Origin of the sequence: Streptomyces sp. YIM 130001, from assembly GCF_003574445.1 — a bacterium.
Lineage (GTDB): Bacteria > Actinomycetota > Actinomycetes > Streptomycetales > Streptomycetaceae > Streptomyces.
In genome coordinates, this window is record NZ_KZ984563.1 from 1 (window position 1) to 56,945 (window position 56,945).

A 56,945-nucleotide genomic window follows, 5' to 3' on the forward strand; every position below is an offset into this window, starting at 1 on the left:
GAAAGTGAATATCCGCGATCACCGGAATCTGCGACTTCTTCGCGATCACCGACAGCGCGTCGGCGTCATCCTGCGTCGGACACGCCACACGCACGATCTGACAGCCCGACGCCGTCAACTCCGCGATCTGCTGCAGCGTCGGGCCGATGTCCGACGTACGCGTCGTCGTCATCGACTGCACCGACACCGGGGCGTCGCCACCCACCGCGACCGAACCCACCTGGATCTGCCGCGAGCGACGCCGCTCGGCAACGGGTTCGGCGGGGACGCCGGGCAGACCCAGGGGGACAGGTTGGCCACTCATGGCCTCAGCCTCGGTTCCCGGAGACGGTTTCGCGGGCCGCCCGCAGCGACTCCTTGAGCGACCCCATGGTCGCGAGCACGGCGGTCGGTTCGTAACCGCAGTGCGCCATGCAGTTGTCGCAGCGCGGGTCCTTGCCCCGGCCGTACTTGTCCCAGTCGGTTTCTTCGATGAGCTCGCGGTACGTCGGCACGTAGCCGTCGCTCATCAGATAGCAGGGCCGCTGCCAGCCGAACAGCGAGTAGTTGGGGATCGCCCAGGCGGTGCACGGGAAGTCGGCCTTCCCCTCGAGGAAGTCGAGGAACAGCGGCGAGTGGTTCAACCGCCAACGGCGCCGATTGCCGCCCGCGAAGGCCTTCTTGAACAGTTCCCTGGTCTGGTCGACACCCAGGAAGTGGTCCTGGTCGGGCGCCTTTTCGTAGGCGTAGGCGGGCGAGATCATCATCTCGTCCACCTCCAGGTCGTCATTGAGGTAGTTGAGGACCTCGATGATCGTCTGAGGGGTGTCGGTGTTGAAGAACGTCGAGTTGGTGGTGACGCGGAAGCCGCGCCGCTTGGCCTCCTTGATCGCCTCGACCGCCTCGTCGAACACCCCTTCCTTGGCGACGGACTCGTCGTGCCGCTCACGCAGACCGTCGATGTGGACGGCGAACGCGAAGTACGGGGACGGCTTGAACTTGTCCATCTTCTTGCGCATCAGCATCGCGTTGGTGCACAGGAAGACGTACTTCCTCTTCGCCACCAACTGCCGCACGATCTCGTCGATCTGAGGGTGCATCAGCGGTTCGCCGCCGGCGATGGACACCATCGGTGCGCCGGATTCGAGCACCGCCCCGACGGCCTGGGCGACCGGCATGCGCTGCTTCAGGACACCTGCCGGGTGCTGGATCTTCCCGCAGCCCTCGCACGCGAGGTTGCAGGCGAAGAGCGGTTCCAGCTCGACGATGAGCGGGAACTTCTCCCGCTTGCGGAGCTTCTGTTCAAAGAGATACGTGGCGACCTTGACGGTCTGGCGGATCGGCATAGCCATATCTCGCTCACCTCCTGGGGAGCAGCAAAGAACGGTGCCATTCATAGAAAGCGGGAAGTACCGAACGAAGAACGCGGAATGCTGATATTCCACCGCGCACCGTGCCGATACGGACCAGTTCATGTTCTGGAGCGTCCACGACCACCCGTACGGCCGCAACCGGGCGTGGCCCCGACCGCACAGCCGTCCGAAGCGTCGCCGCCGACTCCATGTCGACCGCGATGGCGCCGTCCGCGAGCAGCGCTGCCCGCTCGTGACCGCGCACCACATGGTCGGACCCGGTCATCGGACCGGTGTGCACGGTGCGCTCGGGCAAGGCTGCGACCAGCTGTTTCACCAGCACGTCGGTGGCCTCGCAGCGGACGGCGCCGTGCGGATCGCGCGTTTCCTCGGCGACGACCAGGTCGCCCGGGTGCATGCCGGGGGCGAGCCCCGCGCAGAACCCGGTGGCGATGACCGCCGCGTCCCGCAGGGCGGAGCCACCGAGCGCCCGGGTGACGGCACGCTCGGCTGCCTTCGGGCCCATCCCGGTGCGCAGCACGGTGACGGGCACCCCCTCGCCGCTACGCTCGCGGGCGCGCAGGGCCAGCCGCTCGATACCCAGTGCACAGGCGACGAGCAGCGGAGTCGGCCCCTGGGTCGCGCCCATCAAGCCCCCTCGTGGCCGGTCCCGCGGACGTATCGGCCCAGTGCGGTGAGCGGGAAGACCTGGCGGTAGAGGTGGTAGTTGATGGAGAAGTCCCACGGGAAGCCGGTGCCGGTGAAGTACGGCTCCTCCCAGGTGCCGTCCGGATTCTGGGTCTCGGCCAGCCAGGCCACGCCCCGCTCCACCGCTTTCGACTCCTGCTCCCCCGCGGCGAGCATGGCAAGGAGTGCCCAGCCGGTCTGCGACGCGGTGGACTCGCCGCGGGCCACCCAGGCGGCGTCGACGTAGCTGCGCAGGTCCTCACCCCAGCCGCCGTCGTCGTTCTGCGTCGACTCCAGCCAGTTGACGGCGCGGCGGATCGCCGGGTGCGAGGCCGGCAGACCCGCTGCGGTCAGGGCCGGCACCACGGACCCGGTGCCGTAGAGGTAGTTGACCCCCCAACGCCCGAACCAGGCCCCGTTCGGCTCCTGTTCGGCGAGCAGCCACTCGATGCCGCGCCGGGCGGCGGGCTCGTGCGCCCGGCCCTCGTAGGCGAGCATCTCGACGACGTGGCCGGTGACGTCCGCCGATGGCGGGTCGATGACCTCGCCGAAGTCGCAGAACGGCAGCCGGTTCGGGAAGCCGCTGGTGTTGTCGACGTCGAAGGCTCCCCAGGCTCCGTTCTTGGACTGCATGCCGACGTTCCAGCGCACGCCCCGCTCGATCGCCGCATCGAGGCGCTTCTGGTCGGGGTGCGCCACCCGGCGCAGCGCCAGGACCACCTCCGCGGTGTCGTCCATGTCGGGGTAGTTGTCGTTGTGGAACTCGAACGCCCAGCCTCCGGGCGGTAGTTGGGGTCTGCGCACCGACCAGTCCCCCGGACGTACGATCTGCTCCGCGAGCATCCAGTCGGCCGCCCTGATCAGCTGCGGATGGTCGGCCGGCACGCCGGCGTCGGCGAGCGCGATCGTCGCCAGGCAGGTGTCCCAGACCGGGGACTGACAGGCCTCGATCATCCGGGCGCCGTCCTCGCGCCAGATCGCGAACCGGTCGAGCGACTCGAGTCCGGCCCGCAGTACCGGGTGGTCCAGGTCGTAGCCGAGCAGGTGCAGCGCGATCACCGAGTACACGGCCGGAGGCTGGATTCCGCCCCAACAGCCGTCGTTCTCCTGGCGTTCCACGATCCACCGGGCCGCGGACCGCATCGCGGCCTTGCGCAGTCCGGGCACCGCGACCTTGTGGTACGTGTGCAGGGCCCTGTCGAGGCGTTGGAAGACGCCGTCCCAACTGGCCACCGGCGCGAGCGGCTGCGGCGGGTTGGGTACGGCGGGATCGGTGTGCAGTTCGTCCAGCGGGAACGGCGCGGGACGCACCGGACGCTTGGCCGAGACGACGGTGAGCGGCACGATCGTCTGCCGCGCCCAGCAGCCGAAGTCGTAGATGTTGAGCGGGAACCACTTGGGGAAGTAGATGAGTTCCGGCGGCAGTTCAGGCAGGTCGTCCCACTTCCACCAGCCGAACAGAGCGAGCCAGATCCGGGTGAAGACCCGGCTCCTGGCGATCCCGCCCTTGGCCCTGATCCACTCCGCCGCCTTCGCCATGTGCGGGTCGTCCGGCGCGTCACCGGCGAGCCGCAGGGCCACGTACCCCTCGATGGTGGTGGAGAGCTCACCCGGGCCGCGGTGGAAGGTCGCCCAGGTTCCGTCGTCGCGCTGCTCGCCGCGGATGAACAGGGCGGCGGCCTGCGTGGTGCGCTCGTCCCTGATGCCGAGGAACTGACGCAGGAGCAGGTCCTCCGCGTCCATGGTGACGTTGGTGTCGAGGTCGCCCTTCCACCAGCCCTGAGCGTCCTGGCGGGAGAGCAGAAAGTCGGTGGCGAGAGCCGTCGCCCGCTGCGCCGCGTCGAGCGCGGGGCGTGCCTCGCCGGATTCCTTGGCCGAGGGTGCGTGGGGCGGTACCGCTCCAGTGCTTCCGTCGGTCGTCGCTGTCATGGCTTCCCCTTCGTGCAGTTCGACTTCTGCTGTGCTGGGGTATGCCGTCGGCCGGTGCGTGGAGCGCCCTGATGCGCGTACCGCGCACCGGCCGGCGACTGCGAGTCATATGGAGTTGGTGGCCATCATCTCTTCCGTACGACGACGAAGTCGGCGAGCGCGACGAAACGCGCCCGCACCTGTTCGGGCATGTCGATCTCGTCGAGAGCCTCGACCGCGGTGGTGTGCTGGCGCCGCGCCTCGGCAGCGGTCCAGTCGCGGCCGCCCGCCTCTTCGATCAGCGCGGCGCGAGCGGCGAACTCCTCCTCCGAGAAGTTCTCGAAGTCGCTGCTCTTGGCGTCCTGGGCGAGCAGCTCACCGAGCTGCTCGGATGCGGGCCCGTCCGCCGCGAGCGCGGCGACGACCGGCAGGGATTTCTTGCGTTGGCGCAGATCGCTCCAGGTCTGCTTGCCCGTCGCCTCCGGGTCACCCCAGATGCCGAGCAGGTCGTCGATGGCCTGAAAGGCGAGTCCGAGGTGGTAGCCGTAACGCTCGAGGACGTCGGCGGTACGGTCGTCGGCGCCGCCGAGCACCGCGCCGATGGAGGCCGCGCAGGCGAGCAGCGCGCCCGTCTTGTTGCCCTCCATCTCCAGGCATTCCTCGACGGTGACGCGCTCGCGGTGCTCGTAGCTGATGTCCTGAGCCTGGCCGTCGATGAGTCCGCGGGTGGCGGCGGTCAGCCGGCGGGCGGCGCGGCCCGCCTCGACGGTGCCGAGTTCGAGGAGTACTTCGTTGGCGAGGGCGAACAGCGCGTCCCCGACGAGGATCGCCTGCGCGGGCCCGTGCACCTTCCATACGGTGTCGCGGTGCCGGCGCTGCTCGTCACCGTCCATCAGGTCGTCGTGCAGCAGCGAGAAGTTGTGCACCAACTCCACCGCCACCGCACCGGGGACACCGGTCTGCGGCGGGGCTCCGGCCACCTCGGCGGAGAGCAGGGCGAGGGCCGGGCGTACGGCCTTGCCGCCGTCGCCGTCGGAGGGCCGTCCCTCCGCGTCGATCCACCCGAAGTGGTAGGCGGCGACCGTGTCCATGGGCGGCGCGAGCCGGTCCACGGCCGCGCGCAGCACCGGCGTGGCCAAGGTCCGCCCGCGCTCCAGCAGCGCGGGCACGTCGGTGCTCCCTGCGGGGGTGGCAGCCGATTCGGCCGAGGGCACAGTCGGCACAGTCTCTCCTCTGGTTCCAGTTCTGGTGCTGCTCATGCGGCCTCCCGGAACAGTCGGTTCCTGGGGCGCCCGAGCGTGGTGAGCGCGGCCTCTGCGGCCTGGGTGCCGCTACGGACGGCGCTCTCCATGGTCGCGGGCCAGCCCGTGGCGGTCCACGCTCCGGCCAGGTAGAGGCCGGGTGTACGGGTCCGGGCACCGGGCCTGAGCCGGCCGACCCCCGGGGTCGGCGCGAAGGTCGCCGTACGCTCCCGTGTCACGAAGAAGTCCCGTACGCCCGCGCCGCGTGCGGCCGGAAGAAGCCGCTCCAGCTCGGGCAGATAGCGCTCTCTGAGTGCCGCCACGGGTGCGTCGATCTCGTCCTGCGCGACCGACTGGGAGACGGCGAGGTACTGTCCGCGGCCGGTCAGACCGGAGGCCGCCGTACGGTCGAAGACCCACTGCACGGGGCTGCCGAGCGCCGCGAAGAAGGGGCGCTTGAGCACCTTGCGGTCGTAGACGACATGCAGGTTGAGGATCGGGGCGGTGCCGATGCCGAGGAGCGCGTCCGGGTGGTCGAGGGACCCCTCGGGCAGCAGGGCGTGCGCTTCCTGTTGCGGTACGGCGAGTACGACGGATCCGGCGTCCAGGCGCTCGCGGTCCGTCTCGACGCTCCAGCCACCGCCGTCGGTTCGGCTCAGAGCGCTGACCCTGGTGCGGGTCTCGACGCGGACTCCGGCCTTGTCGAGTGCCTTGCGCGCGAGGGTGTCGTGGAGGTCGCCGAGCGGGACGCGAGCCCAGCCGATGTCGGCGGCGCCTGGCTCGCTGAGCAGTCCGGTCTTGAAGACCATGGCGGCAAGGGCGAGGGAGGCGTCGTCCGCGGTGGCGTTCAGGGTGGCGACGCCGACCAGGTCCCAGAGTGCCTCGACCGCTCGCGGCGACTGCCCGTGCCGGGCCAGCCAACGGCCGAAGTTCTGCTCGTCGAGGGCGGGGTCGGCGAGGTCGAGCCCCTTCAGGGCGAGTGCGGCCCGGCCCACGGCGGCCCGCTCGAGCAGCGACAGGTGCGGGTACCGGACCAGGCTCGACGCGAGATGCAGCGGCACGGGGAGCTCGCTGCGGCGCAGCCGCCCGAGCCGGTTCCGGTCGGCGTCGAGGACGGGTACGTCGAGGCGCTCCTGCAGCGGTGCGAGGTCAGCGCCGTCGATCCGGTCGAGGAACCAGCGATACGCCGTGCAGCAACGCAGGTAGACGTGCTGGCCGTTGTCCACGGTCAGATCGCCGCGGCGGAACGAGAACGCGAGCCCGCCGAGGCGCGGCCGCCCCTCGAGCAGGGTCACCCGCAGCCCCGCGTCGGCCAGCGCGAGCGCGGCGGTGATTCCGGCGAGTCCGCCACCGACGACCACCGCGGCCGCCCCGTCGGGGCGGCCGTCCGATTCCGTGCCCTGCCGGTCGGGCGGCATGTCGTACATGGTCATGCGCCCTCCCCTTCCGACCTGCCGCCGGTGCACGCGCGGAAGGTCACCGCAGTCAGTGACGCAAGGCCGCGCGCCGGGGTTGCCCGGCGCCGGATGGTTTCTCCTCGCCCCGTGGACGGGTGGGCGGGAGTGCGCATCACGTACGCCTCCTGGCGCTCTGCCGGGAGACGTGTCGTGCGTCAAGACCGGAGAGTCCTCGTACGGCGACGTAGGCCTTCTCCCGGCCGGGCAGCGAGACGCGGCCGCGCAGCACGGCCTCCGGGTCGCGCTCGATGCGGTCGAGGAGGCGGCGGTAGATCCCGGCCATCGCTGCGACGCAGGCGCCGCTGCGCCGGTCGAGCATCGGTAGCAGCCGGTAGCCCTCGGCGAACAGCGCTCGGGCCCGCCGCACCTCGAAGTGCACGAGCCCGGCGAAGTCGGCGCCCGCCGGGGGCTCGGAGGAGGCGAAACCGGCCGAGCAGCCGAACTTCGCGAGGTCGTCGGCAGGCAGGTACGTGCGGCCTTCTTCGGCGTCCTCGCGCACATCGCGCAGGATGTTGGTGAGTTGCAGCGCGAGACCGAGAGTGTCGGCGTACTCCGGGGCGCGCTCGGCCTGCCGTGCGCCGGGTTCGGTGCCGAACACCCCCAGCGAGAGCCTGCCGATGGCCCCGGCCACACAGCGGCAGTAGACCTTGAGGTCGTCCCAGGTCTCGTAGGTCTCTCCGGTCACGTCCATCAGGACGCCGTCGATGAGCTCGTCCAGCCCGCCGAGCGGCACCGGGAACGTCTGTGCAGCGTGCGCGAGCGCCACCGCGACCGGGTCGGTGTCGTCCTCGTCGACCGCTCCGTCCCGGATCCGGCCGAGCAGGCTCCTGGTGTCCTGGAGCCGGGCGTGCTTCACCTCGGGCTCGAGCGGCCCGTCGCCGATGTCGTCGACCCTGCGCGAGAACGCGTAGAGCGCCGACATCGCCTGCCGCTTCGGAGCCGGCAGCAGCCTGATGCCGTACGCGAAGTTGCGCGCCTGCTGTCCCGTGACGGCCTCGCAGTAGCTGTACGCCGCGCGCACCGGCGCCGGCATCTCCTGGTGTTCCTCGGTGTCTCCCACGGTGCGGCTCACCCCTCTCCTCTCAGGGTCGCGCCCACCTCGCGCAGCAACCGCGGCTTGGTGGGCTTGGGCGGTCCCTGAAGTACGTCGAATTCCGCGGCCTCGACCGCCCGCAGCGCCGCACGCCCCCCGGCGACGAACCCGGCGAGCAGCAGCCGGAGCCTGCCCTGCACGCTACCCACGAGCGAGGTGCCCTCATTCAGGAGTCCGCGGGCGCGTTCCGCCTCGAAGGCGACCAGTGCGCGCACCGATGCGCCGGCGCTCGGCGCAGCCAGATCGTCCTCGCTCACCCCGAAGCGCAACATGTCCTCGGCCGGCAGGTAGATACGGTCCTGCGCCAGGTCCTCCGCGACGTCCTGCAGGTGCTCGACGATCTGGAGTCCGCTGCAGACGGCGTCCGAGCGGCGGACCCGTTCGGGGCTGGTGGTGCCGGTGATGGCGAGGACGAGGCGGCCGACCGGGTTCGCCGACAGTTCGCAGTACGCGAGGAGGTCGTCGTAGGTCGCGTAGCGGCGCACCGACTGGTCCTGACGATTGGCCTCGATCAGGCCGGTGAAGGGGTCCGGTGTCAGGCGGTGGCGGCGGACGGTGGGCTGCAGCCTGCGCAGCAGCGGATGGCGGGGGTCGCCGGAACCGAAGACGCGCCCCAGGTCGGTCTCGAAGGCGTCGAGCATCACGAGCCGGTCGCATGCCTCGTCGGGGTCCACGCCGAGCGCACGGGCGTCGGCGCCGCCGGGGGCGAGGTCGCCGTCACCGATGTCGTCGACCAGACGGCAGTAGCCGTAGACCGCCATCAGATCGGCACGCCAGGCTCGGGGCAGGAAGAAGGGGGCGACGGGGAAGTTCTCGTCGGCAGCCTTGTCCAGGGTCGCCCGCGCGGGGGCGCCGGGGCTGGTCACCCGGCCGCCCGTCACCGGGCGCTGCCTCGTACGGGAACGGCTGAGGCCCCTCGGACCTGGGAGTCTTCCGTAGCCATCGCCGTCACATCTCCCGTTCTACACTGCGGACCCAATGCATCCCATTTCGGACACGCCGCCGCCCGGTCCAGCTTACGTTGTACAGGCACGGGCGGTTTGCCGGGGTGTACCGCGCTTCTCCACAACGCACTGATTCGCGTCAACATTCCTTCCCTATACACGAGTTGACCCCCGAACCGACAGAAGCGCGTTGCATGCTTCGGCCCCGCCGGGCTCTGCCGACGGGGCCGATAGCAAGGTTCACCGCTACTTCGAGGTGAACTTCTCGTACTCCTTGAGGACCTCTTCGGTCGGGCCGTCCATGCGCAGTTCGCCGCGCTCCAGCCACAGGACGCGGTCGCAGGTGTCCCGGATCGACTTGTTGTTGTGGCTGACCAGGAAGACCGTGCCGGCCTCCTTGCGCAGCTCCCGGATCCGGGCCTCGGAACGCTTCTGGAACTTGCGGTCTCCGGTGGCGAGGGCCTCGTCGATCATGAGGACGTCGTGGTCCTTGGCCGCCGCGATGGAGAAGCGCAGGCGGGCGGCCATGCCGGACGAATAGGTGCGCATCGGCAGGGTGATGAAGTCGCCCTTCTCGTTGATCCCCGAGAAGTCGACGATGTCCTGGTAGCGCGCCTTGATCTGCTCGCGGGACATGCCCATCGCGAGCCCGCCGAGTATGACGTTCCGCTCGCCGGTGAGGTCGTTCATCAGGGCCGCGTTCACGCCGAGCAGCGAGGGCTGGCCATCGGTGTAGACCTTGCCCTTCTCGGCGGGGAGCAGGCCGGCGATGGCGCGCAGGAGCGTGGACTTGCCGGAGCCGTTGGAACCGATGAGGCCGATGGCCTCGCCGCGGTAGGAGGTGAAGGAGACCCCCTTGACCGCGTGCACCTTGCGTACGCCGCGCTCCTCGCCGCGCTTGACGATGCGGCTGAGGGCCGATGTGGCGCTGCCCTTGCCCGTCTTGGTGCCGTTCACGCGGTAGACGATGTGCAGTTCGTCCGCGATCACGGTGGGTACGTGCGCCCTGTCGGTGATCTTGTCGTCAGCCACGGCCGTACTTCTCCTCTGCCTTCCAGAAGTAGATGAAGCCGATGACGCCCGCGACGACGGCCCAGCCGACGGCGAACGCCCACACATGCGACGGCAAGTACCTGTCGTAGGTGTAGTCGTCGATCAGCGCGAAGCGGATCAGGTCCATGTAGACCGCGGCGGGATTCCACTGCAGAACGTCGCTGACCCAGCCAGGCACGTCCTTGTCGGCCAGCATCGCCGGGATGCTGAACATGACGCCCGAGGCGTACATCCACGTGCGCATCACGAACGGCATGAGCTGCGCGAGGTCCGGAGTCTTGCTGCCGAGGCGGGCGAAGATCAGGGCGAGGCCGGTATTGAAGACGAACTGCAGGATGAGGGCCGGCACCACCAGGAGCCAGGACCAGGCGGGGAAGATCCCGAAGCCCAGCATGATCACCACGAGCACGACCATCGAGAACAGCAGCTGCTGCAACTGCTGCAGTGCGAACGAGATCGGCAGCGAGGCCCGTGGGAAGTGCAGCGCTCTGACCAGGCCCAGGTTGCCCGAGATCGCGCGTACACCCGCCATGACCGAGCTCTGGGTGAAGGTGAAGACGAAGACGCCGGTGACCAGGAACGGCACGTAGATGTCGGTCGGAATGCCTCTCCTCGCGTCGAGGAGCAGTCCGAAGATGAAGAAGTAGACCGCCGCGTTCAACAGCGGCGTCACCACCTGCCAGAGCTGGCCGAGCTTCGCCTGGCTGTACTGCGCGGTCAGCTTGGCCTGCGAGAAGGCCAGGATGAAGTGCCGCCGTCCCCACAGCTGCCGGACGTACTCGAAAAGACCGGGCCGGGCGCCGCTCTGGGACAGGCCGTACTTGGCGGCGAGCTCGGCCCTGGTCAGCCCGTCGTCGGGCGACGGTGGGGCACTCACCGCGACACCCCCGTCATGCGTTGTCTCACTCACAAGTGGAAACTTTCGTCCTCATAAAAGCGCAAACCGGATCACGCACGCAGCCTCGGACAAGAGCCCGGGGTCACGGCCCGAATGCTTGTCGACACGAGCTTGTCAGATGACGGGGGGCCGGCCCAGTCGGGTCAGCCGCCATACCGTACGCCACTTCATGGGTCGCCTGGGGCCGCAGGGCGTCGTCCAGCCTTCCTTGAAGCCGCCGAACCAGGCCTTGAGTGCGGGGCGCGAGGGGCGCCTGGCCAGGGTGAGCAGCATCCAGACCCCGAGGTAGACGGGGACCAGGGGGGCGGGGAGATTGCGGCGGGCGAGCCAGACCCGGTTGCGGGCGACCATGCGGTGGTAGACCGCGTGCCGGGACGGTGCGGTGGTCGGGTGGTACAGGACCATGTCCGCCCGGTAGTCGATCTGCCAGCCGGCGTCGAGGGCCCGCCAGGCGAGGTCGGTCTCCTCGTGTGCGTAGAAGAAGTCGTCCGGGAGGCCGCCGACCTGGGCGATCACCGTGGAACGCACCGCGTTCGCGCCGCCGAGGAAAGTGGTGACCCGGGAACTGCGCATCGGGTCGGCCGCACGCAGGCGCGGGACGTGCCGGCGCTGGGTGACGCCGGTGTCCGGGTCGGCGATGCGGAAGCTGACGATGCCGAGCTCGGGGTCCCCGGCGAAGGCCTCGCGGCAGAGCCGGGCGGTGTCGGTGTTCGGCAGCAGGCCGTCGTCGTCCAGGAAGAGCAGGATGTCGACGGTGTAGCCGGTACCGGCCTCGTCGCGGAACGCCTCGATGCCGACGTTGCGGCCGCCGGGGATGCCGAGGTTCTCGGGGAGCTCGACGGTCCGTACGCCCTCGGGAACGTCAGGGACCGGGGAGCCGTTGCCGACGACGACCACCTCGACCGGGTCGCCCTCCTGCTTGGCGACCGAGTCGATGAGGGCGCGCAGTTCGTCGCGGCGGTTGCCCATCGTGATGATGACCGCGCCGGCCTTGAGGGATTCCGTGGACGTAGTCACTTGAGCCTGCTCGAGACGAGGACGGACACGAGGTGGAGCACCGTCTGCAGCAGCGCGACACCCGCGACCACGGCGACGCCGAGCCGGGTGAAGAACAGGTCGTCCCGGATCTGGTCCACGATCGCGAGGACCACGATGAGGAACGAGGCCTCGACGCCCTGGATCAGCCGGTGGAACTTGAGCGCGGCCGCCGCCTTGCGGGCGAGCGCCATCCCGGAGGAGCGCGGCTCGGCGGCCGACTCCTTGACCGGCGGAAGCCCGCCCTGGTGCCGGGCCACGCCGACGAGGTCGGTCTCGGCCTTGATCAGTACGGCGCCGAGTGCGGCGAGGGTGCCGAGGAAGGCCCAGAGCCAGTCGATCCGGCCCTCACCCCACAGATCCGCGGCCCGCAGGCCGAAGCCGAGGAGGACGGCCGCGTCGCACAGGTACGCGGCGACCCGGTCGAGGTAGACGCCGGACAGCGAGAACTGCTTCTTCCAGCGGGCGACCTCGCCGTCCACACAGTCGAGGAGCAGGTACAGCTGCACCATGACGACGCCGAGGACGGCGCCCCAGATGCCCGGCACCAGGAGTGCCGGGGCGGCCAGGGCACCGGCGACGGTCATCAGGTAGGTCAGCTGGTTCGCGGTGATCCGCGTGTTCACCAGGTGGCGGTCGATGCGGAGGGAGACCTCGCGCATGTAGAGCCGGCCGGCCCAGTGCTCGCCGCTCCGCCGGTCCTTCACCCCCGGAGGGTGAACGACCGGCCGGAGTTCAGCTACCGATGGCTTTTGCATAGTCGGCGTATGCGTCCCTGATCTGGTCGGCGGACAGGTCGAGGTGCTCGAGGATCGTGTAGCGGCCGGGCCGGGTCTGCGGGGCGAACGCCACGGCCTCGTGCAGGTCCGCGTCGCTGAAGCCCATCTCCCCCGGGAGCACCGGCAGTTGGTGCCTGCGCAGCGTCTCGGCCATGTGCTGTGCGGTGGCGATGTCACCGCGCAGGAACGTGGCGAACGCGCCGCCGAAGCCGCACTGGTCGCCGTGCGGCGCATTGCGCTTCGGGAACAGCAGGTCGAAGGCGTGGCTGATCTCGTGGCAGGCGCCCGACGCCGGACGGCTGTCACCGGCCACGGACATCGACATCCCGCAGAGCACCAGGGCCTCGGCGAGGGTGGTGAGGAAGGCGTCGTCCCGGATGGAGCCCGGGTGGCGAAGGACAGCCTCGGCGGCCTGTCGGGCCATCGCGGCGGCCAGGCCGTCGACCTTCTCGCCGGTCTCGCGCTGGGACAGTTCCCAGTCGGCGACAGCGGAGATCTTGCAGATCACGTCGCCGATGCCGGCCCGGATGAACTCCGGCGGCGCCTCGCGGATGACGTCGAGGTCGATGACGATCCCGATCGGGTTCGGCACTCCGTAGGAGCCCCGGCCCGCGTCGTTGTCGAGGGTGGCGACCGGCGAGCACAGGCCGTCGTTGGCGAGGTTCGTGGCCACGGCGACCAGCGGCAGACCGACCCGCGCTGCGGCGTACTTCGCGCAGTCGACGATCTTGCCGCCGCCGAGGGCCACCACCGCGTCGTAGCGGCCGCCCTTCTTTATCGAGTCGGCCAGCTTGACGGCACCGTCGATGGTGCCGTCGGCGCCGGTGAACCAGTCGGCGTCCGGCAGCGCGGGAGCGAAGCGCTCCCGCAGGGCCAGCCCCGAGCCGCCGCTGATCGCGAAGGCCAGGCGACCGGTCGGCGCGATGCGCTGGTCGGACAGGATCGTGCCCAAGTCCTCCAGCGCACCGGACCGGATGTCGACGACGACCGGCGAGGGAATGAGCCTCGTCAGTACTGGCACGCGATCTCCCGCCCCTTGGCCAGGTCGTCGTGGTTGTCGATCTCGACCCACTTGATGTCGCCGATCGGCGCGAAGTCGATCTTGAAGCCGCGGTTCACGAGCTCCTGGTAGCCGTCCTCGTAGTAGAGGTCGGGGTCGCGCTCGAAGGTGGTCTTCAGGGCGTCGGCGAGCTCGTCGGCGGCGGAGCCCTCGATCAGGGTGACGCCGATGTACTCGCCGGTGGCCTCGGAGGGGTCCATCAGCTTGGTGATCTTCTGGACGCCCTTGTCGGCGTCCGCGACGACCTTCATCTCCTCGTCGGCGAGCTGCTTCACCGTGTCGAGCGCGAGGATGATCTTCTGGCCGTTGCCGCGGGCGGCGAGCAGGGTCTTCTCGACGGAGACGGGGTGCACGGTGTCGCCGTTCGCGAGGATCACGTCGTGCTTGATGGCGTCACGGCCGCACCACAGGGAGTAGGCGTTGTTCCACTCCTCGGCCTTGTCGTTGTCGATGAGCGTCAGCTTGAGGCCGTACTTCGCCTCGAGGGCCGCCTTGCGCTCGTACACGGCCTCCTTGCGGTAGCCGACGATGATCGCGACCTCGGTCAGGCCGATCTCGGCGAAGTTGCCGAGGGTCAGGTCGAGGATGGTGGTGTCACCGTCGACGGGCACCAGAGCCTTGGGCAGGGTGTCCGTGTAGGGACGCAGACGCCGTCCGGCGCCTGCCGCAAGGACGAGGCCGATCATGCGGGTTCTCCTTCATCGTGTACGGCGGGGGCGCCACGTTTGCCGGCGCTGACCCAGAAGCGGATGCTCTCGAAGAGCACCACGAGTGCCACGGCCACGGCGAGAGCCGTGAGCGTGACGGTGAAACCTTGTGCGGACAGCACGGCTGCGGCGATCGCGACCACCAGCGTCCTGCCTTCGTGTCCGCCGATGACCCGCACGAGCCAGTGCGGAGGCGCGCCGGTGCCGCCGCGAATGCGGTACACCGTGTCGTAGTGATGGTAGGCGACCGCGGCCACCAGCCCGAAAGCCGCGGGCAAGGCACCGTTCACCTCGGCCCTGGCGGCCAGCACGAGGATCGTGCCGTACTCGGCGGCGCGGAAGAACGGCGGCACCAGCCAGTCCAGCGGGCCCTTCAGCGGGCGGGCCACCGCGAGCGAGGCGAGCAGGACGTACAGGACCGCGCCGATCACGAGCGTGAGCGCGTCGTCAGCGAAGGCACAGCCGACCACGATCGCGCCGCCGGCCAGGGCGAGGACGGGCGGCAGCAACTTGACCGCGGGGACCCCGCGGCCGAAGCGCGCGATCACGGTGGCGAGCGGTCCGCTGTCGGCCAGATCGGCGAGTGCCTGCGCGGCTCGGTCGGTGCGCCCGGCACGGCGGGTCAGGGAGCGCAGGACGCGGCCCGCGGTGGTGTAGCAGGCGGCGAAGGCGCAGCCGATCAAGAGGACGTAGAAGGTGATGCGCGGCGTTGTGAGCGCGGTCAGTACGGCGATCAGGGCCCAGCGTTCACCGATCGGCAGGATGATCATCCGGCGCAGCCAGACGGTCCATCCGACGCTGTCGAGGCGGCCCGAGAGCGCCGCGGTGGGGCTGGTGTTGGCGTTCGCGACGATGCTGTCGGCGTGCGCCTCGTTGAACGAGAAGTCGACGACGTGCCGGCAGATCTGCAGCACCATCGCGCCGAGAGCCAGGGCCCAGACGTCGTCCCCGCCGCGAGCTGCGCCGAGGGCGAGGCCCGCGTAGTAGGCGTACTCCTTGGCCCGGTCGAACGTGGCGTCCAGCCAGGCGCCGAGCGTCGAGTACTGCAGCGAGTAGCGGGCGAGCTGCCCGTCCGTGCAGTCCAGGACGAAGGAGAAGAGGAGCAGTACACCGGCGGCGACGAAGCCGCCGCGGGTGCCGGTGGCCGCGCAGCCGGCCGCGATCAGGGCGGTGATCAGCGAGGCGGTGGTGACCTGGTTCGGGGTGAGCCCGCGGCGCGCGCACGAGCGGGCGATGTAGCGGGAGTACGGGCTGATGCAGTACGTGGTGAAGAAGCCGTCGCGGGACTTGACCGCGGTGCGCAGTCGCACGGCCTCGTCGTCGACGGCGGCGACGGCGCTCGCCGCCTCGTCGCGTTGCTCGGGCCCGGCGGGCACGGTGGCGACCAGGGAGCCGAGCTCGGGGCGGTACAGCTGCGAACCCTCGGCCGTGAGTTCGACGTCGATGCGGTCGGCGACGGAATCCACGGCGAGCGCGTCACCGCTCGCCTCACCCACGGCGCGCAGCAGGGTCCGGCGGGCGGCGGGCTGCACGGAGAGCGCGCCCGGCACCGCCCCCGCCGGGAAGCGCGGGTCGGTCAGGGCGAGCCGCAGCGCGTGCACGTGACCGACGAAGCCGGGGTCGACGAGGGCGACCCGTTCACCGGCGGGCACCGCCGCGAGCAGTTCACCCGCCTCGGCGGCCGAGGCAGCGGTCCGCACCTGGAAGCCGAGGTCGCCCAGGTCGCCCTCGAGCGACGATCCGGGGACCGGAGAGCCGGTGAGGATGGCGGTCGACAGACGAACTCACTCCTTGAGGGGCCGGGCGCCTGGTCGGCGCACCGGACGGCATGCGAGGGCCTCAGGGACGAGTTCGGCCCTGGCCCTGGCGGCATGTCGGCAGAGGTTATCGGATGTTGGGAAGGGTCGGTTCACCGCCCGTTCATGGCCCCATAAGGGCAGTCTGCGTGGCGGCCGAACCGCGGCCATCATCGTGGATCACCACTCCGCGCGACAAACCGCGCCCTCGCACCGCCCCCCTCCCGGCGATCTTGCCGACGCCCTGACCAGGCATCATTTCCGCAGGTCAGGGCACATGACAACGGTGTTCAGTACCGTGTTGCCCGATACCCCCTACCCGTAGTTCACTGAGGTCGTCGGAGGTCGGCGGCAGCGACTGGTGTCCGGCCGGACAGGGGCGGAATGTCCGTAGACGTACGCCCCGGAGGAATCGACCCGAGGGGGAAGTGATGGGGGCAGGACACGACCACGGTCACGCACAGGGTGCGGCGGCCGGCGGGACCGTGTCGGCCGCGTACCAAGGGCGGCTGCGGGCGGCGCTCGCGATCACGCTCGGCGTGATGGTCGTCCAGATCGTCGGCGGCCTGATGGCCGACTCGCTGGCCCTGGTCGCCGACGCCGCGCACATGGCGACCGACGCGGTCGGGCTCGGTATGGCGCTGCTCGCCATCCACTTCGCCAACCGTCCGACGACGGACAACCGGACCTTCGGCTACGCCCGCGCCGAGATCCTCGCGGCACTGGCCAACTGTCTGCTGCTCCTCGGCGTCGGCGGCTACGTGCTCTACGAGGCGATCGAGCGGTTCATCACCCCGGCGCAGACCGACGGCCCGCTCGCGATGCTCTTCGGCGCGATCGGCCTGGTGGCGAACATCGCATCCCTGAGCCTGCTGATGCGCGGCCAGAAGGAGAGCCTGAACCTGCGCGGCGCCTTCCTGGAAGTCCTGGCGGACGCCCTCGGCTCCGCCACGGTGATCATCGCGGCCGCAGTGATCATGATCACCGGCTGGCAGGCCGCGGACCCCGTCGCCTCGCTCGTCATCGGTCTGATGATCGTCCCCCGTACGGTGCGGCTGCTGCGCGAGACGCTGAACGTGCTCCTCGAGGCGGCGCCGAAGGGCGTGGACATGAACGAGGTGCGCCAGCACATACTCGAGCTGCCCGGCGTGGAGGACGTGCACGATCTGCACGCCTGGACGATCACCTCGGGGATGCCGGTGCTGTCCGCGCACGTGGTGGTCAGCCACGAGGTACTGGACAGCGTCGGGCACGAGAGGATGCTGCACGAACTGCAGGGCTGCCTCGGGGAGCACTTCGACGTCGAGCACTGCACCTTCCAGCTGGAGCCGAGCGGGCACGCGGAGCACGAGGCGGGTCTCTGCCACTGAGGTCCCGGTCCGCCGTCACCGACGCCTTGGCCGGCGGGCAGCACACGGGAGTCGGCGACCACACACAGTGATACGGTGGCCGTCGATTCCTGAGGAGGTGGGTTGATGACTGTCGCGTTCCGCGCCGATGTGCGCAGCGATCAGGTACTTCCCATTCTCCGGGCTCGCGGCTGACCGGCGGCCACGCCTCCCCCGAGCCCTCGTTCAAAGGGTTTCCCACGTTGTCCGACAACGCCGCCTCGTACGAGGCTTTCTTCACCCTGCACCGCGGCCTTCCGCGTCAGGGCCCCGGCTCCGAAGCCACCACCCGTCGCCTGCTGTCGCTCGCCGGTCCGCTGCCGACCCGTCCGCGGGTGCTCGACCTGGGCTGCGGTCCGGGCCGCAGCGCGCTGCTGCTTGCCGCCGAGGCAGGCGCGGAAGTCACCGCGGTCGACCTGCATGAGCCGTTCCTCGAAGAGCTGCGGACCGCGGCCGAGGCGCGGGGCCTGGCGGATTCCGTCCGCACCGTCCGAGCCGACATGGGCGAACTGCCGTATCCCGACGGGTCGTTCGACCTGGTCTGGGCGGAGGGCTCGGCGTACAACATCGGCTTCGACGCGGCGCTGCGCTCGTGGCGCCGGCTGCTCGCGCCCGGCGGCACGCTGGTGCTCACCGAGTGCGAGTGGACGGCGGAGCCGTCCGCGGCGGCCCGCTCCTTCTGGGACGCGCAGTATCCGCTGCGCGGCCGGGAGGAGAATGTCCGGGCCGCGCAGCGCGCGGGCTATCGGGTGCTCGGGACGTACGCACAGCCGGAGTCCGACTGGCACGCGTACTACGGACCGCTGCAGGAGCGTCTCGACGCGGCCGATCCGGTCGATCCCGGTATGCCGGAGGCGATCGCGGCCACGCGCGCCGAGCTGGCGATGCGCGCCGAGCACGGTGGCGAGTACGGGTACGCGGGATACGTGCTGCGCCCGTCCGGCTGGCCCACGCGGCCGGAGGAGCCGGCCGACTCGGCAGCCGTGTTCGCGGTGAACGCCGCGGCCTTCGAGACCGACACGGAGGCGCGCCTCGTCGACGCCCTGCGCGCCGACCCGGAGGCCTGGCTGCCCGGGCTCGGTCACGTGGCCGAGGCTCCGGACGGCTCGGTCGCCGCGTACGCGCTGCTCACCCGGTGCCGGGTCGGCGGGGAGCCGGCGCTGGCGCTGGCCCCGGTGGCGACCGCGCCCGAGTACCAGAACCAGGGTGCGGGCACGGCCGTCGTGCACGCGGTCCTGGAGGCTGCCCGCGCGCGTGGTGAGCGCTTGGTGGTGGTGCTCGGGCATCCCGCCTACTACCCGCGCTTCGGCTTCACCCGGGCGTCCGGCTCGGGCATCGGGGTGTCCTTCGACGTACCGGACGAGGCTCTGATGGCCCTCGTGCTGGACGGCTCGGACCATCCGCCGCGCGGCACGGTCAACTATCCGGCTGCCTTCGGCGTCTGATGCCGTGTGTCCCTTCCGGTCCCCCGAGGGGCGGCCGGAAGGGACATGCAGGAGGGTACGAAGTGCCGGGAGTGCCGGAATCGTGCGGCAGACTTGTGATCGTGTTTCCGGACGGGCGCGGGGCGTCCCGGCCCCTGGTCCGGAGGCTCTGAGGTTCGAGACCACAGCGAAGGATGGCCATGCCGATCACACCAGCCACCGCGGCGAACGGTTCACCGCAGGAGTCGACCGACGAGCCGATCTTGCTCGAACTGGTCGACGAGGACGGCAAGACGATCGGCACGGCCGAAAAGCTCTCCGCGCACCAGGCACCGGGCCGGTTGCACAGGGCGTTCTCGGTGTTCCTCTTCGACGAGCGCGGCCGGCTGCTGCTGCAGCAGCGGGCGCTCGCCAAGTACCACTCCCCCGGTGTGTGGTCCAACACCTGCTGCGGTCATCCGTACCCGGGCGAATCGCCGTTCGCGGCGGCTGCCCGTCGTACCTACGAGGAGCTCGGTGTCTCGCCGTCGCTGATGGCGGAGGCGGGCACGGTGCGCTACAACCATCCGGACCCGCATTCGGGCCTGGTGGAGCAGGAGTTCAACCATCTCTTCGTGGGGATGGTGCAGTCGTCGCTCCGGCCGGATCCCCTGGAGGTCGCGGAGACGGCCTTCGTCACGGCGTCGGAGCTTGCCGTGCGCCATGAACAGGGGCCGTTCTCGGCCTGGTTCATGACGGTGCTCGACGCGGCACGTCCTGCGGTCCGGGAGCTGACGGGGCCCGCCGCGGGCTGGTGACAGGCACGGATCCCACCGCGGTCAGAGCGGCGGCGTACGGGGTTTGAGCGGCAGGGCCGCCCAGATCACCTTGCCGCCGCTCGCGGTGTGTTCGGCGTCGCAGGCGCCGCCCGCCTCCTGGGTGATCTCGCGGACCAGCAGCAGTCCGCGGCCACCGGTCTGCCCCTGGTCGGCCTCCAGCGCCCGCGGGCGGTACGGGTGGCTGTCCTCGACCGACACCCGCACCCAGTCCGCCCCGACGGCCACCTCGACGGCCAGCATCGGAGAGAGCACGGCAGCATGGCGTACGGCGTTCGTCACCAGCTCCGAGGCGATCAGGAGCAGGCCCTGGAGGATCTCCTCGCCCACCGGAACGCCCTGCCGTGCGAGCAGGTCACGGACCGCATGCCGGGCCTGTGGCACCGAGGCGTCGACCGCCGGTGCACTGAATCTCCAGACGCCCTCGTACGGCAGCGGCCCCGCCGCCGGCGCGTCGGTGGGCACACTCCCTCCGGCCTGCGGGCTCGGGATGTCACCCCAGCCGCCGTTGTCCATCCCGCGGTCGCCACCCTCACGCTCGATCGTCGCCACACCACCGAGTTTGGGAACGTTCTGGTCCGTACCGCGCGACTGATCAGAACTTGACGACTATCGACGACTTCTGACTGTTGGCGTATGACAGCGTCAGTTGTGGGACTGATCCTGCTCTTCTTCTGCTGTCTTCGGAGGGGTCGCCGAAGCACGTCCCGGACGCAGCCGGTCTCGCTCGGGGTCCTCGACCAGGCTGACGATCCTGCGGCCGCCGAGTCCCATCGCGATCAGGGCAAGACCGTCGAAGAGCAGCGCGAGCGCGAAGAAGGTACCGATCACGTAGAGGCTGCTGCTGGGCCATTCGACGAGCACCAGGATGCCGAGCAGGATGCCGAACGCGCCCTGCACCAGGGTCAGTCCGAACTGCGGCCCGCGCACCACCGCACTGCCCACCAGCCGGAACACACCGCCGGTGAGGAACAGCAGGGCGGCGAACATGGTCAGCGCCTCGGCGGTGCCGGACGGGTGCCGGATGACGACGACGCCGGCCGCGAGGTTCAGCGCGGCGACGACCACACCGAGCCAGAAGAAGCTGCTGCCGCGCATCTGCACGGCCTGCAGGAGGCCGACGAGACCTCCGACGAGCAGCAGCCAGCCGAAGAGCAGCATCGACGTCAGGGTGGCCACGCCGACGTAGATCAGGCCGAGCAGTCCGCCGAGGACCAGGATCGCGCCCAGTGCGGCGAGCCAGCCCAGACTGCGGCGCAGGCCGCGGCCTTCCTTCGAGGGTGATTCAGCGGACGCGGTCATCGGGTCCTCCTCGTGGCACCCCCGCACCGTTCGGCACTCCCCTCACCGATCGTACGTTCGGGACCGGCGGATAGCATCCGGCGCATGGGGCACACCGAGAACGTCGCCGGACCTGCCGCGAGTGGCACTGCGCGGCTGCGGCACACCATCGCGGACGGCGTCGCCACCGTGGTGATCGACCACCCGGCGAAGCGCAATGCGATGACGGACGCGATGTGGGCCGCGCTGCCGTCGGTCCTCGCCGAGCTGGCGGCCGACCCCGCGGTTCGGGCGCTGGTCCTGACAGGGGCGGGGGAAACGTTCTGCGCGGGCGCCGACATCTCCGGGCTCGGCCGGCCGGGGGGTGCCGCCCAGGAACTCGCGGTGCGGGCCGAGGAGGCGCTGGCCGCGTTCCCGAAGCCGACGCTCGCCGCGGTGCGCGGGTACTGCGTGGGCGGCGGGTGTCAGCTGGCGGCCGCCTGCGATCTGCGGTTCGCCGAGGAGGGCGCCTCGTTCGGCGTCACGCCCGCGAAGCTCGGGATCGTCTACCCGGCCTCCTCGACGGCCCGTCTCGCCGGTCTCGTGGGGCCGGCGACCGCCAAGTTCCTGCTGTTCTCGGGTGAGTTGATCGACTCGGCGCGGGCGCTGCGCACCGGCCTGGTGGACGAACTCCTGCCCGGCGGCCGACTGGACGCGCGCGTGGCCGAGTACACCCAGACCCTGCGGGCACGCTCGCAACTGACCCAGGCCGCGGCCAAGGAGTTCGCGGACGGCCGCGTCGACCGCTCGGCGTACTGGGCGCAACAGGCCCGCGCCGGCGGCGACACGGCAGAAGGGATCGCCGCCTTCCTGGAGCGGCGGGCCCCCCGCTTCACCTGGACGCCTCCGCGGTGACGGGCGGGCCGCGTCCCGCACGTCGGGCCCGGTGATCGGTGGTCCCGGCCGATCAGCTCGGGGCCTCCTCCCGGAAGCGGCTACGGCCGCGGAGACGCTCGACGATGTGAGCGGGCGCCTTCTCCGGTGACCCGGCGTCGTAGGGCGGCTGCGGGTCGTACTCGGTCATGAGCTGGATGGACTGGGCCGCCTCGTCGCCGGCGATCCTGCCGACCAGAGCGAGGCCCATGTCGATCCCGGAGGAGACGCCCGCCGCCGTCACGTACTTGCCGTCGAAGACGACCCGCCGGCCCGTGGCCTCGGCACCGAGTTCGGCGAGCAACTCGAGAGCCAGCCAGTGCGATGTGGCGCGGCGGCCCTTCAGGAGCCCTGCGGCGGCCAGCGCGAGCGAGCCCGTGCACACGGACGTCGTCCAGGTGCTGGTGGCGTCGGCCGCACGCAGCCACCCGAGGAGCGCCTCGTTCTCCATCTGGTCGCTCTGTCCCGGGCCGCCGGGCACGACCAGGATGTCGGGGTCCGGCACCTCGGCGAACGTACGGTCGGCGACGAGCGCGAGCCTGCCGCTGTCGTCGCGCACCGGGCCCTGCTGCTCGGCGACGAACACCACCTCGGCTCCCGGCATGGCCCCGAGCGTCTGGTACGGGCCGATGGCGTCGAGGGCGGTGAATCGCTCGTAGAGGGCGATGGCGATCTGCATGTGGGTTCCTGTTCCTCGGGAGTTGACCGGTGCTGTCGGGGTTGGTTCGGCGACTGCGGCAGGTGGAGGGTCAGGCGGCGGGTGATGCCTGGAAGCGGCGCCGGTACTCCGCCGGAGTCGCCGAGAGCGCCTTGACGAAGGCGCGCCGCATCGCCTCGGGAGTGCCGTAGCCCGCGGCGCGCGACACCTCCTCCACGCCCGAGGAGGTGTCCTCGAGCAGGCGGCGTGCGTGTTCCAGGCGGACCCGCTCGACGTATCTGCCGGGTGTCGTGCCGGTCTCCGACCGGAACGCGCGCGCGAAGTGCCGCGGCGACAGGCTGGTGCGCGCCGCGAGCGCGTCCACGGACAGATCGGCGTCCGGATGCTCCGTGATCCACTGCTGGACGTCGCGCAACGGCTCGCGCCGCGCGGTCTGCGCCGCGAGCTGGACGCTGAACTGCGCCTGGTTTCCCGGCCTTCGCAGGAAGACGACCAGATGACGTGCGACGGTCAGCGCCGCGTCCCGGCCCAGGTCCTCCTCGACCAGGGCAAGAGCCAGATCGATGCCGGACGTCACCCCGGCGGAGGTCGCGACCCGGCCGTCCCTGACGTAGATCGGATCCGGGTCGACGTCGATACTCGGGTGATGACGCGCGAGCGTGTCGCAGTACGCCCAGTGCGTGGTGGCCCGACGTCCGTCGAGAAGACCGGCCCGGGCGAGCAGGATCGCGCCGGTGCAGACCGAGACGAGCCGTTCGGTACGCGGGCCCTCCCGGCGCAGCCACTCGACGAGCCGCGGATCCGGTTCCCGGGTGCCCTGACCGCCCGGCACCACGAGTGTGCGCGCGGGTGGGGCGTCGGCGAGGGCGTGGTCGGGGACGAGGGTCAGTCCGCTGGAGGTGCGGACCGGCGCACCGTCGAGCGACGCCGTACGCACCTGGTAGGTCTCCGGGACCCCGACGGCGTGCCCGGCTCCGGCGAACACCTCCACGGGTCCGGTGACGTCGAGGCTCTGCACGGCGTCGAAGAGGAGGACCACGACGGTGCCCTGGGGCGATTGCTGCATGCCCTGGATTCTGCGCGGACCCACGGATGTCCGCAATGACGAAGAACCCACCTTTCCTGCCATCGAGAAGGCATCCGCCGACGGAAGGGAGCCCCTCCCTTCCGTGCGTACTAACCAGTCGGTAACGTGCAGGCATGACTTCGCTGCCCCCGCGCGCCGGACGCCGCTGCCACAACGCCGTCAACCCGCTCCACTCGATGGTCTACTTCTCCAAGGACATGACCGAGGAGCTGGCCGGGGTCGGCATCAAGGACCCGAGCGCCGCCTACTTCGCGGCGCGAGCCGCGGCCATGGGCCCCGTCGGTCCCGGTGTGGTGACCGCCACCTTCTACAACTTCAAGCACGATCTGGTCGCCCGCTGGGTGCCGGACGTCTGGAACACCGCCTCCCCCGAGACCGTCCTCGCGGCGCGGCTGCGGGCCGCCGACCGCACCTGGCGACGGCTGTTCGGGGACGAGGCCCTCGCCACGGACGCCATCGCCGAGGCCGCAGAGCTCGCACTGCGCGCCGCCGAGGCCTGCACCCGCCAGGCGAAGCCGCTGTACGCCGCGCACGCCGACCTCCCGGTGCCCGAGGAGCCGCACCTCGCGTACTGGCACGCCGCGACCCTGTTGCGCGAGCACCGCGGCGACGGCCACCTCGCCGTACTCCTCGCCGCCGGACTCGACCCCGTCGAGGCGCTCTACAGCCACACGGCCACCGGCAAGGGCATCTCCCCGAAGTGGATCCTGAACACCCGAGGCTGGAACCGCGAGGAGTGGGACGACGCCGGAGCACGGCTGCGGGAGCGCGGACTGCTCGGCGCCGACGGGGAGTTGACCGACGAGGGCGTGGCGCTGCGCCGTGACATCGAGACCGAGACCGACCGCCTGGACGCGGCCCCGTACGAGCACCTCGGGGCCGCCGGAGTCGAACGCCTCACCGAACTCGCCGGGGGGCATCTCGCCCAGGCGTTCACCGAAGGCGCCTTCCCGCACGACCTGCTCGGCAAGGACTGAGGGCTCCGGCCTGCGGAAGGCCCCGACAGCAGCGGCTCGCCGGACCGGACGCACCGGCCCCCGGCCCTGTCGGTGCCACCTGCCACAATGCTGGCTCAAGCTCAGCGAGAAGGCGGTACGGGAATCGTGACACTGAAGCTGCCACCCTCCGTGGGGAGCATCGAAGGCAGGATCGCCGAGGAACTCGGCGTACGCGAACGGCAGGTGAAGGCGGCCGTCGACCTGCTCGACGGCGGTTCGACGGTGCCGTTCATCGCCCGTTACCGCAAGGAGGCGACGGAACTCCTCGACGATGCGCAGCTGCGCACACTCGAGGAGCGGCTGCGCTACCTGCGGGAGCTCGAGGAGCGGCGTGCGTCGGTCCTCGAGTCGGTGCGGGAGCAGGGCAAACTCACCGAGGAGCTGGAGCAGAGCATCCGGGCGGCCGACACCAAGGCCCGCCTCGAGGACATCTATCTGCCGTTCAAGCCCAAGCGCCGCACCAAGGCGCAGATCGCGCGCGAGGCAGGTCTCGAGCCGCTCGCCGACGGGCTGCTCGGCGACCCGAGTGTGGATCCGCACGCTGCGGCGGCCGCGTTCGTGGACGCCGGCAAGGGTGTCGCGGACGCGGGGGCCGCGCTGGACGGCGCCCGCGCGATCCTCACCGAGCGCTTCGGCGAGGACGCGGACCTGATCGGCGAGCTGCGTGAACGCATGTGGCAGCGCGGCCGGTTCGCGGCGAAGGTGCGGGACGGCAAGGAGACCGAGGGCGCCAAGTTCGCGGACTACTTCGACTTCGCGGAGCCGTTCACCGAACTGCCCTCGCACCGTGTGCTGGCGATGCTGCGCGGCGAGAAGGAGGAGGTCCTCGACCTCACCCTCGAACCGGAGGAGGCCACTGAGCCCACGGCGGGTCCGTCCTCGTACGAGGGCATGGTGGCGCACCGCTTCGGCGTCGTGGACCGTGGCCGTCCGGGCGACAAGTGGCTGCAGGACACCGTCCGTTGGGCCTGGCGCACCCGCATCCTGGTGCACCTCGGGATCGACCTGCGACTGCGGCTGCGCACGGCGGCCGAGGACGAAGCGGTCCGGGTGTTCGCGTCGAATCTGCGCGATCTGCTGCTCGCGGCGCCCGCCGGCACCCGGGCGACGCTCGGCCTCGACCCGGGTTTCCGTACGGGTGTGAAGGTCGCCGTCGTGGACGACACGGGCAAGGTGGTGGCGACCGACACGATCTACCCGCACGTCCCGGCCAACAAGTGGGACGCCGCGCTGGCCTCTCTGGCGAAGCTCGCGGCCGCCCACTCGGTGGACCTGATCGCGATCGGAAACGGCACGGCGTCCCGCGAGACGGACAAGCTCGCCGGTGAACTCATCGCCAAGCACCCCGAGTTGAACCTCACCAAGGTGATGGTCTCGGAGGCCGGCGCATCGGTGTACTCGGCCTCGGCGTTCGCCTCGCAGGAACTTCCCGAGCTCGACGTGTCGCTGCGCGGAGCGGTGTCGATCGCCCGCAGGCTGCAGGACCCGCTGGCCGAACTGGTCAAGATCGACCCGAAGTCCATCGGCGTCGGCCAGTACCAGCACGACCTGTCCGAGGTGAAGCTGTCCCGCTCGCTCGACGCGGTCGTCGAGGACTGTGTGAACGGGGTGGGGGTGGACGTGAACACGGCGTCCGCTCCGCTGCTCGCCCGCGTCTCCGGCATCGGCTCGGGCCTCGCGGAGAACATCGTCTCGCACCGCGACACGAACGGCCCGTTCCGGTCCCGCAAGGGGCTCAAGGACGTGGCCCGGCTCGGCCCGAAGGCGTACGAGCAGTGCGCCGGCTTCCTGCGGATCCGCGGCGGCGACGACCCGCTCGACGCGTCCAGCGTGCACCCCGAGGCGTATCCGGTGGTGCGCCGGATGGCGAAGACCACGGGCGGCGAGGTGGCCGCCCTGATCGGGAGCACCTCGACGCTGCGCTCGCTGAAGCCCGCCGAGTTCGTCGACGACTCGTTCGGCCTGCCGACCGTCACGGACATCCTCAAGGAGCTGGAGAAGCCCGGACGCGACCCGCGGCCGGCCTTCAAGACCGCGTCCTTCAAGGACGGGGTGGAGAAGATCTCCGACCTGGCGCCGGGGATGGTCCTCGAGGGCGTCGTGACGAACGTGGCCGCCTTCGGCGCCTTCGTCGACGTCGGTGTGCACCAGGACGGTCTGGTGCACGTCTCGGCGATGTCGAAGACCTTCGTGAAGGATCCGCGTGACGTCGCCAAGCCGGGCGACATCGTCAAGGTCAAGGTCCTGGACATCGACATCCCGCGCAAGCGGATCTCGCTGACGCTGCGTCTGGACGACGAGGCGGCGACGGAGTCCGGCGACGGCGGCCGTGGTGCGCGTGGCGGCCGTCCCCCGCAGCAGCGCGGCGGCGAGCAGCGCGGCGGCGGGCGCGACCGGCGCGGCGGCGCCCCCGAGCGGCGCGGAGGCAACGCCGGCCAGGAACGACGCGGAGGCGGCAACGGCGGCGACCGGCGCGGCGCTTCAGGTGGCGGTCGCGGCGGCGGCAGCCGTCCGGCTCCGGCCAACAGCGCGATGGCGGATGCCCTGCGCAAGGCGGGCCTGGTCGACCCGAAGTGAGGCACGGCGTCAACTCCACCCGGGCCGGGTGGAGTTGACGCTCCTCACCTCGACACCGCAGCTCCCCGGCGCCCGCTCAGGCCAGCCCCGCCAGCCGGTACAGCACCAGCGATCCGGCGACAGCGACGTTCAGGCTCGCCCCCGTCCCCACCATCGGGATCTCCACGCAGACATCGAGCAGATCGAGTGCCTCCGGCGGGATTCCCGACTGTTCGTGGCCGAGCACGACCACGGTCGGCTCCCGGGCCGCGGGCAGATCGCCGAGACGTACCGATTCCTCGGCCAGTTCGACTCCGACGATCCGTACGCCCCGCTCCCGCTGCCGGACCAGCCAGCCGAGCGGGTCGCCGGTCCAGTGCGTGCACAGCGGCTTGCGCAGAGTGTTCCCGCGGGCCAGCGCCTCGGGCACCCACGGGAAGCGCGGCACCGTCAGACAGGCACCGACGGCGTCACAAGTGCGGGCGAGCGTACCGAGGTTGGCGCCGTGCAGCGGCCACAGGGGTGCCACGTAGAGGTGGTCCCAGCACGAGTGAGCGCGGGGCCTGCGGGCCCGGCGCAGGTCTCCGCGGCTGCGCGGACGGATCGCCGGTCCGCGCCGTCCGGCGCTCACCGCACCGCGGAGGATGCCCTCCGGTGGTCCTCAACTGTCATGGTGGAACGGCGTTTTGTGCCTGCCGGAGGCCTTGGGTCCGGGTCAGCGCGCCAGTGGCGAGACCAGCACGCTCCCGGTGGTGCGCGCCACGATGAAGGATCGCCCCTTGGTGGCCCGCGCGTCCAGCGGAATTCGGTGCCGCCCCGCCTCCAGGACGTCGTCGAACACCTCGTGCACATGGGTGCGGTAGAGCCGGTCGAGGCGGTACGCGGTGAGCGTGACCCGGCAGGTCGAGGTCACCTCCACGCCCGCCTCGCTGTCCGCCGCGACCAGTTCGGTCAGCCGTCGCTGCGCCGCCGGGCTCCGGTCGAGCGCGTCCTCGATCTGTGCCACGAGCAGCGGCACGACGGGCGCGAGGCCGTCGACGTACGCCACATCGGCGCCCGCCTGCTCGAACGCCGCACGGACAGCGCTACGCCGGGACTCGGGCACGGCCCGGCCGAAGGCGACGGCGCCGTAAGTGGCCAGTTCCTGGGGCGGGATGGCGGCGACGTCCTCGGTGATCTCGGCGCCGATCCCGATGATGCGCAGCGCGGCCGCGAGCTTCGCGAGGACGGCGGCGCGGGCGCCGATCAGGAGCACCCTGCGGTGTTCGGCCGGGTCGTCGACCGCGAGCAGCCGGGACAGTTCGGCACGGTACTGGTCGCCGCGGAAGCGGAACGGGCCTATCCCGTGGTAGCCGTTGCGTTCCAGATCCAGTCGCTCGTCCGTCTGCCAGGCGAAGTCCCGCCAGACGACATCGTCGCCCGCGCGCTCGATGACGGCGGTCACGGCGCCGCATTCCAGGCCCTCGCACTCCGGACAGCCGTAGATCAGATGGCGGCCGCCGGCCAGCGGCGGTTCCGCTTCAAGCAGCAGGCCGCGCACCTGGGCCGTGAAGATCGCCGGTGGCACGTCCGCGGCCAGCGGCGACACTGCGTCCAGGTCCGAGAGCTGGAAGAGCAGGGGGCGCCCGTCGATGATGAAGTCCGTGAAATCCCGGTGGACTTGATAGTTCCCGTCGGCCGTCACGGCACCGGCGCGCATCGCTGGTGCCAGGCCGAAGCTCGCGTACTCGGCTGACATGACCTGAGTATCCCCACCTCGGGCGCGATCGAGCCGGGCAACCGGCAATCCGTTGAGGGGCTTTCGGCTTTCGCGGGACGCGACGGTCGCGAGCGCGGCCCGGCGGGCAGGGTACTGCACGCGATCGGGCGCCCCGTCCGGTGGACGGGGCGCCCGATCAAGGGCCGCAATGCCCTGGGTTTCAGCGGTTGTCAGACGAGACGGAGGTCACGAGGACTTCGGCGGAGCGTCGGTCTTCGTGGTCCCCGAGGTCTCCTCCGCCTCCTCGGCGCCTTCCTCGTCGGGCGGCGTGGCGGCGATCTGGAACTCGAAGTCCCCGTCGAACTGCTCGTGGCCCGCGATCACGGCCATCTCGACGGCTTCCTCGCCCTTCTCCGCCCGCACGATCAGCGGGTCCTTGCGCAGGTCGCGCATGAGGGCGAAGCACATGCCGACCATCACCACGGCGAAGGGAGCCGCCACGAGGATGGTGAGATTCTTCAGGCCTTCCAGGGCGTTGTCCTTGCCGTCGCCGATCAGCAGCATGACGGCTGCGACGGCACCGGTGACCGCACCCCAGAAGATGACGACGAACTTGCTCGGCTCGAAGGTGCCCTTCTGCGACAGCGTGCCCATCACGATGGATGCGGCGTCCGCACCGGACACGAAGAAGATGCCGACCAGGACCATCACCAGGATGCACATGGCAGTGGCGATCGGGAACTCCTTGAGCAGCCCGAACAGTTGACCCTCGACCGTCTCCTGGGCCGCCAGCTGCTTCGTCTCGGTGAGCTTCATCGCCGAGCCGCCGAAGACGGCGAACCAGACCAGGCTCACGCTGCTGGGCACCAGGATGACGCCACCGATGAACTGACGGATCGTACGGCCACGGCTGATGCGCGCGATGAACATGCCGACGAAGGGCGTCCAGGAGATCCACCAGGCCCAGTAGAAGACCGTGTAGCTGCCGAGCCAGTCGGCGATGCCCTCACCACTGGATGCCTCGGTACGGCCCATGAGCTGCGGCAGGTCGCCGACGTAGTGCGCCACGGAGGTGGGCAGCAGGTCCAGCATCACGATCGTGGGGCCCGCGATGAAGACGAAGAGGGCCAGGATGCCGGCCAGGACCATGTTGATGTTCGACAGCCACTGGATGCCGCGCTCGACGCCGGACACCGCGGACAGGACGAACGCCGCCGTCAGCACCGCGATGATGACCACGAGCAGGCCGGTACCGGCCTGAGTCCAGTCGAGCTCCTTCATACCGCTGCCGATCTGCAGCGCACCGAGACCCAGCGAAGCGGCAGAACCGAACAGCGTCGCGAAGATCGCGAGGATGTCGATGACCCGGCCCCAGGCACCGTTGGCGTGCTTCTCACCGATCAGTGGCGTGAACACGGCACTGATGGTCTGCCTGCGGCGCCGCCGGAAACAGCTGTACGCGATGGCCAGACCGACCACCGCGTAGATCGCCCAGGGGTGCAGCGTCCAGTGGAACAGCGTGGTGGACATCGCCGTTTCCATCGCCGCGGCGGAGTCCGCCGGGTCGGTGCCGGGCGGCGGGTCGTTGTAGAACGTGAGGGGCTCGCTCACGCCGTAGAACATCAGGCCGATACCCATACCGGCGCTGAACATCATGGCGATCCAGGACACGGTCCTGAACTCGGGTTCCTCACCCTCGTTGCCGAGGGTGATCTTTCCGTACCGGCTGATCGACAGCCACAGGGCGAACACCACGAAGCCGGAGGCGGCGAGCACGAACGCCCAGCCGCCGTTGTGCACCAGGCCGGTGAGCATCTTCCCCGACACACTCTCCAGCGAGTCGGTCGAGATGGCCCCCCAGAGCACGAACGCGAGGGTGAAGGCGGCGGTAACCCCGAACACCACACGGTCGGTCCGGGGGCGCTCGGTTTCGTGTGGACCTTCGGGGAACTCCGCCGTCACCGGCGAATCCCCCCCACCGGTCGGGTTCTGTGCGTCATGCGACACAAGCGGCACCTTTCATAGCTATGAATTTTTCTCCTTGTACCCCCTACCACAGGTGACATGTGTCCCGGCTGTTCAGCAATCCGGAACGGGCCGCGCGTTGGTGAGGTGATACGTGGCACGCTCGTCGAGCAGTAGCGGTACGAGAGCACGCATCGACTGCCTCAGGGGTACAAAAGCACCGGCGCCGTCCCGCCGCACGGTGACGCCGTGGAGTGCGAGTTCGTCGCGCACGTCAGCGTACTGGGCCGGTTCGAGGGCGTAGCCGCACGGGGGGTCGGCGATGATCTCGGACGGTTCTGCCGGCTCGTTGTCGGCGCCGCCGAGGTAGACGGGGCCCCGATCGGCGTAACCAGCCCTGCGGGCTTCGGCGGTGGCGGAGCGCAGCGGGCCCGCACGGTCCTTCGCGTAGGTGAAGAGTCCCTGGAGCGCGGACTGCTGCGAGGCGACGCGGCGGCGGTTGTTGAGTGCCTCGTCCTCCTTCTCGGCGTCGGTGAGCGGATCGACCCGGCTCTCGATGAGCAGGCCGGCGGAGTGTTTCACACCCGACGCGTTCCGCAGAATGCGCTCCTGGCCGTCGCCCGCCGTCTGTTTGAGGGGGTCTCCGGTTGCCGGGTCGGTCCAGATGCCGTACGTGCCGGTCGAGTGTCCGTCGCCCTCGGCCGCGGGGCGCACGTGGTCGCCCGACAGGAGCTCCGACTCCGTGTGCACCTTGTCGTGGGTGTTGAGGTTGCGCGGCCACAGGTCGAACAGGTCCTTGTCGTAGTACGGGGGCGTGGCGCCGTACTCGTGCAGGTCGTAGATGACGTCCGGCCGGTGGTCGCGCATCACGGCCGCCATGGCCCGGGCCTCGGCGGTCTCGAGCGCGATGTGGTCGCGGTTGACGTCTACTCCGTCCGAGTTACCCCGGGTGTCCGCGGCACGGCCGTCGGGGTTCGCGGTCGGGATCACGAGGAACCTGGTGTGCGAGCGGAGGCTGCGGGTCCGCTCGTCCTGTCCGTAGCTCAGGTCGCGGATCGTGGAGAGGCAGGCCTCGCGCCCGGACGGCTCGTTGCCGTGCTGACTGCATACCAGCAGCACGGTCGCGGCGGTGCGGTGGCCGGAGCCGATGCTGACCAGTTGGAGCGGGCGGCCCTGGTCGGTGGTGCCGATGCGTTCGACGCTGGTGCGGTCGTTCTGGCGGTCCACGGTGGCGAGCAGTTGCTGTTCCTCGGGCTGGGTGGTCCAGCGTTCACCGTGGGTCCGCTCGAAGCCGGTCCGCGGCGGCGACGGCGTGCCGGCGGCCCGGGCGGGTGCGGTGAGCACGGGGACGACCAGGGCGGTGGCGGTCGCGGCGACGAGTGCGGCGCGCAGTCGGGAACTCACGGAGTATGCCTCCCTGTTGCGGGGTGGTGCGCGGACACCGGGGCCGGACGTGCGGGTGTACGGCACTGGGGGTGCCGCGCGGCCCGGTTGCCCGACGGCATGAGGCGGAAGGTACTCCGATGCGGGGTCGGGCATAAGGGGGCGTGATCGCCGGTGTCCGCCAACTCCCCCGCACTGCGGGGCCGATAGGGCCGCGTACGGCCGGCCCAGGGTCGTGGTGCGCCGGATCCGACCTGGTAGCGGATGTCACCCGCGTGGCGATCATGTGACAGGAGGGGCCATGGACATGACCGGGACCGGCGGTACTCAATAGGCTCGTCCAGTCCCTCAAACCCCCCTCCCCCGTGAAGACTTGGAGCCACTGTGCACCGCAGACTCATCGCCCCGAGCGCGCTCGCGGCCAGCCTCCTGCTGGCGATCCCGGCATCGGCCGCCGACCACGCACCGGGCGCACCCGGGATCGGCGACCCCTACTACCCGGCGAGCGGCAACGGCGGATACGACGTCTCGCACTACGACCTGCGACTGAAGTACCAGCCGAAGACCGACCTGCTCGAGGGCACCGCGACACTGCTGGCGACCACCACCGAGGACCTGTCCCGGTTCAATCTGGACTTCGGCCTGAAGGTCAGCGAGGTACGGGTCAACGGCAAGAAGGCGGAGTTCACCACCTCCGGCGACCAGGAGCTGGAGATCACTCCGGCGACACCGCTGCCGAAGGGCGCGTCGGCGACGGTCGTGGTGCGGTACGCGGGCAAGCCCTCCGAGGTCGAGATCAACGGCTACACGGCGTGGCACCGCACACCGGACGGCGGCATCGCCGCGCAGGAGCCCGAGTCGGCCGCCTGGTGGTTCCCGTCGAACGACCACCCGCTGGACAAGGCGACGTACGACGTCTCCGTGCAGGTACCGAACGGCAGTAAGGCGATCAGCAACGGCGTGCTGCAGTCGGAGAACCCGGTCGGCTCGGACTGGACGCGCTTCAACTGGCGCTCGGACAAGCCGCAGGCGACCTACCTCGCCACACTCGCGGTCGGAAAGTTCGACATCACCACGGACACCACCGAGGGTGGCCTGCCGGTCCTGAACGCCTACAGCAAGGACCTCGGTGCGAACGACGGCGCCGCACGGGCCAGCATCGAGCGCACCGCCGAGGTCACCGACTGGCTCACCGAGGTCTTCGGCCCGTACCCGTTCAACGCGGTCGGCGGATACGTCCCGAACGTCACCAGCGGCTATGCGCTCGAGACGCAGACCCGGCCGTTCTACAGCCCGAAGCAGTTCGCGAACGGCTCGAACGTGTCCGTGGTCGTCCACGAGATCGCCCACCAGTGGTACGGCGACAGCATCTCCCTCAAGGGCTGGAAGGACATCTGGGTCAACGAGGGCTTCGCCCGCTACAGCCAGTGGCTGTGGTCGGAGAAGGAGGGCGAGGGCACGGCGCAGGAGCTCGCGGACTACACCTACGCCCAGCACCCCGCGGACGACGAGTTCTGGACGGTCAAGCCCGGTGACCCGGGTCCGGACAACCAGTTCCACGCCGCCGTGTACGACCGTGGCGCGCTCGCCCTGCAGGCCCTGCGAGGCGAGATCGGCGACAAGGCCTTCTTCGAGATCCTCAAGGGCTGGCCCGCCGAGAACGCGTACGGGAACGCCGATGTGAAGGACTTCGTCGCCTACGCGGAGAAGGCCTCGGGCAAGCCGTTGGCCGGCCTCTTCGACACCTGGCTGTACCAGGCGTCGAAGCCCTCGGCGCCCGCGGCGGACGCTGCCTCCCTGGCCCGCTCCGGCGCGAAGGCGGAGCGCCCGAAGTCCTGGAAGCAGATCGCGCGTACGAACTCGATCCACGACCACGACCACGACCACGACCACGACCACTGAGCGTGCAGCGGGTGCGGGCCCGGTGTCGCACCCGGTCCGAGTTCCTCCCGGCCCGGCCCTTCGTCGAAGGGCCGGGCCGTTCCGTACCGCCGCGGGCACTTTCACAACAGTGGTGAGACAGCAATACTGTTGCACCGGACCTGACAGCGGTGGGAGAGGGAGCGCTCATGACGACGGAAGCCGAGGAGCCGACCCTCACGGTCGACGAGCTGGCCGCCCGCGCCGGGGTCACGGTCCGCACCATCCGCTTCTACAGCACTCGTGGCCTGCTGCCGCCGCCCGCGATCGGACCGCGCCGGGTCGGACGCTACGGCCCCGATCACCTCTCGCGTCTCGCGCTGATCGAAGAACTGCAGCACCAGGGCATGACGCTGGCCGCGATCGAGCGCTATCTGGAGCAGCTCTCGCCCGATCTGAGCGCGCGGGACATCGCCATCCACCGTGGCCTCGTGGCCAGTTGGGCGCCGGACACGGTCGAGGACATGAATCGGGCGGAGCTCGAACGCCGCGCGGGCCGGAGCCTGGAGGAGGCGGATCTCGACCGTCTGGCCGCGCTCGACGCGCTCGCCAGGACCGAGGACCCGGACGTCTTCCGGGTGGATGTCGGGATGCTGCGTCTCAGTGTCGAACTGCTCAGCGTGCCGTTCACACCCGAGGCGATCCTGGCCTCGCGCGCGGTGCTCGTCGAGCACACCCGTGCGGCCGCGCAGGATCTGAGCCGCATCTTCCGTGACGAGGTCGGCGAGCCGCACGGGGACTCCGGGAGCGACGCCGACCGTGTGGCCGCGATGAAGTCGCTGTCCGCCCATATGCAGCCCCTGGTGATCCAGGCCCTCGTCATGGCGTTCCAGCGCTCGCTCCGTGAGGAGCTGCGCGGCGCCTTCCGGCCGGAGTCCTGAGCACCCGTACGCGGTCGGACTACGACGCACCGGGGCCGGCCCGCGTCGTGAGAAGCGGACCGGCTCTCGTGCGGGGTGTCAGGCGTCGGTGAAGGTCTCGCCCTTCTCCGCCTTCTCGACGAGCAGCGCGGGCGGCAGGAACCGGTCGCCGTAGCGCTCGGCCAGCTCGCGGGCGCGCGCCACGAAGCCGGTCGGGCCGCCCTCGTAGCCGTTGATGTACTGCAGCACGCCACCGGTCCAGGCGGGGAAGCCGATGCCGAGGATGGAGCCGATGTTGGCGTCGGCCACCGAGGTGAGCACGCCCTCCTCGACGAGGCGGACCGAGTCGAGGGCCTCGGAGAACAGCATCCGCTCCTTCATGTCCTCGAAGGAGATGCCGGCGCCGTCGCGCGTGAAGTGCTCGCGCAGGCCCGGCCACAGTCCGGCGCGTTTGCCGTCCTCGCCGTACTCGTAGAACCCGGCGCCGCCGCTGCGTCCCGGGCGGCCGAACTCGTCGACCATCCGGTCGATGACGGCTTCGGCGGGGTGGCCCGGCCAGGTGCCGCCGGCCTCCTCGACAGCTCGCTTGGACTCGTTGCGAATCTTCCGCGGCAGGGTGAGGGTCAGCTCGTCCATCAGGGAGAGGACCTTGGCCGGGTAGCCGGCCTGGGCCGCGGCCTGCTCGACGGAGGCGGGCTCGATGCCCTCTCCGACCATCGCCACGCCCTCGTTCATGAACTGGCCGATCACGCGGGAGGTGAAGAAGCCGCGGGAGTCGTTGACCACGATCGGGGTCTTGTTGATCTGGCGCACCAGGTCGAAGGCGCGGGCCAGCGCGCCCTGCGAGGTCCGCTCCCCCTTGATGATCTCGACCAGCGGCATCTTGTCGACCGGCGAGAAGAAGTGCAGGCCGATGAAGTCGGCCGGCCGCGAGACGCCCTCGGAGAGCGAAGTGATGGGCAGAGTAGAGGTGTTGGAGCACAGGAGCGCGTCCGGTGCGACGACGTCCTGGATCTCCTGGAACACCTTGTGCTTGAGCGACGGGTCCTCGAAGACGGCCTCGATGACCGCGTCGCAGCCGGCCACGTCCTGCGGGTCGGTGGCCGGGGTGATGCGGGCGAGCAGGGCGTCCGCCTTGTCCTGGGTGGTGCGTCCGCGGCCGACGGCCTTGGCGCAGAGCTTCTCCGAGTACGCCTTGCCCCTGGCGGCCGCCTCGGCGGACACGTCCTTGAGGACCACCTCGATGCCGGCTCGCGCGCAGGAGTAGGCGATGCCCGCGCCCATCATTCCGGCACCGAGCACGGCGACCTTCGTGACCTTGCGCGGCTCGACGTCCTTGGGGCGGTTGGCGCCGGAGTTGACGGCCTGCAGGTCGAAGAAGAAGGCCTGCGTCATGTTCTTGGAGGTCTGGCCCGATACCAGCTCGGTGAAGTAGCGCGCCTCGATGGTCCCCGCGGTCTCGAAGTCGACCTGGGAGCCCTCGACGGCGGCGGCGAGGATGTTCCGCGGGGCGGGGTAAGGGGCGCCGTTCGTCTGCTTCTTGAGGTTCGCCGGGAAGGCGGGCAGGTTCGCGGCGAACTTCGGGTTGGCCGGGGTGCCGCCCGGGATCCGGTAGCCCGGCTGGTCCCAGGGCTGCTGGGCCTCGGGGTTGGCGTCGATGAACGCCCGCGCCTTGGCGAGGAGTTCGTCCCGGTCGGCGGCGACCTCGTGGATCAGGCCGTTGTCGAGGGCGCGCTTCGGGTTGTACTGGGTGCCCTGCAGCAGCACCTTGAGCAGCGCGTCGGCGATACCCAGCAGGCGCACGGTGCGGGTGACGCCGCCACCCGCGGGGAGCAGGCCGAGAGTGACCTCCGGGAGACCGATCTTGGTGCTCGACCCGTCGAGCGCGACACGATGGTGGCAGGCGAGGGCGATCTCGTAACCGCCGCCGAGGGCAGCGCCGTTGATGGCCGCGACGACCGGCTTGCCGAGGGTCTCGATGCGGCGCAGGTCGCGCTTGATGCCCTGGCCGGCCTCGAAGGCGAACTGGGCGGTCTCGGGGGTGACGGCGATCAGCTCGCGCAGGTCGCCACCGGCGAAGAAGGTCTTCTTGGCCGAGGTGAAGATGACGCCGCGCACGCTGTCGCGCTCGGCTTCGAGGCGGTCCGTGACCGCGGTCAGGGAGGCCTTGAAGGCCTGGTTCATGGTGTTCGCGGACTGGTCGGGGTCGTCGAGTACGAGGGTGACGACGCCGGTCTCGTCCTGTTCCCAGCGGATGGTCGTGGGCTCGGTGCTCATCTGGCTTTCTCCGTAAGGCCGTAAGTGAGGGATCCGGTTGGGACGGACGTCAGAGGCGCTCGACGATGGTGGCGATGCCCATGCCGCCGCCGACGCAGAGCGTGGCGAGGCCGTAGCGCTTGTCCTGGCGCTCCAGTTCGTCGACGAGGGTGCCGAGGATCATCGCGCCGGTGGCACCGAGCGGGTGGCCGAGGGCGATGGCGCCGCCGTTGACGTTGACCTTGTCGAGGGAGAGGCCCATGTCCCTGACGAAGCGTAGGACGACCGCGGCGAAGGCCTCGTTGATCTCCACCAGGTCGATGTCGTCGATGGTGAGCCCGGCCTTGGCGAGCGCCTTGCGGGTGGCCGGTGCGGGGCCGGTGAGCATGATCGTGGGCTCGGATCCGGAGACGGCGGCCGAGACGATACGGGCGCGCGGGGCGAGGCCGTACCGCTCCCCCACCTCGCGGGTGCCGACCGCGACGAGGGACGCGCCGTCCACGATGCCGGAGGAGTTGCCCGCGTGGTGGACGTGCTCGATCTCCTCCACCCAGTGGTACTTCTGCAGCGCCACCGCGTCGAAGCCGCCCAGGTCGCCGATGTCCTTGAAGGACGGCTTGAGGCCGGCGAGCGAGTCGGCGGTGGTGCCGGGGCGCAGGTGCTCGTCGTGGTCGAGGACGGTGAGGCCCGAACGGTCCTTGACGGGGACGATGGAGCGGTCGAAACGGCCGTCCTTCACCGCGGCGGCGGCGCGCTCCTGGGAGAGCGCCGCGTACTCGTCGACGTCGCGCCGCGAGAATCCCTCGATGGTGGCGATCAGGTCCGCGCCGATGCCCTGCGGGACGAAACCGGTCTCGTAGTTGGTCATCGGGTCGGCGAACCAGGCGCCGCCGTCGGAGGCCATCGGCACGCGCGACATCGACTCGACGCCGCCGGCGAGCACCAGGTCCTCCCAGCCCGAACGGACCTTCATGGCCGCCAGGTTGACCGCCTCGAGGCCCGAGGCACAGAAGCGGTTCTCCTGAACACCGGCGACCGTGTCGGGCAGTCCGGCGGCGATCGCGGCGATCCGTGCGATGTCGGAGCCCTGGTCGCCGACCGGGCCGACGACGCCGAGCACGATGTCGTCGACGGCAGCCGGGTCCAGGTCGGGGAAGCGGTTTCGGACCTCGTGGATGAGGCCGACGACCAGGTCGACGGGCTTGGTGCCGTGCAGGGCGCCGTTGGCCTTGCCACGGCCGCGCGGGGTGCGGATCGCGTCGTATACGTACGCTTCGGTGCTCAAGGTCTGGGGCCTTTCCGTGTGCGGTACGGGGTGAGGGTCGGTCGGGGCGGAGTGCGGGCGGGCACAGCGCGGGATCAGGCCAGCAGGGAGCGGCCGATGATCTCCTTCATGATCTCAGTGGTGCCGCCGTAGATCGTCTGGATACGGCCGTCGGTGTAGGCCTTCGCGACCGGATACTCCGTCATGTAGCCATATCCGCCGTGCAGTTGGAGGCAGCGGTCGGCGACGCGCTTCTGCAGTTCGGTGGCCCACCACTTGGCCATCGAGGCGTGTACGGCGTCGAGCGCGCCCTCGGAGTGGTCGGCGATACAGCGGTCGAGGAAGGTCCGGGTGACGGCGCACTCGGTGGCCATCTCCGCGATCTCGAAGCGGATGTGCTGCAGCTTGGCGAGCGGCCTGCCGAACGCCTCGCGCTCCTTGACGTAGGTCATGGTGATCTCGAGCAGGTGCTCGGCGGCGGCGATCCCGGAGACCGCGATGCCCATGCGCTCCTGGGCGAGGTTGGTCATGAGGTACAGGAAGCCGCCGTTGACCTCGCCGAGGAGGTTCTCCTTCGGGACGCGGACGTCGTTGAAGAACAACTCGGCGGTGTCCTGGGCCTTCTGGCCGATCTTGTCCAGGTTGCGGCCGCGCTCGAAGCCCTCCGTGCCGCGCTCGACGACGAACAGGGACAGGCCCTTGGAGCCGCCGCCCGGTTCGGTGGCCGCGACGACGATCACGAGGTCGGCCAGGATGCCGTTGGAGATGAACGTCTTGGAGCCGTTCAGGAGCCAGTGGTCACCCTTGTCCTCGGCGCTGGTCCTGATGCCCTGGAGGTCCGACCCCGCGCCCGGTTCGGTCATGGCGATGGCGGTGATGATCTCGCCGGAGCAGAAGCCGGGCAGCCACCGCTGCTTCTGCTCGTCCGTGGAGAGCGACGTCAGATACGGGCCGATGATGTCGTTGTGCAGTCCGACGGCGAGGCCGGCCGCCCCGGCACGGGTGAACTCCTCGGCCAGTACGGCGCTGAAGCGGAAGTCGGTGGTGCCACCGCCGCCGTACTCCTCCGGCACGGCGAGGCCGAGCAGGCCCTGCCGGCCCGCCGCGAGCCAGGCCTCGCGGGCGACGACGCCGTCCTTCTCCCACTGCTCGTAGTACGGCAGGACCTCCTTGGCGAGGAACGCCCGGACGGTCTCGCGGAACGCCTCGTGCTCCTCGGAGTAGAGGGTGCGGCTCATCCCTGAGGGCGTGCGTGCCGTCATGCTGGAGCTCCTGTCCGGCCCGTCGGGCCCTGGGTCGCGTTCGTGTCGGACGTACGCCTGCGCCGGCGCCCGGCCATGGACATCAGCCGTCGCCCTCGACGAGACGCGGCAGGTCCCAGTCGGCGGCGATCTCGGCGGTGTGGGCACCGGGTTGCGCGGGGCCGCTGCGGATGGCGCCGGGGGTCACGGAGAAGCGGGGCGCGGGTGCGGGCTGGGTGATCCCGGAGTGCTCGACGAAGGTGCCGCGGGCCGCCAGGTGCGGGTGGTGCGGCGCCTCGCGCAGCGAGAGGACGGGCGCGACGCAGGCGTCGGAGCCGGCGAAGACGGCCGTCCACTCGTCGCGCGTGCGGGTCCTGAAGCGGTCGGCGATCGCGGTGCGCAACTCGTCCCAGCGGGCGAAGTCCTTGCGGCCCGGCGCCTCGTCCTCGATGCCGAGGAGCGCCACGAACTCGTCGTAGAACTGCCGCTCCAGGGCGCCGACGGCCATGTAACCCCCGTCCGCCGTCTCGTAGTTGCCATAGAACGGGCAGCCGCCGTCGAGCAGGTTCGCGCCGCGGCGGTCCTGCCAGCCGCCGGCCGCCATCATGCCGTGGATCATCGCGGCGAGATGCGAGGCGCCGTCGACGATGGCGGCGTCCACGACCTGGCCCTCGCCGTGGGTCCGGGCGTGCTGCAGGGCGGCGAGCACGCCGACCACGAGGTACATCGAGCCGCCCGCGTAGTCGCCGACGAGGTTCGCGGGGACCGCAGGCGCCTCGTCGGGCTTGCCGATCATTCCGAGGGTGCCGGTGACGGCGATGTAGCCGATGTCGTGGCCGGCCCGGTCGGCCAGCGGCCCCTCCTGGCCCCATCCGGTCATCCGGCCGTAGACGAGACGCGGATTGCGCTCCCGGCAGGCCTCTGGGCCGACACCGAGGCGCTCGGCGACGCCGGGACGGTTGCCCTCGATGAGGATGTCCGCGCGCTCGGCCAGGTCGAGGACGACGGCGACGCCTTCCGGCGACTTGAGGTCGACGAGCACCGAGCGCTTGTTGCGGTTGGAGACGTCGTAGTCCGGGTCGATGGCCAGACCCGAGCCGCCCGGCCGGTCCACGCGCACGACGTCGGCGCCCAGGTCGGCGAGGAGCATCGCGGCGAAGGGTCCGGGGCCGATGCCGGCCAGTTCGACCACCTTGACCCCGCTCAGCGGGCCGTTGCCCGTCGTTGGCGTCCCTGTTCCCGGCATCGAGCCCCCAGCGCTGTGACAGTACTGATGTAACAGCAACGATGTTAAGAACACGTTCCACTCCGCACAAGGGCTTCAGAGGGTGCACTCGCCCGGCATCCGGAGCGAGGCCCCCTCCCCCGCTGTCCGGCCCCACGGGCTCAAATCTATGGATCCGATTGCCTGCAACGGAAACATCTGTTGGACGGATTTTCTTCGGGCGCCGCAGGATGACTCGTGCGGTAGCCGAGTCGACGCGACGCAGGGATGGACTACCGCCTGAGGGGAGTCTGCAGTGCCTGGTGAAGAGACCGAAGAGGCCGAGACGACCCAGGTCGTCGTCGTGGGAGCGGGCCAGGCGGGTGTGGCCATGAGTGAGCACCTCGGAGCCCATGGCATACCGCACGTCGTCCTCGAGCGGCACCGCATCGCCGAGCGCTGGCGCACCGAGCGGTGGGACTCACTGGTCGCGAACGGGCCTGCCTGGCACGACCGGTTCCCCGGGCTCGAGTTCGACGACGTGGCACCCGACGCCTTCGCGTCGAAGGAGCAGGTCGCCGACTACTTCGTCGCGTACGCGGAGAAGATCGGCGCCCCGGTGCGCAGCGGCGTCGAGGTGACCTCGGTGCGCCGGCACGAGGGGCGGCCGGGCTTCCGGGTCCGGACCTCGCAGGGCGCGATCGACGCCCGGTTCGTGGTGGCGGCGACCGGGCCGTTCCAGCGGCCGGTGATTCCGCCCATCGTCCCGGACGGCGCCGTGCCCGTGCAGATCCACTCCAGTGGGTACCGCAATCCGGAGCAACTGCCCGAGGGAGCGGTGCTCGTGGTCGGGGCCGGGTCCTCCGGAGTCCAGATCGCCGACGAGCTGCGCAGGTCCGGTCGACGGGTGCTGCTGTCCGTCGGCCCGCACGACCGGCCGCCGCGCGAGTACCGGGGCCGCGATTTCTGCTGGTGGCTCGGCGTGCTCGGGCTCTGGGACGCGGAGACGCCGCCGCAGGGCGCCGAACACGTCACCATCGCGGTGAGCGGCGCCCGCGGCGGCCACACCGTGGACTTCCGTGCGCTGGCCGCGGGTGGTATCGAACTCGTCGGTCTCACCGCGTCGTTCGACGACGGCGTGCTGCGCTTCGCGCCGGACCTCGCCGACAACATCGCGCTCGGCGACGCCAAGTACCTCGCGCTCCTGCGAGCGGCCGACGCGTACGTCGAGCGCAACGGCCTCGACCTGCCCCAGGAGCCCGAGGCCCACGTGCTCGGGCCGGACCCGGACTGCGTGACCGACCCGCGCCTCACGCTCGACCTGGCCGGAGCCGGCGTCACCTCGATCGTCTGGGCCACCGGGTTCGCCGCCGACTACGGCTGGCTGCAGGTGGACGCGCTGGACGAGAACGGCCGGCCGGAGCAGCGGCGAGGCGTGTCCGCCGAGCCCGGCGTCTACTTCCTCGGCCTGCCCTGGCTGTCCCGCCGCGGGTCGAGCTTCATCTGGGGTGTGTGGCACGACGCGAGGTACGTCGCCGACCACATCGCGACCCGGCGCGGCTATCTCGCGTACGGCACGGACGACGCGGCCGGCACGACACCGGCGGCCCGGAACAACACCCTGTCCGACTCCCGGAACTGCTGAGGAGCAGACGATGACGTCCACGCACACAGGCCGGCCGGCGAAGGAGCCGATCGTCGTCGGCGGACACACCCGGATCCGTCCGTTCAGTACCCACGACACCTATCCGGAGCAGAACCTCGACAACGACCTCTGTCAGGCCGTCGTGGCCGGCAACACCGTGTACGTACGGGGCCAGATCGGCCAGGACCTCGACACCAGCGAATCCGTCGGCATCGGCGACGCCGAGGCGCAGGCCGAACGGGCCATGGCGAACATCAAGATGCTGCTCGAGGAGTCGGGCAGCCGGATGGAACACCTGGTCAAGCTGACGATCTATCTGATCGACCCGCGCTACCGCGAGGCCGTGTACCGCACGGTCGGCCGCTGGACCAAGGGCGTCCATCCGATCTCCACCGGTCTGGTGGTGTCGGCCCTGGCCCGCCCCGAGTGGGTCTGCGAGATCGACGCCATCGCCGTGATCCCGGAGAACACCCCGGCATCGATCCCCGAGGAAGGCCGCGCATGACCATGTCCCTGATCGTCCGCGACGGTGCACGTTTCGGGATCGCGGCCACTTCGTCGAGTCCCGCCGTCGCCGCCCGGGTCGCGCATCTGCGACCGGGAGTCGGTGTGGCGGCCTCGCAGAACATCACCGATCCGACGCTGGGCACGAGCCTGCTCGACGGCCTCGCGGAGCACGGCGACGCCGAGCGCGCCCTGACCTCCGTCACCGGCGCGGCGCGCAACGCCGGGACCATCGCCTACCGGCAGTTGACCGTGCTCGGCCGCTCCGGTCCCGGATTCGCGTACAGCGGGTCGCGGACGCTCGGCACGCACGGCTCCGCCACCGGGGACGACGCGGTCGCGGCCGGCAACATGCTCTCCGGCGAGCACATCCCTGGTGTCCTCCTGGACGCCTACGCCGCGGCCACCGGAGAGATCGAGGAGCGCCTCGCCGCCGCCCTGCGGGCCGCCGTCGCGGCGGGCGGCGAGGAAGGCCCGGTGTACTCCGCCGGCCTCGCGGTCGTGGCGGACGTGGGCTGGCGCATCACCGATCTGCGGATCGACTGGGCCGAGAACCCTCTGGACCGGCTCGGCGAACTCGTCGACATCTGGCTGCCGCAGCGGGACGACTACGTGCGGCGCGGACTGGATCCTGCCTCGGCCCCCTCGTACGGCGTTCCGGGCGATCTGTGATGGGCACGGGGAACGCAGCCGCAGGGCGGGCGACAGAGGTCGGGGCGCGCAAGGAGGCGGCCCGCAAGGCGGTCGACCGCCGGGCAGAGCAACTGATCGCCCTCTCCGAGCAGTTGCACGCCGATCCGGAGACCGCGTGGGAGGAGCACCGGGCCGCCGCCGCGGTGCCGCAACTCCTCAACGAGGCCGGATTCGACGTGACCTCCTCCTACTTGGGCCTGGACACCGCGTTCCACGCGCGGTTCGGCAGCGGGCCCGTCCGGATCGCGGTGTGCGCCGAGTACGACGCGCTGCCGGGACTCGGCCACGCCTGCGGGCACAACCTGATCGCGGCGAGTTCGGTGGGCGCCGCGCTCGGCCTGGCCGCCGTCGCCGACGACGCGGGACTGACCGTGGAGGTGTACGGGACGCCGGCCGAGGAAGGCGGCGGCGGCAAGATCGAGATGCTCGACCGCGGGGCCTTCGACGGGGCCGACCTCGCGATGATGGCGCACCCGGCGCCGGTCGACGTCGCCGAGGCCCGGCCGTTCGCGGTCAGCCACTCCAGGATCTCGTACTCCGGGAAGTCCGCGCACGCCGCCGCCTACCCGGAAGCCGGGGTCAACGCGGCGGACGCCTTCACCGTCGCCCAGGTCGCCATCGGCCTGCTCCGCCAGCAACTGCCGGGCTCCGCACGGGTGCACGGCGTGGTGACACACGCCGGAGACGCGCCGAACGCGATCCCGGAGCGGTCCACAGGACGCTGGTACGTCAGGGCCGAGACGCTCGCCGAACTGGCCGAGCTCGAACCGCGCGTGATGCGGGCCTTCGAGGCGGGTGCCCTCGCGACCGGCTGCGACCTGACGATCGAACCGGAGAGCAAGCCGTACGCGGAGTTCCGCACCGACGAGACCGCGCTCGGTCATTACCGGGCCAACGCCCTCGCCCTCGGGCGGGAGTTCGCGCCGCCGGGCCAGGCCGCCCGAATGAACCGCGCCTCCACCGACATGGGGAACGTCTCGCAGGTGGTGCCGGCCATCCATCCGTACATCGGCATCGGTTCACTGCCCGCGACCAACCACCAGCACGAGTTCGCCGCGTTCTGCGTCGGTGGTACGGCGCAGCGGGCCCTGCTCGACGCGGCGGTCGCACTGGCCTGGACCGGCGTGGACCGGGCCGGTCCACCCCACCCGACCCCCTGACCGGCAGCCCGCCCGCGCCCCGAGCGCGCGGCGCCACCCGCACCCGCACCGGCTTCTCCACCCTGTTCGCAAGGAGGCGTGTATGTCCACCGGCAAAGACGGCGTCATGACGACGGCCGAAGCCGGGGTGACCACCGATGTGGTCGCCCTGCGCAGGAGCGTGGCCGCCGGAGCCGTCGGCGTGTTCGTGCACTGGTTCGACTGGGCTGCCTACGCCTACCTCGCCGGCACGGTCGCGACCGTGTTCTTCCCGGCCGAGAACAGTACGACCGGACTGCTCGCCGTCTTCGGCGTGTTCGCCGTCTCGTTCGGCATCCGGCCGGTCGGGGCCCTCGTGTTCGGCCCGCTCGGCGACCGGATCGGCCGCAAGCGCACCCTGACCCTGGTCATCTTCCTGATGTCCGGCTCGACCCTGACGATCGGCCTCCTGCCCGGCTACGGGTCGATAGGCATGGCGGCGCCGGTGCTCCTGGTCGTGCTGCGCCTGGTCCAAGGCTTCGCAGCGGGCGGTGAGTTCGGCAGCGCGGCCAGCTTCCTGGCCGAGAGTGCGCCGCGTCGGCGCCGCGGATTCGGTGTGAGCTGGCTCGAGGTCGGATCACTGCTCGGCTTCCTGGCGGGCTCGTTCGTCTTCCTGCTGCTGTCCACCGGCCTGAGCGACGACCAACTGACCTCCTGGGGCTGGCGCGTTCCGTTCCTCATCTCCGCGCCTCTCGGCATCATCGGCTTCATCATCCGCAACAAGATCGAGGACACCCCCGAGTACCGGGCCCTCGAGGCCAACGACACCGTCGCGCGCAACCCGGCACGCGAGCTGTTCCGCTCCCACCGGCGCGAACTGCTCCAGGCGGCAGGCCTGATGGCCGCCATGCACGTCCCCTTCTACGCCGTACTGACCTACCTGGTCACCTACCAGACCGACCACCTGGGGCACTCCGACGGCAGCGCGGCCCTGCTGTCCACCGCCATCTCGCTGCTCGGCCTGGTGCTGGTGCCGCTGTTCGGCATGCTGTCCGACCGGGTGGGCCGCAAGCCGGTCTTCGTCGGAGCGACAGCCGCGCTGCTCGTCCTGGCCACCCCGGCCTTCCTCCTGATGCGGAGCGGACTCACCGGCACCTGGGTCGCCGGGCTGGGGCTCGGCGCGATCCTGGCCGCGATCCTCGGTACCTACGCGGTGTGGTCGGCGGAGGTCTTCCCCACTCGAACGCGGCAGAGCGGGCTGTCCATCTCGTACAACATCACCGCGGCGCTGTTCGCGGGGACCGTGCCGTATCTGATGACCGTGCTCATCTCCGCCACCGGCAGCACGCTGGTGCCGGGCCCGTATCTGATGGTGTTCGCCGTGGGTGGCCTGGTCGCGGCGCTGTCCCTGAAGGAGACGGTCGGCTCGCCGCTGCTGCGCCCCGAGGACGTGGCCGCCGCGCCCGCCGAGCCGGAGCTCGCGGACGCACCCGGCGCGTAAGGACTGTGACGGGGTGATGCCGCCCCGTTGCAGGCCGGACTAGGGTCGGGCCGACACGGTTCACCAGGCACAAGGGCTCGTATGACGTCACCGCTCGGTTTCACGCTCGTTCAGCTGCGCTACTTCCTGGTCACCGCCGAGCGCCGCTCGATGACCGAGGCGTCGCTGGAACTGCACATCGCGCAGTCCGCCGTGTCCGCGGCGATCTTCAACCTCGAGCGGGACCTGCAGGTGCAGCTGTTCATCCGGCGACGGGGCCGGGGGCTGACCCTGACCCCCGCAGGGGAGCGGCTCCAGCACCAGGCGCGCGACCTCCTCGCCCGCGCCCGCGAGGTCGAACGGGAGGCCCGGGGCGACGGCGAGACCATCTCGGGGCCGGTGACCGTGGGCTGCTTCCTCACGCTGGCGCCCTCCTACCTGCCTCCGCTGTTCAGCGAGTGCACCCGCCGGTATCCGGGCATCGAGATCGATGTGGTGGAGGCGGAGACGGACCAGCTCGTTCAGGCACTCGCCGCGGGACGCGTCGACTTCGCCCTCACCTACCATCTCGGCCTCTCGGCGGCGCAGGAACTGCGCAGCGAGACGATCGCCCGCGCCCCGGCCTACGTCATCGTCGCGGCCGACCACCCACTGGCCGGCCGCGGCAGTGTGGAGCTGTCCGAGCTGTCCGCGGAGCCGCTCGTCCTGCTCGACCTCCCGCACAGTCGCGACTACTTCCGTTCCCTGGTCGCGGCCACCGGCACCGCACCCGACGTCCGCTACCGCACCCAGAGCTACGAGACCGTACGGTCCCTGGTGGCCCGCGGACTCGGCTACTCCGTGCTGAACCAGCGTCCTGCGACCAGTCAGACGTACGGGGGCGGCGAGATCGCCGAACTGGAACTCCGCGACGAGAGCCCCGCGCTCGAGGTGCAGATCGCCTCGGTGGCGGGCATGACGCAGACGGCCCGGGCACGGGCCGTGATGGGACTGTTGCGGGAGATCGCGGGACGGCCGGGCTGAGACGGGCCCCCTTGTGAGCGGGCATTGGCTGTACTGCCCTGACGGGCGTACGACACCCGTGAGTTCAGCCGTGATCCGCCCGGGCGTCAGCGCCGGGCGTCAGTGGCGGGCGTCGAGTTCGGCGATCAGCTTCCTGGTGGCCACGGCGCGATAGCTCTCCTCCACCCAGTCGCAGAGCAGATCGGCTCGCGGCGCGCCCTCGACGGCGAGCGGCAGACGGACCCAGCCCGCCTTCCCGAGGCCGTAGCCGGCCGGCTCCGCGCCCGGCATCGTCATCGCGTGGGCGTGCGCCTCCTCGCCGGTCAGCTTCAGCGTCATACCGAGGGGATAACTGCCGTCGGTCACTCCGAGGAACACGAAGACCTTCTTGTTGACCTTCGCGACGGTCTCGCCCCAGGGGTGGTCCTCGAAGGCGCCCGGCAGGCCGAGGGCGAACCCGTGCACCTTCTTCCACGCCGTCAGCGCCGGCCGGGGAACCGGATGCTTCGCCACTTGCTTGGACTCGGACATCAGGCCTCCGGGTTCCTTCGGGTCGGTTCACGTCTGCCGGGATCCGTACGCGTCCTCAGGTCCGCGCACATCGCTTCTGCGGCCACGCTAGCCTCAGCCACGGACAACGGCACGGGCACGAGTTCGGAAGGCGGCGGCATGGTCGACGGCGGAGCAGAGCGCAGGAACGGCAAGCGGAACGGCTCCCAGGACAGGACGCAGGACGGGTCGCGCACACGCTCCGCGGACCGCGCCTACGACATCGTGCTCTACGGGGCGACCGGTTTCGTCGGCGTGCTGACCGCCGAGTACCTCGCCGAACACGCCCCGAAGGGCCTGCGCTGGGCGCTCGCCGGGCGCAGCCTGCCGAAGCTGAAGCAGCTGCGGGACCGGCTCGCCGCGGAACGGCCGGAGCTCGCGAACCTGCCCGTGCTGCAGGCCGACGCGGACGACCCGAAGGCGCTGCGGGAAATCGCCGGCGACGCGCGCGTGGTGGCCACCACCGTCGGGCCCTACATCACCTACGGGCAGGATCTCGTCGCGGCCTGCGCCGAGGCGGGCACGGACTACCTGGACCTCAGCGGTGAGCCCGAGTTCGTCGACCTGACCTACGTACGGCAGGACGCACGCGCGCGGGAGACCGGCGCCCGCCTGGTGCATGCCTGCGGATTCGACTCGGTCCCGCACGACCTCGGCGTGTACTTCACGGTCGGGCAGCTGCCGGAGGACGTTCCGCTGCGCATCAACGGCTACGTGAGCTCCAACGGGCGCTTCTCGGGCGGCACGTTCTCCTCCGTACTCACCGGCTTCTCGCGCGGCCGGGAGATGGCAGCGGCCGCGCGTGACCGCCGCCAGTACGAGCCCCGGCCGTTCGACCGTCGCGCCTACGCCCCGATCGGCAGGCCGCACTTCAGCGGTGAGGTGATGGCCTGGGGCGTGCCGCTGCCGACGATCGACCCGCAGGTCGTGCAGCGGTCGGCACGGGCCCTCGCGCGCTACGGTCCCGACTTCCGCTACGGGCACTACGCCGCCGTACGTCGCCTGCCCGTGGTGGTGGGCGGCGCCGCAGGACTCGGCGCCTTGTTCGCCGCCGCTCAAGTACCGCCTGCACGGCGGTGGTTGGGAGATCGCCTGCAGCCCGGCCAAGGGCCGGACAAGGCGCGCCGTGACCGGTCCTGGTTCTCGGTGCGGTTCGTCGGTGAGGGCGGCGGACAGCGGGTGTACACGGAGGTCGCCGGCGGGGATCCGGGGTACGACGAGACCGCCAAGATGTTCGCCGAGGCCGCCATGTGCCTGGCCCTCGACGAACTGCCTGCCGCAGCGGGCCAGGTGACCCCTGCGGTCGCGATGGGTGACGCGCTCACCGCCCGCCTCCAGGCGGCCGGGATCACCTTCCGGGTGGCCGCCCGGCGTTGAGAAGCCTGAACCGCCGGCGGTCGTGAGGCACCCGGCGGCCGGTCCACGGCGTCAGCGGAGCGGGTCGACGGCTTGCAGCGCCTCGGGGCGGCGCCCCGAGGCGCTCTCCTCGGCGAGGAGCCTGCCGCTGACCGGGCCCAGGAAGATGCCCCACACCCCGTGGCCGCCCGCCACGTACAACCGGGATCGTTCCCGGCTCCGGTCAGCGGAAGGCCGTCCGCGGTGCAGGGGCGGGCCCGACCCGTTCGTCCTGGCGGTCGTCGAGGTGCGCGCCTCTCACCAGGGCAGGCCCGCGCCTGTGAGACGAGGGACTGGACGCGTCGCGGGTCCTTGGGCGCGCCGATGTCGCGGAACTCCATCGTCCCGGCGATCCGCGCCCGGTCGCCGAGAGGAGTGCAGACGACCTGCTGGCTGGTGAAGTAGAGGGGCCCGTCCGGCAGTCGGTCCATGTTGACCGTGAAGGAGCAGTCCCGTCCGACCTGCACGATCTGCGTGACGCCCGTCCGACGGGCCAGCCGGTTGATCCACGCACCGTGGGCGAGTACGACCGCGTCGTGCCCCTCCCCTGCCACGGTGACGCCGGACGGCGTCGGGTGGATGGCGCGGGCCTCGGTCCCTTCGACGATGCGGCCGCCCCGCGCCCTTACGGAGTCGGCGATGGCCCGGACGTACTGGGCGGGGCGGGCGGGCCTCGCGTCGGGGCCGTCGAGGATCTCGCAGTAGTCCACCGGTGGGCCGGTGCGTGCTCGCGGCCTGTGGGTCAACCACCGCCCGGACGCGCCGGGTTGCTCCGCGGCTGTGGTGATCGCGTTCGGCTCGGTGGGGAGGGATCGGGCGTCAGGCGGGCAGTTCGGCCAGTGCGCGGCGGCAGAGGGCGTCGGCGCGCCGGGTCGTCTCCGGGAGGCGGTAGCGCGGGGCGAGCAGCAGGGTGTGCTCGCAGGCGTTGTCGAGGCCGATCCGGTGCCCGACGGACACGAAGACCGGTTTGACGCCGTCCTGGGTGCGCACCGCGCGGCCCACCTCCTCGGTGCCGTCGAGGAGTCGGGACACCGCACCGCGCCCGTTGGCGGGGACGTCGTGGACGAAGGTGAAAGGGTTCTTCGCGACGCCGAAGGCGGGCAGTCCGGTCAACACGCCCAGGTGCCCCGCGAGCCCGAACCGCCGTGGATGCGCAAGTCCGTAGCCGTCGCAGACCACGAGCCCGGGGTCGGTCCGTAGACTTCCCAACGCGGCCAGCACGGTGGGCAGTTCACGGAACGCCAGCAGGCCAGGTACGTACGGGAAGGACACACGGCCGACGGCGGTGGTCTCCTCGACGACCTCGAGACTCCGGGCGTCGAGCACGACCGCGGCGGCCACCACTACGTCACGCTCGTCGTCGTAGGCCACGTCGACGCCGGTCACCCGGCCGGCGCCGGGCGGTGGTCCGGTCTCGTCGAGGATCACGCGGCCGCGCAGCGCGTCCTGAACTGCGCGCGCATCGGACTCGGTGGTGGGCCAGTCGGCCGGCGTGTGAGCGGTGATCATGATGCTTCGACCCTACGGTCCCTCGGCCCGCCTCCGCGGCGTATCCGTGGGGTACGCGCGCGTGGAGGGCGGATGAGGGGCCCGGAACCCGTGTCCGGTCCCGCGCGTTCAACTGGCGACGGTACGGGCGGTGTGGCGCAGGGCCCGGGGACGGCACTTCCGGGGGCAGCATGCCCGAGGTGGGTCAGTGGGTCCTCAGGTGCGGCAAGGGGCGGGTGCAGCGATGGGTTCGAATAGTGAGCTGGTGGCAGGAGGCAACCTGCCGTTGCCGGTCGGTGAGGTGACGGTTCATGTGCCGGGTCCGTACGACGTGTCGGCGTTGATCACCGGCGACGACGGCAAGGTGCGCGACGACGCCGACTTCGTGTTCTTCAACCAGCCGACCGCGCCGGGCGCCCGTCTCAGCGGCGAGCGGCTCGTCGTCGACCCGCGCGGGCTGCGCCCCGGCGCCGGTCGCGTCACGGTGGTGGTGAGCCCCTCCGAACCCGGCACCCCGCTGAGCCTGCTACCGGCACCGCAGTTGCGGGTCACCGACGCGCACGGGCGGGTGGTGGCCGCGTTCAAGCCTGCGCGGGCGGGCCGGGAGACCGTCCTGCTCCTCGCCGAGCTCTACCGGCGCCCCACGGGCTGGAAGGTCCGCGCCATCGGCCAGGGGTACGCGGACGGACTGGCCGGCGTGGCAAGGGACTTCGGGGTGGACGTCGCCGACGACGGCGGAACCCCGCAACCACCGGACCGACGACCGCCGCCCGCGCCACGGCAGTCGGGCCCTGCCACCGCGCCGCCCGGACCCCCGCCGGGCGGCGACGTGTTCCTGACCCTCACCAATGCCGCACGCGCGCGTGCCGGCGCTCCCCCGGTCACACACGACGCCCGGCTCGCGGCGGCCGCCCAGTCGCACGCCTCGGTGATGGCCGCCCGAGGGGCGCTGGACAGCACGTCCCCGGACGGCACGTCCGTGTTCCAGCGAGTGACGTCGGGCGGGTACGCCTTCCTGTCCATCGGCGAACACCTGGTGTCCGGCCCCCGCTCCCCCGCCGAGTTCGTCGAGTACTGCCTCTCGCAGGAGCGCAGTCGGCGCACCCTGCAGGACCCGCAGTACACCCAGGCCGCCGTCGCGCAGGCAGGCGGGCGCGACGGGGACGTGTTCTGGACCGCGCTGTGGGCCAGGCCCCTCACGCCTGCGGGCCTTTCGGAGACCGCGGCGGAGGTCGTCGCCCTGACCAACGCGGAGCGCGCGGCCGCCGGTCTGGGCCGCCTCGCGGCCGACGGACCGCTGACGGCCGCAGCGCAGGCCCACAGCGCGGACATGATCGCCCGCGCCTTCTACGCCCACACCGCCCCGGACGGGGGCGAGCCCTGGCACCGGGCCGCCGCGGCCGGCAGCACCCACCGCAGGGTCGGCGAGAACATCGCCTGCGGTCAGCGCTCCCCCGCGGAGGTCGTCCAGGGCTGGATGGACAGCCCCGGCCACCGGGCGAACATCCTCACCCCGGAGTTCAGTCACCTGGGCATCGGCTTCGCGGGCGGCGGCAGCGCCGGCACGTACTGGACACAGCTGTTCGGAGGCTGACGGGACACGGCGACGTCCGCGCCGCACGACGGTCCGCTCCAGAGTCGTCCGCGTGCGTCGTCCACGCGCGCGAGGACCCGCCCTCCCGGACGTCCACGTCCGCCTTGCCGATCATGAGCGGAGGTGTGGGGTGGGCGAGGAGGTGTGGGGTGGGCGAGGGCGTGCCGACACGGGTGCGCGAAGCCGACCCACGCGCGCGTGACGAGCGCGGAAGGCGAGCACGGATGACGGTCTCCGGGAAAGGCTTTGCCCAGGCTGCGGAGGGGCAACTAGCCTCACCCCAGCGCGACATACGCGTGCTCTCGGGATGAGGAGGTTGATGAATATGGCCGCCGTCGGCCGTCATCAGCCTGCCCTCGTCCGGCCCGCGCACCAGCAGCGCGCGGCCCGGTCGTTCCGACGACCAGGAGAGACACATGTCTTCCTCTTCACCCGTACACAGTGACGTGGTCACCGAGCACCTCGTCCTGCGGTCCTGGACCCGAAGCGAGGCGACCGCGGTCCTCGACGGCCACCACCTCCCGCACTGGGCGCACGACTTTCCCGCCGAAGGCGACCGCGTCGTCGCGGGCCTCTTCGAGCAGTATCCCGACTGGCTGGGCGCCTACGGCCACCGTCTGGTCATCGAGTGCGACAGCGGCCTCGTAGTGGGCTCCCTCGGCCTGTTCTGGCCGCCGAGCGCGGGCGTCCTAGAGATCGGCTACGGCATCGTGGCCTCCCGACGCGGCCGCGGCTACGCCTCCGAGGCCACCCGGGCCCTCGCCGAGTTCGCTCTCACCGCACCGGAAGTCCACACCGTGTCCGCCGACGTGGAGCTGTCGAACCCGGCCTCGGTCCGTGTCCTGGAGAAGGCGGGCTTCCACCGGTGGGCTACCGGGGAGAGCGTGGCCACGTTCAGGTTCTCGGTCCCCGACCGCGACCTGCGCTGATTGCGTGGGGTCCTGGAAGCGACGCCTCCAGGGCCCCGTCGCGGTGGCGGAACTCCCGTGTCGCCGGCGCTGCCGGAGAGACCGGACCCGGGCGGCCGGACCGGCCCGCTGGACTGCGGGTAGCCTCCGGAGCATGTTCGTACTCGATCTGACCTACACCGCGCCCGTGGCCGCCGTCGACGCCGAGCTCGAGGCGCATGTCGCCTGGCTCGACGAGCAGTACGCCGCCGGGTTCGTGCTCGCCTCCGGCCGCAAGAACCCGCGCGACGGCGGCGTGCTCATCGTCGTCGGCATGGACCGTGCGGCGGTCGAGAAGCTGGTGGCGAGCGACCCCTTCACGGTGGCCGGCGTCTGCGAGTACCGCATCACCGAGTTCGCGGCGACGAAGACCGCGCCGGAACTCGCCGCCCACCGCGAGCAGCCCGCCTCCTGACCGACGAGCGGCCCGCCCGGTGCGGCCCGCCCGGTGCGGCCCGCCCGGTGCGGCCCGCCCGGTGCGGCCCGCCCGGTGCGGCCCGCCCGGTGCGGCCCGCCCGGTGCGGGCCGCCAGGTCGTCGCCGTCCTGCGCGGCCCTCAGCCGCGTCCGAGCAAGGCGACACGTCCCTTCTCCCCGGCCGCCCAGCAGGCCCCGGCGCGCGTGCAGTCGACGGTGTCGTACGAGCCCGTGTCGATGGTGCGCCAGGTGCGGCCACCGTCCCGCGTGAGGTCGGTGCCGGTGGGCCCGACGGCCAGAGCCCCGGACCGGCTGTGCGGCAACCAGGCCACTCCGGAGCGGTATGCGGGCGGCGGCTTCACCGACTGCCGCCAGCTGCGCCCGCCGTTCCCGGTGACCGCGGCCGCGTCCGGCGACGGCAGGTCCGCGGTGAAGTCCCCGCCCACAGCGAGTCCGTGGTCGCGGTCGCGGAAGGCCAGAGCGAACACCCCGCGCGCGGGGTCGCCCGCCGGGACGGTCGCATCGGCCGCTTTCCACGTACGGCCCCGGTCGCGGGAGTGCAGCACGCGCGCGTGGTCACCGCCCCCCGTGGACAGCCAGGCGTCCTGCGTGCCGGCGGTCACGAGACACTGCCCGCTCGCCGCGAATCCGGCCTCGCCCGGCAGCGCGTCGGGCATACCGGAGTCGGGCAGCACCGACCAGGAACGGCCGCCGTCGGAGGTGGCGAGGATCCGGAACCTGCCGTCCACGGGGTCGCTCACCGCGAGGCCGTTGCTCCGGTCGAAGAAGGACACGCAGTTGTAGAAGGCCGCCGGCTCGTCGTTACGGAACGTCTCGGTCCAGGTGGCACCTCCGTCGTCCGTGCGCAGCACCCGGGACGCGTCGCCTTCCCCGATCGCGAGGACGACCGCGCGCCGGGAGTCGAAGGCCTCCACGTCACGGAACTCGAGCCCGGACGCCCCGGGCGGTGACACGTCCCGCCAGCTGCGGCCGCCGTCCGAGGTGCGCAGGACCGTTCCTTCCGTCCCCGCGACCCAGGCGCTCTTCCGTCCGACCGCGGCAAGTCCCCTGAACCGTGCGTCCGTTCCGCTCGGTGTCTCCCGCCATGTCGGCTTCGCCGGACGCACAACGTCGCGCGCAGCTAGCCGGTCCGCACCGCGGGTGTCCCCACTCGCCGCCGGCCGAGCACCGTCGGCCTGCGCGGGGACGGCGTACGTTGCTGCCGCAAGTGCCGCGCACACGCCGATCGTCCACAGCCGGCGCGACCGCCTCGTCTTCCCCTCAGCCCTCATGCGCCGGGAAGCTAGCGGACCCGGCGATGTGCCGTCCAGAGCACCTCCGGCGGGCCACCGGGTGGGCACGTAACGGGTGTTGGCGAATCCGCGTGGCCGGACGTATGCCACACATCGCCATACCGCGCGGAATCACCGCAGGTCCGGGCCGGTGATACAGCTCACTGCCGGATCGGTGCACGGATTCCCGGGTTCCGTCGTCTAACCATGTACCGGAGTCGTCCGTCGAACCGTCGTAAGGAGCAGGCCTTGTCCACTGTGATCGAACACGCCGTTGAGGCCCGCCTGGTCGCCGCGGAGCCGCAGATGCTGACCATCCCCGCGAGCCTCCACTACGACCGCGACGACCCGTTCGCCGTCCGGATGACGTTCCCCGCGCCCGCGACCCTCGAGGGCGTCGACGTCTCGTGGTCGTTCGGCCGGGAGCTCCTGACCGCCGGCCTGGAGGAGTCCTCCGGCGACGGTGACGTGCGCATCAGGCCGTACGGATACGAGCGGACGGTGCTGGAGTTCCACGCACCCGAGGGCACGGCGATCGTCCACGTCCGCACGGCCGAGCTGCGGGGCTTCCTCAAGCGTTCCGCAGCCCTGGTTCCCGTCGGGCACGAGCATCTGCACCTGGAGATCGACGAGGATCTCGCGGAGCTGCTGCGCGACGCCTGCTGATTCCCGGGGTCCGGCGACAGGCGTCCCGCGACGGAAGTCCGGCGACAGACGGCGACCAGCGACCTGATCCAGCACCCCACGCACCTGGTGACCTGCCCGGATACGTCCGGCAGCACGCCCGCTCGCCGTCCGGTGCCAGAAAGGCGTTGACGCACGCCCCAGGCACTCGTACGGTGCATATCGCCCTGTTGTCGCCGATCGGAGTGGACCGTTGCTCGTCTGAGGTCTTGAGACACCACATAGCGCAGCACAGACTGCGCATGTCGCGTGCGACCTCGGCCGTCGAGCCGTCCTCCGTGGACCAGGGCCTCCCTTGCGCCCTCCGCCCGACCCGTTCTGGCCGGGTTCAGTCGCCGCATCCGTGTCTCACCGCGTTGCCCTGCACCCACTCATGCACGCGCCGGAGGCCGCTTTGTCTACTTTCCCGGGTTCGAACCCGTCCATCACCATCACCTCGCTCGACTTCTCGTGGCCCGACGGGACCGAGGTCTTCGACGGTCTGCAGGCCTCCTTCGCTCCGGGCAGGACCGGGCTCATCGGCGTCAACGGGTCAGGAAAATCAACTCTGTTGAAGCTGATCGCCGGCGTGCTCACGCCGGGCGCCGGCACGATCCGCACGGCCGGCGACGTCGGCCGGCTGCCGCAGAACGTCACGCTCGACACGGAACTCCGCGTCGACGAGGTCCTCGGCATCGCCGAGACCCGCACCGCCTTGCATGCCATCGAGGCCGGAGACGTGGCGGAGGAGCACTTCACCGCGGTCGGCGACGATTGGGACGTCGAGGAGCGTGCCGTCGCGGCGCTCGATGAGCTCGGACTCGGCCACATCGGTCTCGACCGGACGATCGGCGAGGTGTCCGGCGGCGAGTCGGTGCTGCTTCGCCTCGCGGCACTGCTGCTGCGCAGGCCGGCCGTACTGCTCCTGGACGAGCCGACGAACAACCTCGACCTGTACGCGCGCAGGCGGCTGTACTCCGCGGTCCAGGCCTGGTCGGGCGTGCTCGTCGTGGTCAGCCACGACCGCGAGCTCCTGGAACTCGTCGACCAGATCGCCGATCTGCGCGGCGGCACGATCACCTGGTACGGAGGAACGCTCTCCGCCTACGAGGAGGCACTCGCCGTCGAGCAGGAGGCCGCGGAACGCATGGTGCGGGTCGCGGAGGCCGACTTCAAGCGCCAGAAGCGAGAGCTGTCCGACGCCCAGGTGAAACTCGCCCGCCGGGTCCGCTACGGCGACAAGATGTTCGCCCAGAAACG

51 protein-coding genes (1 of these 51 running past the window's edge) are annotated in these 56,945 nt (G+C 70.9%); 20 read left to right on the top strand and 31 right to left on the bottom strand.

Translation table 11 applies throughout. The features are described from left to right. The 15 genes from DSC45_RS25720 to DSC45_RS25790 all read right to left on the bottom strand — a co-directional run. A partial coding sequence (locus DSC45_RS25720) for a flavodoxin-dependent (E)-4-hydroxy-3-methylbut-2-enyl-diphosphate synthase (RefSeq protein ID WP_162929351.1) occupies positions 1-304 on the bottom strand: 304 nt, incomplete at its 3' end. A 4-nt stretch (positions 305-308) separates the two neighbouring features. Next, complete coding sequence (gene hpnH, locus DSC45_RS25725) at positions 309-1,331, bottom strand: adenosyl-hopene transferase HpnH (RefSeq protein ID WP_119294331.1); 1,023 nt, start codon at positions 1,329-1,331, stop codon at positions 309-311. A gap of 7 nt (positions 1,332-1,338) precedes the next feature. Beyond that, on the bottom strand, positions 1,339-1,980 hold the full coding sequence (locus DSC45_RS25730; RefSeq protein WP_119294332.1) for a phosphorylase family protein: 642 nt from the start codon (positions 1,978-1,980) through the stop codon (positions 1,339-1,341). Beyond that, a complete protein-coding gene (gene shc, locus DSC45_RS25735; protein ID WP_119294333.1) occupies positions 1,980-3,947 on the bottom strand; it encodes a squalene--hopene cyclase in 1,968 nt (655 codons plus the stop codon). Before shc ends, DSC45_RS25730 begins: the two co-directional genes overlap by 1 nt. Positions 3,948-4,072: 125 nt before the next feature. Further along, a complete protein-coding gene (locus DSC45_RS25740) occupies positions 4,073-5,185 on the bottom strand; it encodes a polyprenyl synthetase family protein (protein ID WP_119294334.1) in 1,113 nt (370 codons plus the stop codon). After that, positions 5,182-6,585, bottom strand: coding sequence for a hydroxysqualene dehydroxylase HpnE (gene hpnE / locus DSC45_RS25745; RefSeq protein WP_205571436.1), 1,404 nt, complete (start codon positions 6,583-6,585; stop codon positions 5,182-5,184). The genes DSC45_RS25740 and hpnE overlap by 4 nt, the downstream gene beginning before the upstream one ends. A 151-nt stretch (positions 6,586-6,736) precedes the next feature. Next, positions 6,737-7,657 carry a presqualene diphosphate synthase HpnD gene (gene hpnD / locus DSC45_RS25750; RefSeq protein WP_119294496.1) on the bottom strand — a complete coding sequence of 307 codons (921 nt, stop codon included), beginning with the start codon at positions 7,655-7,657 and terminating at the stop codon, positions 6,737-6,739. Positions 7,658-7,692: 35 nt separating this feature from the next. Continuing rightward, on the bottom strand, positions 7,693-8,583 hold the full coding sequence (hpnC, locus tag DSC45_RS25755) for a squalene synthase HpnC (RefSeq protein ID WP_240434851.1): 891 nt from the start codon (positions 8,581-8,583) through the stop codon (positions 7,693-7,695). Positions 8,584-8,907: 324 nt separating this feature from the next. After that, entirely contained in the window at positions 8,908-9,693 is a 786-nt protein-coding gene (locus DSC45_RS25760; protein WP_119294336.1) for an ABC transporter ATP-binding protein, read from the bottom strand. After that, the gene (locus DSC45_RS25765; protein WP_119294337.1) at positions 9,686-10,624 is read right to left on the bottom strand and encodes an ABC transporter permease; all 939 of its coding nucleotides are present in this window, start codon (positions 10,622-10,624) and stop codon (positions 9,686-9,688) included. The genes DSC45_RS25760 and DSC45_RS25765 overlap by 8 nt, the downstream gene beginning before the upstream one ends. A 102-nt stretch (positions 10,625-10,726) precedes the next feature. Beyond that, positions 10,727-11,629 (bottom strand): glycosyltransferase family 2 protein, encoded by a 903-nt coding sequence (locus DSC45_RS25770; RefSeq protein WP_119294338.1) that lies wholly within the window; start codon positions 11,627-11,629, stop codon positions 10,727-10,729. Then, on the bottom strand, positions 11,626-12,405 hold the full coding sequence (locus DSC45_RS25775; protein WP_119294339.1) for a CDP-alcohol phosphatidyltransferase family protein: 780 nt from the start codon (positions 12,403-12,405) through the stop codon (positions 11,626-11,628). The genes DSC45_RS25770 and DSC45_RS25775 overlap by 4 nt, the downstream gene beginning before the upstream one ends. After that, complete coding sequence (locus DSC45_RS25780) at positions 12,383-13,447, bottom strand: iron-containing alcohol dehydrogenase family protein (RefSeq protein WP_119294340.1); 1,065 nt, start codon at positions 13,445-13,447, stop codon at positions 12,383-12,385. The genes DSC45_RS25775 and DSC45_RS25780 overlap by 23 nt, the downstream gene beginning before the upstream one ends. Next, entirely contained in the window at positions 13,435-14,172 is a 738-nt protein-coding gene (locus DSC45_RS25785) for a phosphocholine cytidylyltransferase family protein (RefSeq protein ID WP_119294341.1), read from the bottom strand. Before DSC45_RS25785 ends, DSC45_RS25780 begins: the two co-directional genes overlap by 13 nt. Then, positions 14,169-15,971, bottom strand: coding sequence for a DUF5941 domain-containing protein (locus DSC45_RS25790; RefSeq protein WP_119294342.1), 1,803 nt, complete (start codon positions 15,969-15,971; stop codon positions 14,169-14,171). Before DSC45_RS25790 ends, DSC45_RS25785 begins: the two co-directional genes overlap by 4 nt. A gap of 449 nt (positions 15,972-16,420) precedes the next feature. On the opposite strand from DSC45_RS25790, the gene DSC45_RS25795 reads away from it, so the two are divergent. The 3 genes from DSC45_RS25795 (at position 16,421) to idi (ending at position 19,598) form a co-directional block, all read left to right on the top strand. Beyond that, positions 16,421-17,359 carry a cation diffusion facilitator family transporter gene (locus DSC45_RS25795; RefSeq protein WP_119294343.1) on the top strand — a complete coding sequence of 313 codons (939 nt, stop codon included), beginning with the start codon at positions 16,421-16,423 and terminating at the stop codon, positions 17,357-17,359. Between the two features lie 221 nt (positions 17,360-17,580). Beyond that, positions 17,581-18,822: a bifunctional class I SAM-dependent methyltransferase/N-acetyltransferase gene (locus DSC45_RS25800; RefSeq protein WP_119294344.1), complete on the top strand. Its 1,242-nt coding sequence runs from the start codon at positions 17,581-17,583 to the stop codon at positions 18,820-18,822. A 179-nt stretch (positions 18,823-19,001) separates the two neighbouring features. Further along, positions 19,002-19,598 (top strand): isopentenyl-diphosphate Delta-isomerase, encoded by a 597-nt coding sequence (gene idi / locus DSC45_RS25805; RefSeq protein ID WP_119294345.1) that lies wholly within the window; start codon positions 19,002-19,004, stop codon positions 19,596-19,598. Between the two features lie 21 nt (positions 19,599-19,619). Here the strand turns inward: idi and DSC45_RS25810 are convergent, their stop codons facing one another. Beyond that, positions 19,620-20,132, bottom strand: coding sequence for an ATP-binding protein (locus tag DSC45_RS25810; protein ID WP_119294497.1), 513 nt, complete (start codon positions 20,130-20,132; stop codon positions 19,620-19,622). 129 nt (positions 20,133-20,261) lie between these two features. Continuing rightward, positions 20,262-20,918, bottom strand: coding sequence for an HdeD family acid-resistance protein (locus DSC45_RS25815; RefSeq protein ID WP_119294346.1), 657 nt, complete (start codon positions 20,916-20,918; stop codon positions 20,262-20,264). An 84-nt stretch (positions 20,919-21,002) separates the two neighbouring features. Between DSC45_RS25815 and DSC45_RS25820 the strand changes: the two genes are divergently transcribed. After that, a complete protein-coding gene (locus DSC45_RS25820) occupies positions 21,003-21,791 on the top strand; it encodes an enoyl-CoA hydratase/isomerase family protein (protein ID WP_119294347.1) in 789 nt (262 codons plus the stop codon). Positions 21,792-21,843: 52 nt separating this feature from the next. On the opposite strand, the gene DSC45_RS25825 is transcribed toward DSC45_RS25820, so the two are convergent. Together DSC45_RS25825 and DSC45_RS25830 are read right to left on the bottom strand one after the other, a co-directional pair. After that, positions 21,844-22,488, bottom strand: coding sequence for a DJ-1/PfpI family protein (locus tag DSC45_RS25825; RefSeq protein ID WP_119294348.1), 645 nt, complete (start codon positions 22,486-22,488; stop codon positions 21,844-21,846). Positions 22,489-22,558: 70 nt separating this feature from the next. Next, on the bottom strand, positions 22,559-23,533 hold the full coding sequence (locus DSC45_RS25830) for a GlxA family transcriptional regulator (RefSeq protein WP_119294349.1): 975 nt from the start codon (positions 23,531-23,533) through the stop codon (positions 22,559-22,561). 134 nt (positions 23,534-23,667) lie between these two features. Between DSC45_RS25830 and DSC45_RS25835 the strand changes: the two genes are divergently transcribed. Beyond that, positions 23,668-24,531 carry an SCO6745 family protein gene (locus DSC45_RS25835; RefSeq protein ID WP_119294350.1) on the top strand — a complete coding sequence of 288 codons (864 nt, stop codon included), beginning with the start codon at positions 23,668-23,670 and terminating at the stop codon, positions 24,529-24,531. 132 nt (positions 24,532-24,663) lie between these two features. Then, complete coding sequence (locus tag DSC45_RS25840) at positions 24,664-27,129, top strand: Tex family protein (protein ID WP_119294498.1); 2,466 nt, start codon at positions 24,664-24,666, stop codon at positions 27,127-27,129. A 76-nt stretch (positions 27,130-27,205) separates the two neighbouring features. On the opposite strand, the gene DSC45_RS25845 is transcribed toward DSC45_RS25840, so the two are convergent. The 4 genes from DSC45_RS25845 to DSC45_RS25860 all read right to left on the bottom strand — a co-directional run bounded on the left by DSC45_RS25845 (position 27,206) and on the right by DSC45_RS25860 (position 32,176). After that, positions 27,206-27,637: a TrmH family RNA methyltransferase gene (locus DSC45_RS25845; RefSeq protein WP_240434852.1), complete on the bottom strand. Its 432-nt coding sequence runs from the start codon at positions 27,635-27,637 to the stop codon at positions 27,206-27,208. 186 nt (positions 27,638-27,823) lie between these two features. Further along, complete coding sequence (locus DSC45_RS25850) at positions 27,824-28,846, bottom strand: oxidoreductase (RefSeq protein WP_119294352.1); 1,023 nt, start codon at positions 28,844-28,846, stop codon at positions 27,824-27,826. A gap of 207 nt (positions 28,847-29,053) precedes the next feature. Then, positions 29,054-30,769: a BCCT family transporter gene (locus DSC45_RS25855; RefSeq protein WP_240434853.1), complete on the bottom strand. Its 1,716-nt coding sequence runs from the start codon at positions 30,767-30,769 to the stop codon at positions 29,054-29,056. A 117-nt stretch (positions 30,770-30,886) separates the two neighbouring features. Next, entirely contained in the window at positions 30,887-32,176 is a 1,290-nt protein-coding gene (locus tag DSC45_RS25860; RefSeq protein WP_240434854.1) for a M14 family metallopeptidase, read from the bottom strand. Positions 32,177-32,539: 363 nt separating this feature from the next. On the opposite strand from DSC45_RS25860, the gene DSC45_RS25865 reads away from it, so the two are divergent. Together DSC45_RS25865 and DSC45_RS25870 are read left to right on the top strand one after the other, a co-directional pair. Next, positions 32,540-34,057 (top strand): M1 family metallopeptidase, encoded by a 1,518-nt coding sequence (locus DSC45_RS25865; protein WP_119294355.1) that lies wholly within the window; start codon positions 32,540-32,542, stop codon positions 34,055-34,057. Between the two features lie 167 nt (positions 34,058-34,224). After that, entirely contained in the window at positions 34,225-34,956 is a 732-nt protein-coding gene (locus DSC45_RS25870) for a MerR family transcriptional regulator (RefSeq protein ID WP_119294356.1), read from the top strand. A 78-nt stretch (positions 34,957-35,034) separates the two neighbouring features. On the opposite strand, the gene DSC45_RS25875 is transcribed toward DSC45_RS25870, so the two are convergent. The 4 genes from DSC45_RS25875 to DSC45_RS25890 all read right to left on the bottom strand — a co-directional run bounded on the left by DSC45_RS25875 (position 35,035) and on the right by DSC45_RS25890 (position 40,942). After that, positions 35,035-37,212: a 3-hydroxyacyl-CoA dehydrogenase NAD-binding domain-containing protein gene (locus tag DSC45_RS25875; protein WP_119294357.1), complete on the bottom strand. Its 2,178-nt coding sequence runs from the start codon at positions 37,210-37,212 to the stop codon at positions 35,035-35,037. Positions 37,213-37,261: 49 nt separating this feature from the next. Next, positions 37,262-38,476, bottom strand: coding sequence for an acetyl-CoA C-acetyltransferase (locus tag DSC45_RS25880; RefSeq protein ID WP_119294358.1), 1,215 nt, complete (start codon positions 38,474-38,476; stop codon positions 37,262-37,264). A gap of 74 nt (positions 38,477-38,550) precedes the next feature. After that, on the bottom strand, positions 38,551-39,693 hold the full coding sequence (locus tag DSC45_RS25885; protein WP_119294359.1) for an acyl-CoA dehydrogenase family protein: 1,143 nt from the start codon (positions 39,691-39,693) through the stop codon (positions 38,551-38,553). 106 nt (positions 39,694-39,799) lie between these two features. Beyond that, the gene (locus tag DSC45_RS25890; RefSeq protein WP_119294360.1) at positions 39,800-40,942 is read right to left on the bottom strand and encodes a CaiB/BaiF CoA transferase family protein; all 1,143 of its coding nucleotides are present in this window, start codon (positions 40,940-40,942) and stop codon (positions 39,800-39,802) included. Positions 40,943-41,216: 274 nt separating this feature from the next. Between DSC45_RS25890 and DSC45_RS25895 the strand changes: the two genes are divergently transcribed. From DSC45_RS25895 to DSC45_RS25920, 6 genes are all read left to right on the top strand, one after another. After that, positions 41,217-42,545: a flavin-containing monooxygenase gene (locus tag DSC45_RS25895; protein ID WP_240434855.1), complete on the top strand. Its 1,329-nt coding sequence runs from the start codon at positions 41,217-41,219 to the stop codon at positions 42,543-42,545. Positions 42,546-42,555: 10 nt separating this feature from the next. Then, the gene (locus DSC45_RS25900) at positions 42,556-43,050 is read left to right on the top strand and encodes a RidA family protein (protein WP_119294361.1); all 495 of its coding nucleotides are present in this window, start codon (positions 42,556-42,558) and stop codon (positions 43,048-43,050) included. Further along, positions 43,047-43,721 carry a DUF1028 domain-containing protein gene (locus tag DSC45_RS25905; RefSeq protein WP_119294362.1) on the top strand — a complete coding sequence of 225 codons (675 nt, stop codon included), beginning with the start codon at positions 43,047-43,049 and terminating at the stop codon, positions 43,719-43,721. The genes DSC45_RS25900 and DSC45_RS25905 overlap by 4 nt, the downstream gene beginning before the upstream one ends. After that, on the top strand, positions 43,721-44,902 hold the full coding sequence (locus tag DSC45_RS25910; RefSeq protein WP_119294363.1) for a M20 family metallopeptidase: 1,182 nt from the start codon (positions 43,721-43,723) through the stop codon (positions 44,900-44,902). The genes DSC45_RS25905 and DSC45_RS25910 overlap by 1 nt, the downstream gene beginning before the upstream one ends. Positions 44,903-44,984: 82 nt before the next feature. Continuing rightward, positions 44,985-46,361, top strand: a complete 1,377-nt coding sequence (locus DSC45_RS25915) for an MFS transporter (protein WP_240434856.1) — start codon at positions 44,985-44,987, stop codon at positions 46,359-46,361. An 81-nt stretch (positions 46,362-46,442) separates the two neighbouring features. After that, positions 46,443-47,363, top strand: coding sequence for a LysR substrate-binding domain-containing protein (locus DSC45_RS25920; protein WP_119294364.1), 921 nt, complete (start codon positions 46,443-46,445; stop codon positions 47,361-47,363). A gap of 99 nt (positions 47,364-47,462) precedes the next feature. Here DSC45_RS25920 and DSC45_RS25925 read toward each other — a convergent pair whose 3' ends face one another. Beyond that, entirely contained in the window at positions 47,463-47,873 is a 411-nt protein-coding gene (locus DSC45_RS25925; RefSeq protein ID WP_119294365.1) for an MmcQ/YjbR family DNA-binding protein, read from the bottom strand. Between the two features lie 138 nt (positions 47,874-48,011). On the opposite strand from DSC45_RS25925, the gene DSC45_RS25930 reads away from it, so the two are divergent. Beyond that, positions 48,012-49,268, top strand: a complete 1,257-nt coding sequence (locus tag DSC45_RS25930; protein WP_119294366.1) for a saccharopine dehydrogenase family protein — start codon at positions 48,012-48,014, stop codon at positions 49,266-49,268. Between the two features lie 51 nt (positions 49,269-49,319). On the opposite strand, the gene DSC45_RS36850 is transcribed toward DSC45_RS25930, so the two are convergent. Beyond that, on the bottom strand, positions 49,320-49,442 hold the full coding sequence (locus DSC45_RS36850; protein WP_276145473.1) for a hypothetical protein: 123 nt from the start codon (positions 49,440-49,442) through the stop codon (positions 49,320-49,322). A gap of 663 nt (positions 49,443-50,105) precedes the next feature. Continuing rightward, entirely contained in the window at positions 50,106-50,795 is a 690-nt protein-coding gene (locus DSC45_RS25940; RefSeq protein ID WP_119294367.1) for an endonuclease V, read from the bottom strand. A gap of 223 nt (positions 50,796-51,018) precedes the next feature. Here DSC45_RS25940 and DSC45_RS25945 point away from each other — a divergent pair, with 223 nt between their 5' ends. From DSC45_RS25945 to DSC45_RS25955, 3 genes are all read left to right on the top strand, one after another. After that, on the top strand, positions 51,019-52,368 hold the full coding sequence (locus tag DSC45_RS25945) for a CAP domain-containing protein (protein WP_119294368.1): 1,350 nt from the start codon (positions 51,019-51,021) through the stop codon (positions 52,366-52,368). 416 nt (positions 52,369-52,784) lie between these two features. Then, a complete protein-coding gene (locus tag DSC45_RS25950) occupies positions 52,785-53,297 on the top strand; it encodes a GNAT family N-acetyltransferase (protein WP_119294369.1) in 513 nt (170 codons plus the stop codon). Positions 53,298-53,430: 133 nt separating this feature from the next. Beyond that, positions 53,431-53,730: a YciI family protein gene (locus DSC45_RS25955; RefSeq protein ID WP_119294370.1), complete on the top strand. Its 300-nt coding sequence runs from the start codon at positions 53,431-53,433 to the stop codon at positions 53,728-53,730. A gap of 140 nt (positions 53,731-53,870) precedes the next feature. Here the strand turns inward: DSC45_RS25955 and DSC45_RS25960 are convergent, their stop codons facing one another. Continuing rightward, complete coding sequence (locus DSC45_RS25960) at positions 53,871-55,022, bottom strand: WD40/YVTN/BNR-like repeat-containing protein (protein WP_119294371.1); 1,152 nt, start codon at positions 55,020-55,022, stop codon at positions 53,871-53,873. Between the two features lie 249 nt (positions 55,023-55,271). On the opposite strand from DSC45_RS25960, the gene DSC45_RS25965 reads away from it, so the two are divergent. Together DSC45_RS25965 and DSC45_RS25970 are read left to right on the top strand one after the other, a co-directional pair. After that, entirely contained in the window at positions 55,272-55,688 is a 417-nt protein-coding gene (locus DSC45_RS25965; RefSeq protein WP_119294372.1) for a spore wall synthesis regulator SsgD, read from the top strand. Positions 55,689-56,100: 412 nt separating this feature from the next. Then, a protein-coding gene (locus DSC45_RS25970; protein ID WP_240434857.1) for an ABC-F family ATP-binding cassette domain-containing protein crosses the window boundary here: on the top strand, positions 56,101-56,945 show its 5' portion. Its footprint extends 805 nt past the window's final position; 845 of the gene's 1,650 nt are visible here — the first part of the coding sequence; the start codon lies at positions 56,101-56,103; its stop codon lies off the right edge, out of view.

Bases quoted from the DNA above. Each gene is read 5' to 3' on its own strand.
- hpnH (WP_119294331.1), bottom strand. From the start codon at position 1,331: ATGGCTATGCCGATCCGCCAGACCGTCAAGGTCGCCACGTATCTCTTT.
- DSC45_RS25730 (WP_119294332.1), bottom strand. From the start codon at position 1,980: ATGGGCGCGACCCAGGGGCCGACTCCGCTGCTCGTCGCCTGTGCACTG.
- shc (WP_119294333.1), bottom strand. From the start codon at position 3,947: ATGACAGCGACGACCGACGGAAGCACTGGAGCGGTACCGCCCCACGCA.
- DSC45_RS25740 (WP_119294334.1), bottom strand. From the start codon at position 5,185: ATGAGCAGCACCAGAACTGGAACCAGAGGAGAGACTGTGCCGACTGTG.
- hpnE (WP_205571436.1), bottom strand. From the start codon at position 6,585: ATGCCGCCCGACCGGCAGGGCACGGAATCGGACGGCCGCCCCGACGGG.
- hpnD (WP_119294496.1), bottom strand. From the start codon at position 7,657: ATGCCGGCGCCGGTGCGCGCGGCGTACAGCTACTGCGAGGCCGTCACG.
- DSC45_RS25775 (WP_119294339.1), bottom strand. From the start codon at position 12,405: ATGCAAAAGCCATCGGTAGCTGAACTCCGGCCGGTCGTTCACCCTCCG.
- DSC45_RS25785 (WP_119294341.1), bottom strand. From the start codon at position 14,172: ATGATCGGCCTCGTCCTTGCGGCAGGCGCCGGACGGCGTCTGCGTCCC.
- DSC45_RS25795 (WP_119294343.1), top strand. From the start codon at position 16,421: ATGGGGGCAGGACACGACCACGGTCACGCACAGGGTGCGGCGGCCGGC.
- idi (WP_119294345.1), top strand. From the start codon at position 19,002: ATGCCGATCACACCAGCCACCGCGGCGAACGGTTCACCGCAGGAGTCG.
- DSC45_RS25810 (WP_119294497.1), bottom strand. From the start codon at position 20,132: ATGGACAACGGCGGCTGGGGTGACATCCCGAGCCCGCAGGCCGGAGGG.
- DSC45_RS25815 (WP_119294346.1), bottom strand. From the start codon at position 20,918: ATGACCGCGTCCGCTGAATCACCCTCGAAGGAAGGCCGCGGCCTGCGC.
- DSC45_RS25820 (WP_119294347.1), top strand. From the start codon at position 21,003: ATGGGGCACACCGAGAACGTCGCCGGACCTGCCGCGAGTGGCACTGCG.
- DSC45_RS25825 (WP_119294348.1), bottom strand. From the start codon at position 22,488: ATGCAGATCGCCATCGCCCTCTACGAGCGATTCACCGCCCTCGACGCC.
- DSC45_RS25830 (WP_119294349.1), bottom strand. From the start codon at position 23,533: ATGCAGCAATCGCCCCAGGGCACCGTCGTGGTCCTCCTCTTCGACGCC.
- DSC45_RS25835 (WP_119294350.1), top strand. From the start codon at position 23,668: ATGACTTCGCTGCCCCCGCGCGCCGGACGCCGCTGCCACAACGCCGTC.
- DSC45_RS25850 (WP_119294352.1), bottom strand. From the start codon at position 28,846: ATGTCAGCCGAGTACGCGAGCTTCGGCCTGGCACCAGCGATGCGCGCC.
- DSC45_RS25870 (WP_119294356.1), top strand. From the start codon at position 34,225: ATGACGACGGAAGCCGAGGAGCCGACCCTCACGGTCGACGAGCTGGCC.
- DSC45_RS25875 (WP_119294357.1), bottom strand. From the start codon at position 37,212: ATGAGCACCGAGCCCACGACCATCCGCTGGGAACAGGACGAGACCGGC.
- DSC45_RS25885 (WP_119294359.1), bottom strand. From the start codon at position 39,693: ATGAGCCGCACCCTCTACTCCGAGGAGCACGAGGCGTTCCGCGAGACC.
- DSC45_RS25890 (WP_119294360.1), bottom strand. From the start codon at position 40,942: ATGCCGGGAACAGGGACGCCAACGACGGGCAACGGCCCGCTGAGCGGG.
- DSC45_RS25900 (WP_119294361.1), top strand. From the start codon at position 42,556: ATGACGTCCACGCACACAGGCCGGCCGGCGAAGGAGCCGATCGTCGTC.
- DSC45_RS25905 (WP_119294362.1), top strand. From the start codon at position 43,047: ATGACCATGTCCCTGATCGTCCGCGACGGTGCACGTTTCGGGATCGCG.
- DSC45_RS25910 (WP_119294363.1), top strand. From the start codon at position 43,721: ATGGGCACGGGGAACGCAGCCGCAGGGCGGGCGACAGAGGTCGGGGCG.
- DSC45_RS25915 (WP_240434856.1), top strand. From the start codon at position 44,985: ATGTCCACCGGCAAAGACGGCGTCATGACGACGGCCGAAGCCGGGGTG.
- DSC45_RS25920 (WP_119294364.1), top strand. From the start codon at position 46,443: ATGACGTCACCGCTCGGTTTCACGCTCGTTCAGCTGCGCTACTTCCTG.
- DSC45_RS25925 (WP_119294365.1), bottom strand. From the start codon at position 47,873: ATGTCCGAGTCCAAGCAAGTGGCGAAGCATCCGGTTCCCCGGCCGGCG.
- DSC45_RS25930 (WP_119294366.1), top strand. From the start codon at position 48,012: ATGGTCGACGGCGGAGCAGAGCGCAGGAACGGCAAGCGGAACGGCTCC.
- DSC45_RS25940 (WP_119294367.1), bottom strand. From the start codon at position 50,795: ATGATCACCGCTCACACGCCGGCCGACTGGCCCACCACCGAGTCCGAT.
- DSC45_RS25945 (WP_119294368.1), top strand. From the start codon at position 51,019: ATGGGTTCGAATAGTGAGCTGGTGGCAGGAGGCAACCTGCCGTTGCCG.
- DSC45_RS25950 (WP_119294369.1), top strand. From the start codon at position 52,785: ATGTCTTCCTCTTCACCCGTACACAGTGACGTGGTCACCGAGCACCTC.
- DSC45_RS25955 (WP_119294370.1), top strand. From the start codon at position 53,431: ATGTTCGTACTCGATCTGACCTACACCGCGCCCGTGGCCGCCGTCGAC.
- DSC45_RS25960 (WP_119294371.1), bottom strand. From the start codon at position 55,022: ATGAGGGCTGAGGGGAAGACGAGGCGGTCGCGCCGGCTGTGGACGATC.